The following is a 55,649-nucleotide window of genomic DNA, read 5'->3' as shown; positions in this document are numbered from 1 at the left end:
AGTTCTGCTGTCGTCTGTCCGTCGGATGAGCATCCGACCGCGAACAGAAAACTCGCCACACCCACTGCGACGACACTTTTCTTCAAGAGACCATCCTCGTCACCAGCACTCCGGGGGCACTTCGAATTTCTCGACTCATTGAAACACCAGAAGCTGTGGGTTGGAGGAGCATCGAACCGACCGGCGCGGCGAAACTTCCGCATCGAGATGAACGTAGCCGCGCTCTGGTCGATCGGCCGATACCGTGTGTACGGCAGGCGCGTCGCGTGCGTCGTCGATCGCGAGTCGGTAGCGCCCGACCGGTGGCGCGCCGAGTCCTTGAACTGCGGAGTTGCTCGCGGAGGCAGCCACCTCTGTCACGCAGTCCAGTCCAACGACGACCGAGAACGCCAAGGGTTGCGTTTGCGAACGCGCAGTATGGAACATTATGACTACTTATGGACAGAACACCATAAATGACTATAGTTCTCCATATGGACCCCGCCTTGAATCCCTTCAAACCAGGATCAGGGCTGCGGCCACCAGCGCTGGAGGGGCGAACCCGCCAACGCGAAGAATTCGACCTTCTCGTGGCTCGGAGCAAGAACCGCAACTACGACCGCGGCATGATCCTGTCGGGCCTGCGCGGTGTCGGCAAGACCACCCTGCTCAACAACTTGTCCGAGCACGCCGAACGTCAAGGTTGGTTGACGATTGGGTTGGAGGCGCGGCCGAACGAGTCCGGCGTCAGCGCCGTGCGCGCCAAGCTCGGGTCCGAACTCGCCGCCGGCCTGCGCCGGTTCAGCCGCAAACATCAGATGCAGAAAGCTCTCGATGACCTGATCTCCCTCGCCCGCGGGTTCACCCTCGGTGTCGGCCTGGGACCGGCGAAAGTCGAAGTGTCGCTCGATCACGGTGCCGCCAGCGGGGACATCGACCTCGACCTGGAAGAGCTCGTCGAGGCGATCAGTGCCGCGATGAAGAAGAAGGGCACCGCGTTCGGGCTGTTCATCGACGAGATGCAAGACCTCGACTCCGACCTACTCGGCGCGTTGCTATCGGTGCAGCATCGAGCCAGCCAACGCGAGTGGCCGTTCTTCGTCATCGGCGCGGGCCTGCCCAATCTCCCGTCGGTGCTCGCCGACAACCGGTCCTACGCGGAGCGGCAGTTTGCGTACAGCACCATCGGTCCCCTCGCGCCGCCCGACGCCGCCGAAGCCCTGGAGATTCCGGTCAACCAGCACGGCGGGTCCTTCACCCCCGATGCTCTGGCCCTTCTGGTCGAGGCCAGCGGCGGGTACCCGTATTTTCTGCAGGAGTACGGCAAGGCCGTTTGGAACGTCGCCGCCACAGCAGTATTCGACGAAGACGACGCCCACCTCGCGGTCGAGGAAGGCCGGCGAGCGCTGGACGAGGGGTTCTTCCCCTCGCGGTGGAATCGCCCCTCCGACAGGGAGCGCCGCTACATGCGTGCGATAGCGCTCGCCGCAGACGAGGCACCGCGTTCGGGAGTCGTCGCCGCTGCAATGGGAGTGAGCACGACGGGCGTCAGCGATGTCCGGGACTCCTTGATCCGCAAGGGCCTGATCTGGTCCCCCGAACACGGCCGGATCGCGTTCACCGTGCCCGGCATGTCGGACTTCATCCGGCGTCAGCCCACCGACTGAAAAGCCCTGCGATTGCCCAGCGCAACGCTGTGCACGATCCTGTAGCGATGGCACCCAACAGCAAACGCGTCGTGCTCTCCAACGGACGCGACTGGATCAGCATCTTTCTCGACGGACGCGTCAAAGTTGCCTCCAGAAACCATCTCTGGGAGATCGCAGGCACCGGCAGGCACACCGCGCTGGGTCAGTACGTCACATTGGGTGTCGGCCGAGAGCTCGACGTGGACCCGCCCCGCGGTGCACGCAAGGTTCCCGACTTCGCCGTCGACCTCGATCCACAGAGTGGGCAGGCCACGGCGGCCACCGTGGCCGCAGACAACGGCACCTTCGTCGAGCTCCATCACGATGGCAGCATCACCGTGGGAAACGACGGCCGCGACATCGCCGAAACGTTCAACACCGGACGCGAATCGCTCGACGGTGGGCCATCCGGTCGCGGCGGCGCAGTCATGATCACGTTCGCCGGCACCTACAGGCCATCACGGTTGCGCGAGAACAACTTTCTGGTGACAATACCCGCTCGCGAGCGTCCCGCTGCCAACCGCCTCTACCCCGGCGAGTACATCATCGACGACGGCAAGCTCGGGCCACCGGCGAATGCTCCCGAAACGTGGTTCAGATGATCGCGGGCCCGCGCATCGAATTTTTTGCCCCCGTTAGCAAACCCGCCCGTTCAGCTCGGGTGCTCGACGGGACCTAGTTCTCCGGGTTGTCGAACGCAGCAATGACATGCGCGGTGGGGTTGCTCCCGGAACGAAACTCCTGAGCAGTGACTCCGCGGGTGCCGCCACGGAGAACGGATCCTTGGCGGCCGACCTTGACCCGACCGTCGGCGAAGCGAACGAGTTTGAGGCCATCCGGCCATTCGGTGACGTCGTTGCCGCTGCGGTTCTTGTATGTCTTCGGCATTCCGAAGTCGAGCCCATCCATGATGGGAAGTCTATGACTGTCGGACTTTGCGCCGGGCACACCCGGGGCACTGACCTACTCCGCTGTGCCGGCCAACCGAGCTCGCGATGAAGTAAGTAAGGCGTTCCCGGTTTCCCTCACCGTCACCAGAAGTCCATTTCGTCGGGCTTCTCACGCGGGAGTCCTCGCTCGAACAGCACCGACCGCGGGAAAGATCGACTCGATGATTCGGGATGAAGAAGGTCGAGTGCAGCTCGAAAGATCCTCCGATAATGTTCCTGCACTACAGTTTCAGCGGAATCGAACTTACGTCGGTGTACTGCAAGAATACGGGCCTCCATCGGCCCGGGCGCTCCTTCGAGATACCAGCCGAACGGGCTAAACGGCGTACTCGCCCGCGTCAGGCAGTTGTGGGCGGTACTGGCAACTGCTCGACGATCGCGTTCGTCGTCGTCCGATGCGCCGGAGTTCGTGTCGTGGGGTGGCAGCGGGCACTCGAACAGCGTCACGAGAATGTCGCGTTGCAGGTTGTAGTAGCCGCTCATCCCTTCATTCCACTGCCGGTATTTTTCGGCATCGAAGTAGGCGTCCACCACATCTTTGATCGTCAAGTCGCTCACCTCGGCGAGGATATCGGTGTGGTTCGAGCGCATCAGGGGAATGGGCCGGATGCGCTCAGCTGCAGGCCTCGGCCTTGGTGCGCTGGCATCCTTGAGCGGTGGAATCTCTTCTGTGGGCGCTGGCCCAAGCGCGAACCCCGATTGCACCGCCGGTCGTGGAGTGGATGCTCAAGACCTGCACACCAAAATTCCGCACGTGGACGCTGCTGCTCGGACGCACCGACATCACCGACGTCCAGGCGTGGACCTTGCTGTGGCGAGACGGAAAATTGGAGCAGTCGGCTCAGGTCCAACCACGCGGGTCCGAGCATTACTGGACCAGCAACCAGTCGTCGGAACGGTTGGCCGAGGACGTGGCGAGCTATCTCGCACGCCCGGACGTTCCACCGGGAGCAGTCTCCAGAATACGCAGCACGCTCGATTCGACGGCATTGACTCGACTGGACCTACTCCGAGCCGTGACACGTGCGGGCGGAAGCGATTTGGTGTGCCACGAGATCGCAGAGGAGCCCCCGAACGGGTCCACACGAGGCCCCCATTTGGGTAGTCGAGAACTCGCCCTTGTCGAGCGATACCGCGCCACCGTCAGCGAGGCCGCGGACCAGAGGTCCCGGGAGATCGACAGTCACCTGACGGCGATCCTGCACGAACACGACCTCATCGGACGGGCGAACTGCGCACGGACCCTGTCAGCATTCGGCATCGAAGCACTCACAGCGTGCATGTTCGGGCACGGATCGGTAGCGCCCGCACCCGAATGCGCCGATGACGCCAGTGCGGCTTGGCTCGAAGAGGCCACCACTTACGTCATTCAAGCGGGCGATACCTACCGTCTCGGACCGATTGTCTCGGCACTACGGCCGATCCTGCGGATGCACCGAGACCCCGCAGAGTTGTCGGCACGCAGATGGTGGCCACGCCGACTCCGAGACTTCGGAGAGGCCGGCACAGTCCCCCACACGTTCGCCCTGCCCTCGGAAGAAGGCGAGTTCGTCGTCCGCGAACTCGGCGACGACGCGACCCGCTACCAATCCTTGGCCGTGCTGCTCGAGTCACGTCCCGATGAGTCCCTACGCGCACTGTGTCGCGCCGCGTGACACCTACGACGACGCGTCGTGCCGACCATAGGAACTTCTGGGACGCTCACCTACTTCAGGTACCGCTCCTCTGTACGCCAGGGTGCTGGTAACGGCTGCTCAACCGCCTCGCTGTGTCCCGCAAGAGAAACTGTGCGAAACCGAGTGGCCAGTGTCGTCGATTCCTTCAGCGCATCTCTATTGTCATTTGGTGACAATCGAGCCGCGGCCTGAACGACGACAGACCAAAAAGAAGTCCGTAACGTTTCGAATAGCCGAGTGGGCATGCGTCGCAGTGGCAGCCGTTTTGATCGTCTTGGCAGCGCAGTCAGTGATCGAAGAGGAACCGCCAGCTCGCAACGACAGGGTACCGGCCCTGAGCCGGTGATTCGATTGGCGGCGGCGATCCGGTTCACGATTACCGAGGGGTACGCGGACATCGACACTCGCGGACAACTTCTATCGGCGAGTGGGCCGCCGCGAGACGGAGCTCGAAGCTATTCATTTCGACGTCAACGAGGCCCAGCAAGATCTGGATGGCCCACTCGGGGATGACTTTCGCGGCTCATCTCTTCTCCATTCGAACGACCGAGAAAACGCGAAGACTCTGCACGCGGCGTTCGCCAAGCTTCAGGCCGACGTCATGAAGCTAGACGTCCTCAAACGGCACCTCACCGAGGTTCGCGAAGTCTGCTGACACTCCCCGAGCCACACGGATGCGAAGGCTGCAACAGACCCGCGCCATGCGTTATGGTGAGGATGTTCGACCGTCGATGAGGGTCACGGTCGAGCGTCCATCCAGCAACAGCGCTACACCGCACCTTTTCCGGGTACCGGTGTCTTTGTGCTGCGGGCTGGCCGACGCTCCCAGTGAAGGCCCTCCATGTCTAATTCGCGCTCGCTCTCCACGAGCTCATTTCCAGTCCAGTTCCATGCCGGCGGCGGTGACCGTCGATGACCAACGGCACTGTCTCGACCGCGGAGCTGCAGCGTCGCTCACAGATCGCTGCCGCCGCCTACGAACGCGGTCGCCGCGCCGCTCTGGCTGCCGCACGCCGCCGCAGCCTGCCCGATCGGGCGCACGTCCACCGCGAGGAGATTCGCGCGCACTCGTACGAGCCGCGTAGTGACAGTCACGCATTCGGTCTGCTCGATTCCGATCTCTCGCTGGCGCGGGCTGCGGCGTTTCTCGCCGCGACCGGTGTCGCACACGAGCTGATCGCAGCGCAGACGTTCACCGACCCCGTCCAACAGGACTGGGCCGATGCCACGGCGGATCGCACGGCTGTGCACGAGGATGCGTGGCGGCAGCGGCTTGTCGACAACGGCATCGACGACGCGGTACTGCGCCCGGGTCTGTCGCTGGACGTCCTGGAGCTACCGGCCGAGCTCGACGGCCTCGACTTCGACGACATCGCCGAACGCACCCTCGATGTGTCCTCCACCGCTGCGGACGTGGAACCGATCCGTCTGGCCGATCTGATGCTCGAGACACCACGCCAGAACCGCCCGTCGGACTCGGTCGTCGACATCACCGACCGAGTCGCGAACGTCATCGAGATCGACCGCGGTGTCGACGCAGCCGTCGAGGCTGGTGTGGACGCATGGTGACCAAGAAGCCGACCTCCAAAGGAGCCGGGACATCGTCGTCGGCGTTCCCACTGATCGCAGTCTCGGTGGTGATCGTGTTGATCGCGCTCGGCTCCGGCTCACTGTGGCTCGGGCACGTCTTCGTCGACACCGGTGAAGACATCCCCGCCAACCCGTTCGGGGCACTGTTCTCGGTCGCCGGCGGAAAGCTGACGTGGCCGAGCGTGTCGACATGGATCTTCGTGATCGCGGTGATCATCGTCTCCGGTCTCACCGGCGTCGCCGCCGCAGCCCGCGCAACAGGCAGCGGCAAGAAGAACGATGTCGACGCCAAGGCCCGCCTGATGGGACCGACATCGAAGCTGACCGGGGTGACCGGCAAGCAGGCACGCGAACGAGCGAAGTCGCTGCGATCCGATCTTGCCGAGTTGGACACCCTCGACGACTCCGACATCGGAGTCGTCGTCGGACGCACCGTCCAGGGCAATCAGAAGGTATTCATGTCGTGGGAGGACATGCTGTTCGCCCTCGCCGGTCCTCGCATGGGCAAGACTGCGGCGTTGGCGATCGACGCACTGTGCACCGCGCCCGGCGCGGCGCTGTTCACCTCCAACAAGCGGGACGGCCACGACTTCACTCGCGGTGTCCGCGAGCAGCTCGGCACGGTGTGGCGATATGACCTGCAGGGAATCGCCGAAGGGCCGCTCACCACGGGCGACGGGTTCTGGTGGAATCCGCTGCGCGAAATCGACACCATCGTCGCCGCCCGCAAGCTCGCCTCGTACTTCGCTGCCGCCTCGCGCGATGACTCGGCCAAAGTCGATGCCTACTTCGACGGCGGCGCACAGGAACTGCTCGCGCAGATGATGTTCGCGTCCGCGTGCGGCGGCGGAGATCTGCTGCACGTCTACGGCTGGCTCTCCGACGAGGCGAACGAACTGCCCCAGAAGCTGCTGTTGGAACACGGTCACGCCATCGTCGCGATGCGCCTGAAATCGACCAGTGATCTCAACCCGCGCCAGCGAGATGGCCTGTACGACATGGCTCGCCGGTTCATCGGCCTGCTGGAAGAGAAGTCCTACGCGATGTCGATCCTGCCGCCGAACAGAGCCGACCTCGGGGTCGAGGACACTCCGGACACCACGATCGGTGCCGGAGTGAGATATCCGCACGCGATGACAGAGTTCGTCGTGGAGAAGTTCGTCACCAGCCGTGACACCCTCTACGCGCTGTCGAAGGAAGGCCCTGATTCCTCCTCGGCGCTGACCACCGCGCTGATCGGGTCGATCATCGACGCCGCCCAGCGCGTCGCACGGCGTAGCCCGCGCGGCCGGCTACCGGTGCCGATGCTGTGCATCCTCGACGAGGCCGCGAACGTGTGCCGCCTCCCCGAACTCCCGGCCTGGTACTCCCACCTCGGCTCGCAAGGGATCTGCGTGATGACGATCGTGCAGAACCTCTCCCAGGCCCAAAAGGTGTGGGGCCAAGACGGAGTCAAGCAGCTCCTCGATGCCGCGAACTTCCTCTGGTACGGCGGCGGACTCAAGGACAAGACCACCCTGTCCGAGCTGTCCGCGCTCGTCGGTGACCACGACGTCGAACGCTGGTCCAACTCCCGCAGTGGCGGCATGTTCGACAGCGGCTCGTCCTCGAAGTCGCAGTCCTGGTCGAAAGAGCCGATCCTGACCGTCGACGACCTCGGAGCGATCCCGAAAACCCGTGCACTGGTTCTTATTTCCGGTAACCGGCCGGTGTTGGTGGTGAAGGTGTACTGGTCCGACGGACCGAACGCCGACGGCATCAACTCCTCGTTCGCCCGCTACGGCATCCCCGAAAAGGACCTGATCCAGATCGAGCGAACAGCAGCCCCGACCGCCGAGACAGTCACGGCCATCAGCGACGAGGAGCCGTACCGATGACCGAATACGACGAGACCAGTTTCGACGAGACCGAATTCGACGAGCCGACATTCGACGAGACCGGACACGACGAGACTCCCTCGACCGACGAGGGATCGCCCCGACGATTTCCTACGTTCGACGCTTGGTTCGATGCGTGGTTCTCGGCGATCGTCTCCCGCAAACTGTCGTCCTCGCCCGGCAAGAACCAGGTGTTCTGCCCGAGTTGGTGGGAGCACCCCGAAGTCGTGGTGCGGTTGCACTCGTTGTGGGGCGCATGGGAGTCCGCGACGGCCGCCGATGACGACGGGGCGGCGATGTCGGGGTGGTGGGTCCATCACGCCGACCCACAGTTGCGCACGATGCTCGACGCCGAACACGGCCCGATGTACCGGTGCAGCCGCGATTCCCATCAGAACACCCCGGCGCTGCGCAACGAGTTCGTCGCCGCACCGCCCGGATGGTTCGACGACTTGGGCGTCTGATCGCGAAAACCTGACACAACCCCTGACCGAAGTAGCCGAAAGGCCCTGGTGGGTGGCTAGACCCACCAGGGCCGATGTGGCCGGAGAGTGCGTCTCCGACCGACGACGACGGTAGCGACCGCCTCCCACCACAGCAGGTGCGGGTCGCATACGCCCGTCTCGCCCGACTCCAGGAGCGCACCCACCATGGCCAAAGATTCCGACGATTTCCAGCTCGATTTGTTCGCCGAGACAGAGGACAGTGACACCCATGATCGACCCGATAACGCAAGAAATAATGAAGCTGTATCTCGAGCACCAGGGGCTGCCGCCGGAGTTGAACCCGGACGATCAGCAGGAGTTCCTCGAGCGCGAGAGCGAGCGGATAGCGGAGCGGATCGACAACATGAAGGTCCACATGCAGAGCCAGGTCCTGGAGAGGTATCTGCGGGAGAACGGGGAGCCGGCCCCGTTCATGGAGCAGGTGGGCTTGATCAACCAGGCGTGGGCGCAGGCGACGGACTTCGTGATCAACGAGGAGATCTACAACCAGCTCCCGGTGGAGATGGAGGCCTATCCGCCGGATCAGGAGAGCCCGGAAGCGGAAGCAGAACGGGACCGGGCACGGATCCAGGTGCACCGGAGCGATCCGGAACGGTGGCGCGATCCGCTGAACTGCGCGGATCCGATCCAGTCGACGTTGTGGCTGACGGACGCACTGTGGAAAGACAAGCCGGTGCAGTTCCGGTACTACGCGATGCATCTGCTGCAGGCGAGGATCGAGGACGACCTGCCCTACCCGACGTCGCAGAGCCACCCGCTGTTTCCCACGTTCACGAGCCTGCTCGACGAGCGGGTGGCCGAGCACGCGGCAAGCGGAAAGTAACCCGCCGCAGTGAATCCGACGCCCAGCTGAATCTGTTCGCGTTCGACGCCGACGGTGCAGCGCCGATCGACCCGACTGCCGTCGATGTCGGCGGCACACCGCTGCCCACACCAGTCGATCCCGACGTTCTGATCGCAGAGGCCGACGCTTCCCAACCGGTGCCGAAGTTGCAGCCCACACCAGAGGTTGTCGCGAACACCGCCGTCGACGGACCGGCACTGCCGCCGTCGGCGACGGAGCTGGTACGCGACGCCTACGGACGGCTGGCGCGCGAGGACGAAGCCTATGTGCGGCTCGCGCGGATCCGCGCCGACCTCGACGGGACACTGACCGCCGAGCAGGTCACCGACGCACTGATGGAGCTGCGCCGCGCAGGCGATGTGTCGTTGATCCCCGAAGAGAACCAGAAGACTCTCGGGCCCGACGATCACGCCGCGGCGGTGAGCTACGGCAACCAGAGTCGGCACCTGATCGCCGTCGACGGCCGCCGCGTCGACCAACTCCTCCCCACGCAGAACCCTCCCGCGCCCAGCGTCGAGACCGACTCCCCCACAATCGAACCGACTCCCCAGCCACCGGCGTCTACACCGACCGAAGCTGCGACCGTCACGCCGAACACCGCGGTACCGGACACCACCGAAGGGATGGTGGTCGACACGCAGACGGTCGCCGAGCGTCTGTGGAATGTCGAGCCCGTGGACTTCCGGCCCGGCACCGAGATACTGGTGCCGTCCGGCACGAAAGCCCGTGTAGCAGCGAACATCGAAGCCCTGCGGGTGCTGGCGGCTGTGACCGCGCAGGACCGCTACGCCACCGCCGACGAGCAAGCGGTGCTGGCGCGGTGGTCGAGTTGGGGTGCGACCCCGCAGGTGTTCGACCCGCGCCGCGACGACTGGAGCGCCGAACGCGAGCAGGTCCGCGCCCTACTCGACGACACCGCGTGGGCGCAGGCGCAGCGGACCATCCTCAATGCTCACTACACCGACCCGGCGATCGCCGCGGCGATGTGGAAGGCCACTATCCGGGCCGGTTTCACCGGCGGCCGTGTTCTCGAACCGGGTTGCGGGTCAGGGACGTTCATCGCCCACGCCCCGGCGTCGGCGCAGATGGTCGGGGTGGAGCTCGACGCCACCACCGCCGCGATCGCTGCGGCATTGAACCCGTCCGCGCAGATCCGCGGCGAAGGATTCGAGAAGACCACCGCGCTGTCAAGCTCGTTCACCGCTGCGATCGGCAACGTGCCGTTCGGTGACTACCGGCTCTACGACCCGGTCCACAACCAGGCCAAGCACTCGATCCACAACCACTTCATCGTCAAATCGTTGGCGATGACCGCACCCGGCGGCTACGTCACCGTCCTGACCTCCCGCTACACCCTCGACGCCCAGAACCAGCGGGCCCGCCGCGACATCGCCGCCCTCGGCGACCTCGTCGGCGCAGTGAGGTTGCCGTCCAACGCTTTCCGACGTGTCGCCGGTACGGAGGTCGTCACCGACATCCTCGTGTTGCGTCGCCGCCCCAACGGGGCAAAACCCGCGCCGCTGACAGACCGGTTCTTGCAGCTCGAGAACGCGACCGCGCTCGATGACGCCGGCGAGGACAAAGGCGTGCCGATCAACGCCGTCTACACCGATCACCCCGAATGGGTACTCGGTCAGTTGCGGGTCGGGCACGGCATGTACGGCAACGAGACTCTGTCCGTCGGCGCGACCGACAGCGACGTCGACCTCGCTTCCCTGGTCGAGGATCGGCTCACCGCGATCGTCGATGTCGCGAAGGCCGGCGGGCTCGGGCTCACCGCGTCGTGGCGCGACACTCTCGGCCCGACCCGCGAGGACTTCGAGCGAGGTTTGCTCGCAGCAGGACGCGGCCCCGCAGAGAACGATCTGGCCGTGGGAACACTGCGCCACGACGACCAGGCGAACACAATCGAATGCTGGAACTCCCGGGAGTGGGAGCCGGTGAGCACCCGCGGAGCCAAGCAGGTCGCCGAATGGGGCGAGTTGCTGGCCCTGCGCGACACCACCCGCGCGTTGATCGAGTCGCAGAAGAACGCTGCTACCAGTCCCGGGCAGCGGCAAGCCTTGCGGGAGATCCTGGGTGAGCAGTACGACGCCTACGTCGCCCGCTACGGCTATATCAACCGGTTCGCGATGACCGTACCCAAAGACCTCACCGACGCCCAGCACGATGCCGCTCTGACGAAATTGATCGACACCTGGCGTAAGGACGAAGGGGTCGCCGGAGACCCGTATGCCGGGGAGATCCCTGAAGACGTCTACGACCGACTGTCCGACGATGCGTGGATCAATCCGCGCCAGCCCACCAAGCTGCAGAGCCACCTCGGTAAAGCCCTGCGCACCGATCCGACGTTCGCGCCGGTTTTCGCGCTCGAACACTTCGACGAGGAGACGATGACCGCCCGCAAGGCGGCGATCTTCCACACCGACGTCCTGCATTCACGTGAGTTGCGGGACTATGCCGAGACGGTCGACGAGGCGATGGCCATCAGTCTCGACGAGCAGGCGCGCCTCGACGTCGGGCGGATCGCCGAATTGCTCGGAACGACCGTCGAGCAGGCCGAAATGCAGATGGAAGGGAGGGCCTTCCGCACTCTGACCGATCCGACACGGTGGGTCTCATCGTCGACGTATCTGTCGGGCAATGTCCGCACCAAGCTCGCCGACGCCGAAGAAATCGCCGCGCTCGATCCCCGCTACCAAGCCAACGTCGACGCATTGACCGCGGTCATCCCGCCGCGCAAGACCGACGTCGATGTCTCCCTCGGTGCCCCGTGGGTGCCGATCGAGACCTACACCCAGTTCGTCCGCGAGACATTCGAGGTGCCGAGCGATATCTCGGTGACCATCGAACGGGCGTCGGGGCGCTGGGAGGTCGCTGTCGGCCACTACCCGGGCAGCAACGAGCAGGACCTCAAGTGGGCACTGATGCCCAAACGTCACGCATGGTCGACGAAGTTCAACTTCGAGCACCGGCCCGCCGAAGACCGCGGGATCGCCAACGCCGGGATGCGCGCTGGGGACTACACATGGAAAGAGCTTCTTCAAGATCTGCTCAACAGCGACACCGTCGAGATCACCAGCTCGAAGGAGTTCCGTGATCGAGCGGGCGCGGGCGCAATCCACGATGCTGCGACCCGCGCTGCGCAGTCGAAGGCCCGGCGGCTCTCACAAGAGTTCGGGCAGTGGGCGCTGCACGCCGACGAGGTGCGCCGCGAGCAGCTCCTCGACATCTACAACGACAAGTTCAACTCCCTTGTCGCCCCGGTGCATTCGGGTGCACATATGTCCTTCCCCGGTCTCGGGGACAAGTACTCGCCGTACCCGTACCAGCGCGACGCCGCCGCCCGGATCGTCTCCGAGCCGACGGTGCTGCTCGATCACGTCGTCGGGGCCGGCAAGACCGGCACCATCTTGATGGGCGCGATGGAACTCAAGCGCCTCGGGTTGGCGAACAAGCCGTGGGTGGTGGTGCCCAACCACATCATCGACCAGGTCGTGCGCGAAGCGGGCCAGTGGTATCCCGGGGCGCGGATCCTCTCCGGATCGGCAGCTACCGATGCCGAGGGGCGCCGGTTGCTCGTCGCGCAGTCGGCCTCGCAGGACTGGGACATGGTCATCGTGCCGCGGTCGGTGTTCTCCTCGATCGGTGTCGACCCCGGTACCAAAGCGGAATACATTCGTGGGCAGGTCGCCGAGCTGGACGACGAACTCGGCAACGTCGACGAAGGTCTGACCAAGAAGCGGCTCGAAGCGATGAAGGCCAAGCTCGAGGAAAGGCTCGAAACCGCCCTCGAACAGGCCGGGAAGGATCGGGGGCTCACGTTCGAGGCGTCGGGTGCGGACTACCTGTTCATCGACGAAGCCCACGAGTTCAAGAACCTGGCGCGCGCCTCCGGTGTGACCGAGCTCGCCAATTCCGGCTCGCACCGGGCGACCGACATGGACCTCAAGCTGAACTATCTGCGGTCGATGCGCCGAGAGGAAGCGATCACCAAAGGCATCCCGCCGGAGGAGTACATCGAGCGGGTCGCCACGTTCGCCACCGGCACCCCCGTCGCGAACTCCCTCGCGGAGCTGTGGGTGATGCAGCACTACCTGCGGCCGGATCTCCTCGAGGACGCCGGGGTCTCCACGATCAACGACTGGGGAGCGACATTCACCGACACCGTCGAGCGGGTCGAGCTCAACTCGTCCGGATCACGGTTGCGGGCAGTGACTCGGGTCGGGGAATTCACCAACGTCGGTGATCTCATCGGCATGACCAGCGTCTACACCGACGCGGTCACCCGCGATCAGGTGCCGGCGAACCTGCCCGTCAAGGACGGTGGCCGCAACACCGACGTCACCTTCACTCCTGCCCTCGAGGTGCAGGACTTCATCGCCGACCTCGGGTATCGCGCCGACCATGCCGACGCCAAACGCCCGGACATCGACAATGCCCTCAAGGTCGCCAACGACGGTCGCAACGCCACCCTCGACCCCAGGGTCGCGCACCTCGATCCGGCACCGCCGGAGCATTCCCGCACCCACATCGTCGCGCAACGAATCCTCGACGTGCACAACAACTCCAGCGAGAACACGTATCTCGACTCGGCCGGTGACCCGCACCCGACACCGGGTGCGTTGCAGATCGTGTTCTGCGACCGCTCCACCCCGAAAGCCGATGGGTCGTGGTCGATCTACGACGGGATCCGCGACGAGCTGCTCGCCGGCGGGATGGAGCCCGCCCGGATCGCGTACGTCCACGACTACCCGAAGCCGTCGGAGAAGGCCCGCTTGTTCGAGATGTGCCGCACAGGACGTGTGTCGGTGGTGTTCGGGTCCACCGAGAAGATGGGCACCGGCACCAACATTCAGGACCGGGCGATCGCGCTGCATCACGTCGACGTGCCGTGGCGACCGGCCGACCTCGAACAACGTGAGGGCCGAATCATCCGGCAGGGCAACCAGAACGCGCACGTCAAGGTGTTCAATTACGTCGCCGAGAAGACCTTCGACACCGTCATGTGGCAGACCGTGCACCGCAAAGCGCACTTCATCGAACAGCTCAAGAAAGCGGACCGCTCGATGCGCCGCGTGGTCGACCTCGACAGCGACTCGCTCGCCGAGAACTCGGCCATGACCAAAGCCCTCGCCACCGGCGACGATCGGTACATCCAGCAGATCGAACTCGACTCCCAGCTCCAGGAGCTCCAGTCCGAAGCGGATTCGCATTTCGCCGAGCAACGCTCCATCGAACGCGACCGCGACCGGCTGCGCCGCGAAGTGCCCCGCGCACGCCAGCGGGTCGCCGGATTGAAAGAAGCAGCACCGGTGCTCAAAGGCCGGCGCGAGGTCGAGCAGTGGCCCGGCATGACCATCCGCGGGAAGTTCTACGACACCCGCAGCGACGCCGCGAACGCGATGGCCAACGCTTTGCAGGGCACCTACCAGGCCCTCAAGGGCGAAGGCCTGACCAAGACGATGGTGATCGCCGAGATGAGCGGATTCCCGATCGAGGCCTCCCGTTCCATGCAGGACAGTGCGCTGTATCTCTCGTTCTCCGGACTCGGTTCGTCGACGAAGGTGATCGAAGCACACGATCTGTATCCGAGGATCGGGGACGGGGAGCGCAGCCAACATTCACTCGGACTGCTCACGCGGGTGGAGAACATGGCCTACACCGTCGACACAGACCTCGCGAAGGCCGAGCGCTCACTCGATCGAGACGAGCAACGCCTCGACGATCTCGAACTGGTCGAGCTGTCCGACTTCCCGAAAGCAGTGCAGCTCAAGGACCTCTCGGACGAAGTCTCCCGCTTGCGGCGAGAAATCAAGGAGGCCGAAACCAGCCCCGAAGCCCTCGCACGGGACGCCTCCCGCGCGGAACGTGCTGCAGAGAAGGGCCGCGAGCCGAAGTGGTCGCTGATGCTCAACCCCACCAAAGCCCTCGTCGAAGATCTCGGAATGGGAAGCGCCGACGATGTGCGGGCCATGATGCACGCCAAAGCTGTTGCTGCTCAACATGCGAGCGCGCAGACCGCAGGAGGAAACGAACATCTGCAACCGGGCGACACATCGACTCGGCCCGGACACTTCCTCCGCGCAGTGGAAGATGGCCCGGGGCCCGCCAACTCGTGGAAGGGCCCCGAGCGTGAGGGGCCGGAGCCGGGTCACGAACCTGACAACGGGTACGGCCTCGACAGCTAGTCGACGAACTGCGCCGCTCGCGATTACGGTCCGCCAACAATTGTTGGCGGACCGTAATCGCGGTATGGATTCGTGGGGGACGCTGAGCCGAAACCTTGGGCTCAGCACCTAGCAGCGTCCAATGGCGGCTAGTACCTCCAGCACCAGAATCCGCCGCCCCTACCGATTGTCATACCGGCATTCTTTCGTGGGCTCGCGGTGTAAGCCCTGGCAGCGCACACTGACACTGCTGTTTGGCAGACACCGGCGATAGTAACCCACCCCGGCAAACCGATCTGGGCGCAGATGACGGTAGCGCCCCAGAAGCTCTTTGCTGCCTTTTCGGTTTCGTACTTATCCAAAAGGATGTCCACCTGAAACGACTGCGCACCTGGTCGCACTGTGGCAGCCCCTGCGGGAGATGCCATTCCTACCAGCAGAGAAGCGGAAACAACCACTGCCAACATGGCGGTGACAACCGCTGTCCTGAATCGACTCCGCATTTTCATGGATTCTCCTTCGAGGTGCCGTGGACGCTCCAAATTAGACGCCGGGACGTTGATCCGGTATCGGCTAATCGGAGTAACGATTCGCGCGCACAATCTGGCGATGGCCTACGGATCGATGCCGATTTCACTGGTCCAAGTGTTGCCCGCTGCAGAGAGCTAAGAGTCATTTCGTCCAACATCGATCAGCCGCATGGCACTCTGTGGCCATGGGCGCTCTACCTTCGGACCGATCGCACTCGGCCAGGAAAAACACGCGGGGTTGGATAGCTGCGGCGATTGTCGCTGTAGTCCTCGTTGTAGCCGTCGCGACCATTGCACTCGTAGTGCGATCCGATCGCGGCAATTCACTTGACCTGTCCAGCTTCCCGCGAACGCTGGACTGCGTGTCCGTGCCGCAGGAATACCCTGCTCCCGGAATAGCCGATGTGCAGGCACCGGACCCAGTGCTGGCGCAATCGGTTCGAATGGAACACCTCGACGCACAACGCATCGAGGTCGTCATCAGCTTCGCTGATACTCCGCCGCCCGCCCCCCGTCGTGTACCGATGCCTGGATATCCCGCAACACAGCTCTTCGACGAGGCCGGCAGCATGGACTTCACTGCTCTCATCTTCCCCGGTGGATTGGACGAGAGTAGAGACCCGGACAGGGACGACAACTACAACCTGTCGATTTCCCGGGGAGAGGATGCAGAGCCGAACTTCGTCGACGGTCAATGGACGGTCACCGGACGATCGGAATTCGCGGACGACACCCCGGCGGAGAGCATCACCATCCCAGTAGAGTCCGCAGATGCGCTGGGCAACACCATTTCCTTCACCATCGACCTCGCTGCGTACCCGCCACTCTCCGCGGGTTGGACACCGAACCCCGAGGTCATCGTCTACCCGCGTTCGTACAGCTACCCGACGGCCACCAACGGTGGCGGCCTCACGCAGTACCAGCGGCAGAATTGCACCGCAGGTGGGTCCGAGCCAGATAGCGCCGCCGGCTCCGACGCCAGGCCGACAGCGCAGGCTTCCCAGACGCCTACGCCGGACGCTCCGGCGCAGACCGACGATCTGTTCACCGGCAGTCCCGTCTCGCCGGGTGCGTGTGCCAGCACCGGCATCTGCCAATTGTCCAGTCCCAGCGGCGATTACTACTGCACGATTTCGCGGACTGGTGCATTCTGCTCACCACCACTGGGCGAACCACTGTCGACCGACACCGATGCTCGACTCATCAAAGTGGGGTCGGACGGCGAAACCGGCCTACTGCTCGATTCCGGCGGCAACTCGCACATGCAGGACCGAAAAACCATGCGAGATACGACGTTTGACTATGGCCAGACCATGACGGCGTACGGAATGACGTGCGCCTTCGACCCTGACACCGGTGGCGCTCGCTGTAGACACGACGTTTCTGGGCATGGATTCGACGTCAACACGAAAACCTACGGGTTCTTCTGACAGCCCATGGAGCAGTCTGCCAAGCCCTCGACTCGAAGCGCTTAGAGGTCGTGCGGATAGGTTCTCGTGACGAAAGGGCGGCATCGAGCCTTCGAGGCGTCGCTTCTCCTTACTCGGAACGAGACACAACCGCAGTGCTTATAAGCCCTGTTCGAGGTCATTGCTTCGATGTGGTTCTATCCCTGCGTCGAGCGGTCCGTGCCCAACACCGCGGTCAGAATTCGCACCTGGCTTGACGGGCTTCGTCGGAGATACCAGTGCGCGTGGACGTTGGTCGAGGTCCACCGATGGTGTCCCAGCATTGCTCTTGCGGTCCGTGATTCCGGAGATGGCCGGAGCATCAAGGCGTTGTGGAGCATCCGCCGCCGCCCGAGCACGGCGTTCAGCGTCTGCTTGCCGCCCACCGACCCACATTGTTCTGCTGCGACGATTGCGCTCCGAGACAGCGGAGTCGAACACGGTCGCGGCGGCCAGGTCAGCGGAGCGCCGATCCGGATCGGTCGCGCGTTGAACGATCGCAGGCCATTCGCTGGTGTCGGCCTGGACTCGTCCGGCGGCGTCGTGGGCGGCGCGTTGAGTGTCTTGGACTTGGCGGGCGAGGCGCTCTTCTCGTAGACGTGCGTCGGCGGCTGCGGGTTCGAGGGTTTTGCGTTCGCGTCGCTTCGCGGCCGACAGCTGCTCGGTGAGCATCGTGTGTTCGCTGCGTGCAGCCTCGTATTGCGCGGTGACTCGGCGGAGTTCGGCTGCAAGTTCGCGGGCGGCGGCAATCGCTGCGGCTTGCTCGTCGAGTCGGGCGTACAGCTTCTCGGTGTCCGCGACGACAGTCGGTTCGGTGCGGCCTCGTCCGGCGCGGTCGACGAACACGGCCAGCTCGGCATCCGGTACGAGCCGGATCGGGTCCTGTTCCATCTTCGCCAGCAGCGCGGCGTCGGCAGGCGAAAGCACCGGTCGCGGGACGGCGGCGGTCTCGGGGGCGTCCTCTACTGCCAGCTCGGTCGGGACCGTCTGCTTGAGCTGCTCGACTGTCTCGACTTCAGGTGCGTCGACGACCTCGACGGAAGGCTGCACCCGCGTCGGCGGGATCACAGTGTCGGTCACCGCTGCACGCATCGCGGCTTGTTCGGCCCGCCACAGCATCGCCTCGGTGCGGTCGACGTCGGCCTTGAGCTCGGCGAGAGTAGCGAGGTCGATGCTCTCGGCCGCCAGGCGTGCGGTGGTGACGTCGACGGCGGTGACCTCTCCCCCGTCGGCGGCAGTGACGCGCTCGTACTCCGCGGCGGCGTCGTGTGCGCGCGTGCGGGCGGCGGTGGCGGTGTCGTCGACGAATCCGGCGCGCCAGATCTCCCAGTCGAGACCACGCTGCGCGAGGGCGCGTGCATCGTCGTCGTCCCCGGCAGCCGCGACGTCGGCGGCAACGGCGGGCCGGATGACGGTGTCGATGTGATGCCAGAGCGCTTCGGCCTCGAACTCGCGGTCGGTCCATTCCTGACGGGTGTCGAGCATGGCGATGCGGGCGGGTCGTTGCCGGTCGGCTCGCTCCTGCAGCTCGGACAGCATCGTGCGGGCATGGAACTGTGCCGGGCTGGTCCCGTCGGAAATCCGACCGCGCAGCTCTCGGTACGTGGTTTTTGCGTCGTCGAGATCTTGGGTGAGCAGGCGGACTCGTTCGTCGGTGGTGACCGTCGGGTACGGCAGCTCGATCGTCTCGACGTACGAGCGCAGCGACTCCCACACGTCTATTTCGGCGTCGGTGTTGTCGGTGCCGGCCGCGGCGGCCTCGGTGTCGAGTGGTGGTGCGTCGGCCTCGTGGTCGATTCCGGTGAACTCGTCGTCGTAGCCGCCGTCGTACTCCGGCGGGGGCGGCTGGTCGTAGTCGACAGGCGCGTCGAGTGCGTCGAGGGAGGCGAGGTAGTCGGCATCCGCATCGACCGGAACCGATGCGGTCGAGCCGTCGACGACGGTGTCGGACGCAGCAGCCTGGGTCGGTAGTGCTGCCGGGATGACGAATTCGTCCGGCAGCTCACCGCCGACGGTGTCGGAGACCGCCTCGTCGACGACGGGGGCGGCTTCTTCGTCCTCGATCGAGAGTGGTTCGGCGGTGGGTGGGGTGTAGGTGCGGGCGAGGTGATTCTCGCGCACCAGCATCTCGGCCCGCCACGTCAGCGCGGTGGCGAGTTCGTGGGCGGGCAGGGTGACACCGTGATCGACCGGGTCGATACCGCCGTGCAGGAACTCGTACGCGGTCCCGAGCAACTCCCCCGGCGTCCACAAGGTGGGGTCGGCGGCGTCGACGGTCGCCACGAGCGAGGGCCATGCCGGATCCGACATCACCCGGGTGGCGGCGCGCTCGCCGAGCAGTTCGGTCAGGACCGGTGCCCACGAGGGTGCGAGCGCTGCAGTGTCCGCGGCATCGGTATCGAGGGCAGCGGCGGACAGTTCACCGGACAGTCGCCACCACAGCGCGGCAGCCGGGAGCTCGTCCGGCAACGGCGACGCAGCGAGCGAATCGCGGACGAGGGTGTGCACCTCGATTCCGGCGCGCGCGGCGGCGGAGAGGCGGTCCGCGAGGATCGGGAAGTACGGATCGCGGGCGATGTGGGTGTCGAGTTCATCGACGAACGGACGCCACCGCTTCACGGCGTCGTTGGTGGTGCCGATGATCTTCTCGGCGCGGGTGTCGAGGCGACGCTGCACGATCGCCGACGCGGCCGCGTACTGCTCGGGTCCGGTCGGTCGACGGTCGGCCGGGTCGACGTCGTGGGCGGCGCGGAACACCGCGAGATCGGTGAGCAGATCGAGGTCGGGTTCGTCGGTGAGCAGCGCCCGTGCCCAGACCGGTGCAGTTGTCGGTGTCCATCCGGCGGCGTCGGCGGCGATGCGGTCTCGATGACCGGTGATGGCGTCGGCGCGGGCGTCGAGGTAGCTCGCCCACTCCGGTTCCTTGCGCAGTGCGTCGGGGATGGCAGGCAGCCACGGCAACGGTCCCCGCGCCGATGCTCCACGTGCTGCGGAGTGACGTCCGGTGGCATCTAGTCGCCAGTCCAGGACTGCGGCCCGATCTCCCGCGGTGCCGAGTTCGCGTTCGGTGATTGCGGTGTTCAGGGCGGCGACCGGGTCGTCGCCTCCGGCGGCGAGGATCGCGAGGTGTCCACGCAGGACCGGCCATGCGGCGTCGTCGGTGAGGCCGGCGATCGCGGTGTCGGCGGCGGTGTCGATCGCGGCCATCACTGTGGGTCCGGCGAGGACTTCACAGGCGGTGGCGACGGAGTAGTCGTAGGCGTTCGCGGCCGGTGCCAGATGCGTGTGTGGGTCGTCGGCGGCAGTGAGGGTCGAGTGCGCGGAGACCTGTGCGCCGTCGCGGCGCAGGATCGCCCGGAAGTCGTCGACGGCGGTCGGGGGCAGCATTCCGCGTTCGGTCATCGCGGTGTGCAGGTCGCCGTCCGATGCGGTCGCGAGATACATGTGGTTGTTCAGTCGCCCGCGTGTGAGTGCGACGTAGGCGAGCTGACGGGTTTCGTCACCGGTGGCCACGACGTGGCAGGTGTCGGCGGTCGACCCTTGCGCGGAGTGCACGGTTCCGGCGTAGCCGAGTTCGGTGGCGGACTGGACGTAGTCCGGTGACAGGGTGACGGTGCGTCCGAGTTCGAGGTGACGCACCACCAGTGATCCGTCGCGGCCGACGTTCTCGACGGTCCAGCGGTCACCGTTGCGGACCCAGTCGGTCTGCGAGAGCGGGTTGCGGCGATCGTTGGAGCGGGTGCGGACGATGTCCCCGACGCTCGCGCGGAGCCCGTCGGCGAGGACGGCTTCACGTCCGACCTTCGCGTCGGTGGCGGCGAGGCGGTCGGTACGGGCGCGGGTGTTGAGTTCGGCGACGAGTTCACGGGTCGGTGCGAGCAACAGCGCGTCCTTGCCGGCGGCGCGGTCGGCTGCCCATGCGCTGTAGGCGTCGTCGGTGACGGTGGTGATGGAGCCGACGTGCAGCCGGGAGTGGTCGATGTAGAAGCCGATCGCAGCGTCGTCGCCGTCACGCAGTGCGAGCGATGCTGCGCCTTCGGCCGCGCCGGTTGCTTTGTCACGGAAGCGCACCACCTGCGAGAGGGTGAGCGCACCGACGCGGTCGTGGATGTCGCGCAGCACGCCCCCGGATGCGACGGACGCGAGCTGTTGATCGTCACCGATCAACCGCACCGTTGCACCGCGTTCGGCGAGGGCGGTGACTGCGTCGTCGAGGTCGAGGGTGCCGGTCATGCCCGCCTCGTCGACGATGACGAGCGTGTCCTCGCCGATGTTGGTGTACCACTCGGGAACGGACACCGGATCGCCGTTACGCAACCGCTTGGTGATGTCGACGAACTTCGCCAACGTATCCGTCGTCGTCAAGATATCTTGACGCAGAACTGCGGCGGCGGCAGCGGTCGGTGCGAACCCGACAACGTGTCCGCCTGCGTTCTGCCACGACCGTGTCAGTGCGGTCATGGCGGTGGTCTTGCCAGTTCCGGCGGGTGCGAGTGCGAGCTGAAGTTTCGCACCGGAGGTGGCCATCGCGCGCACGAGCGACCGTTGCCCGGCGTTGAGTTCGCGTCCGTTCGCAGCGGACTCGAGCAGTGCCATTTCCACGTGCTCGTCGGCGACTGCCACCCCGTCGTTGCGCTGTGCAAGAGCGACGATGCGCGTCTCGGCATCGAGAACGGCGTTGGTGGTGAACAAGGTTGCTTCGTGGCGGGTGTGCACGTCGCGGCCGTCGCGTCGACGCATTACCTCCGGGGCGAGATCGGCAGCGACGTCGTCACTGAGTTCGTCGCCCAGGGTGACCGCGAGGTCGGTACTGCACGCGCGGTCGGTGATCGCTTCGACGAGGTCGGTGATGCGATCGGCCGGCGGGTTCGCGGTGCGGACCTGACGGATCGCTTCGGCGCGAATGTTGTGCCGTTGGTAGCGCGAACGTGCGCGGGAGACGACCTCGACGACGTCGGCTGCGGCGATGTCGATCCAGCGCGGGTCGTCGATGTCCACGCTCGCCCGGGTCCGCGTCTTGCCGGTCACCTCGGCGACCATTTTCGACAGTGCCTTCGGTGAACCGAGTACGTCGATCGCCTCGGCGCGCCACCCTCCGCGTTGCTCGGCGTGCGAGCGCGGTTCGTGTTTCGCTTGCCGGGTCTCCAGTGTCGCGCGCTGCGCAAGCCGTATCGCTTCGATGGTGGTCGGTTCGCGGTGATGCTCGGCCTGGAACTCGCGTGCGAGTTCAGCAGTGCGCACGACGATCGTGGCATTGCGGGAGGACCAGCGTTCGGCCAACCGTGTGTCCAGGCCAACGATTTCACGCACGGGACGCTTCGACCGGTCCCCGCTCGCGCGTTCGGCGAAGTCCACTCCGATGCGTTCACGCAGTTGCGCTTCGAGGGCGGTGTTATAGACCTCGGAGGCGGGAACGTTGTTGCGGTACAACGCGGCACCGTCGAGCGCGAGCCACTTCGTCGTCCCGTCCGGCAGGGTTGTGGAGACCTTGTTCGAGATCGCGACGTGGGTGTGCAGGTTCGGATCCCCGGCGCGCGAATCACGGTGCGTGAACGCGGCGGCGATCAATCCGTTCGCGTCGACTTGCGCGACACCGCCGTTGCCGAGACGGGTGAAGCAGGCGTGCTCTTCGAGGTACTCCAAGGCTGCTGCGATCGCGGCGTCGTGCGCTGCTTCGATCTCCTGCGAGATCTCCCGCGGCGCAACAGCCCACAGCGCCGACACACTTTTCACGGGCGTGAACGTGAGGTCGAAACCGGCGACGGCTTTGGTGTTCTGCCGCTCCGATTTGGCGACCCACCCGGACAGTTCACGCTCGTCGGCCGGGCCGCGTCCGTACTCCCGCTCGAACATCTCCCTCGCGACCCGGGTGCGGATCGTCGCGCGCGACTCGGCCTCGATCGGTGCGTTCCACTTCTCGCCGGCCGCGAGATTGTGCTCGACGAACGCCTTCGCGCACGCGACCCGATAGTCCGATGCGCCGTTGTCGATCTTGAACGCGCGACCGAGCTTGATCGCCGCCGACGCTGCCCGCTCGGCGTTCTTCGTCGACGCACCGGCAGCGAGCTCGGACGCGAACTTCTCCGCGTACATCGTGTCGGCCTCGGGATGCAGGCCGTCACCGAACAGCGCCTTCATGTGCGCCTCGGACACGTGCTCGCCCGCGCCGATCGTCTCCAGCTCGGCGAGACCTGACCCGGTCCAACGCCCCGGTGACTCCCCTTTTTCGGAGTAGTACTCGGCCAACGAGGCAGCCCCTCGTTCGGTGGAATCTGCCACTGCAACCTGCCTGGTCAGGTACGTATACCCGTCCCCAGCGGTGAGCTTGTGCAGACCCATCATGGACCGGACCCTACCAGCAAAACCCACAAAGTGGCCTTAATGCATGAGGTCTGTGGGGTTGGACTTCGTTTTTGGTAGTAGATCGGTAGCGGTTCGGATTGGTGGCGTGGGACGGCGTTTCGGTGGTGGTGGATCGGTGATCTGGTGGGAGGTTGTGTCAGGATCTGTGAATTCGAGGGTGTTCGGGGTTAGGGTGGGCGGCATGGCGTCGACTCAGGCTCGGATGACTGCGCGTGCTCGGGCGCGGGCGGCGCAGCAAAAAGTCGTCGCCGACCGCAAAGCGCGCGACGAGAAGAACATGGGCTCGTTGACGGACTACTTCGCGGCCGCTGAGCAGATCGACGCGGCCCGGCTGGCGATGGCCCGCGCGCTCGACGACATCCGGGGCCGTGAAGGAACACTCAGCGCCGCTGCGACACTCGCGGGGATCACGACTGGCGAAGCTCGCAAACTTCTGGCACTGCTCGCCGACACCGCAGCGCCGCCGGCGAGCGCGGGCACCGACGACGACACCTCGGACTCCGGCTCGGATGCAAACGCAGAATTGCGTGATGGATCGGCCTTGAACGAGCCGGGTGACTCGGCGTCGACAGGCGATGCAACGACGAGCGAAACCGCGACCGGCGACAGCGACCCGGACGCCGAGTCCGCGACGAGTCAGGGCTAGCCGATGACCGCCGCGATGATGCAACTGGCGTTGTTCGGCGACGACACCAACGCTGCAACACCGCAGCCGGTTCGCCGGGTGTGGCGACCGTTGCAGCAGCCGTTGACTGCGAAGACCGTGGCGAGGTTCTGGGCGAAGGTGGTCAAAACTCCGAGCTGCCATTTTTTCAGGGGGTCGGTGAGCTTTCCGGACGGCTACGGCAGATTTACCTTCACCGACGGCGACGCACCACGCACGTTGTCGGCGCACCGGTTCGCGTTGTTGCTCGAATACGGCGACCTCGGTGACGGGATCGTCGGTGAGCACGACTGCGACGAGACACTGTGCGTGCGGGTGGCCGACGGTCACCTCAAACGCGGCACCCAATCGGCGAACCTCGCGCACGCTGTTGCCGTCGGCCGGCACATCGGACCGACACCGGCAGGCGGGGATCCACGCGGACGCTACGGGCGCGCGATCGCGATCCGCGACGCACTCGAAGACGGCTACGACGAACCGCGACTGCGGGCCGCTCTCGCGGGCCACAGCTTCGACGCCCAAGCACCACCAACACTGTTCTGAAACGAACGCCACGACACATGTCGGTGGCGACCGGTAGAGATAGATCCATCAGGCTTCGGGCCGCTGCACCGCCCCGGTGAGAGCAGTCCTCAACGATAAGGACTCACGAGATGACGCTCTCCTCGCTCTTCACCGACGACGTCGGACCGCTCCCCCTGCTCGCTGTCGCCGGTGCCGGATTTCTGATCTGGTACGTCCGGTACCTCGGCGAGAACGACCCCGGATGGAAGGGTTTCGTGGCGAACATTCTCACCGTCATCGGTGTCGGCGCGTACCTCGTCGTTCTCGCTGTCGTGTTCGGCGCATTCATCGCGGTGATCGGCGCGTTCATCGCGGTGATGCTGTTCATGGTTCCCCTGTTCGCACTCGGCGGTGCCAGCGGAGTCGATGACCGCAGAGCCCGTCGCGGGTACTACCGCGACCGGTACGACAACGATTACTACTGACCCTCCGACACGCACGAACAGTCTCTGTGCACATAGTGCACTCGGGCGATGCGCAGCCGGTGCAACAGCGGTTGTGCAGTCGCTGCAACGGTCACGTGCAGATCGTGTGCACCGCGTCCCGACACCGCATGCAACGGGCACAAGGTTCGCGAGAGAGCGTCGCCTGTGTACCCGGCCCGGTACAGCGTGAGTCGATGAATGCGGATAGTCCTGACGCACGACCGCAGCTGTCGGTCGAGGAGATCTTCGAGCGGCATGGCGAGTGCAGACGACGACTCAGTTCGTCGTGCCGTGCATCCAGACAATGACGTCGAGGACTCGTAGCGCACTGATCTCGTCGGGCAGTCCGGCCTTCGCCCGAATCGAACGCAACCGCGCGTCGAGTGCTCCGCCGTCGGCACGCAGCGCTTCCCGAATGGGGTTCAGATGCAGTGCCTTCGTGTTCAGCACACGTCCGACGACCACGTCGTAGATCGGCACGAGACGGGGACGTTTGCGGGCCATCAGCTTCGTAGCGATGGTGCGGCCGATGTCCCCCACGCTCCGCAATTCGTCCTCCAGACGCCACAACGGTGCCTCCGACGTGAACGGTTCGGTCTCATCGACGAGGTCGCGGTCGGGGCCAACCGACTCCAGGAGTTCGGTGAATCGGTCGACTCGGGTGACGAGCAGATCGCGTGCCGCGTTTGCCGTGACCGCAACCGACAAGAAGGTGACCGCAACGAGGTCGTCGGCGGTGAATCGGTTGCTGTCGGCGGCGCGGTTCTGCGGTGCCCAGCTGTCGAAGTACGCGCCGGTGTAGCACCCGGCATCGAGGTAGGTGCCGCCGTAGTACCGACGCAGCAGAGCGACCGCATCGTCGTCGGAGTCGGCGATCAAGGGCGGTGGAAGAGTGACACTCATAGCGGTCGATCGTGTCAGACAACGGTGGTGTCGACGTCGGGTTCCGGGTGGGGTTCGATGCGCTCCATGCTGTTGATGATCAGCGCGGTGCGCTCCGGCGGGCCAGACACACATGCGGTCGCAGCGATCGGGCCGGCCGTATCGACGCACGATCGGCCGGTGCGTGCGAACGCGCGCGGGAACATCCAGAAGTCGATCGAATCGTCCAAGTCGACGAGTCGCCCCATCGCCCACTGACCTGTCTGCTGATTCGTCTTCACCGTGACTTCCGCGAGGGTGCCGTGCACGACGACGTGCGTCCCGTTGGGGACATCGCCGTCACGCACCTCCCGCACTCGCACGAGAGGCTGCGGTGTGGCGGCGTGGTCGTTCGGCATGGCCCCAGGCTTCCACCAGGCTCCGACACGAATGTGGCGTTGTGAGGCCGACGGATCCGATGTGGCCTGTCAGCGGCGGGCGCGCCTTGGGGGGTCGAGCTACGACTCGGTGCGATCGGGTGCGGTGGTGGCGTCGCAGATCATGTCGTCTTCACCTGCATACCGGAAGGTGCGTTGCCCTGTCGAGAGGGTGACCTCCGGGGCGTTCGCCGTCGTCGGCAGGTGGGTCGAAAGTCCGCTCGTCTGCCATACCGCCAGGATCTCGTCTGCCACCGACCGATCTCGGGCGGCGTCGACGCGGTGATGTGACCGGGGAAAGGTTCAGAGGTAGAGCAGGTTCATCTCGCCGGTTCCGTCGAATCGTTCGAGGCTGTCGAGGACGCCGTTGAAGTTCGCGGTCCGGCACCGTCCGAGGCCGACGATGAGCGCGAAGTTTCCGTCGAGGGTGACCAGATACGACGGGGCGCAGCCGTTGTCGGGTGAGACGTGTTCGCGGGCGTCGAGCAGTGCGTAGCGGACGGCGTCGGCGGCTGCTCTCTTGGCGGTGGCGAGGTCCGGCTCGGCTCCGGATGCGGTGATGATCTCGGGGTTGTTCTCGGGGCGGGTAGTGACGGTCCAGGTGATCATCGTCGGTGTTCCTTTCCTCGCGCTGTCGTGGGCGGGCCGTGTAGGACTGGAGCCTCGCACGGCGAGCGCAGCGAGTCGGGCGAGGCGACCGCCATTGTCGGTCGGGTGTGGATGGCCGGCGAAGCTGTGGATAACGACGTTCGGCCCCGCGGTGCGGGGCCGAACGTGTGGTACAGGTCAGGCGTTGTCGAAAGCGTCGAGAATTTTGGTGGGGTCTCGGCGGAAGCGCCCGCCGTCGACGAATACCCCGACCGCGGTGCGGTGAACGCGGCGCAGCTCTTCCATGAGGGTGTCGTAGCCGACGCGGTCGGTGATGCGCCAGAGGATCGGGCCCATGTGCAGGTCTGCCCAGTGGACGGTGCGGCGTTGTTCGGGGACGTAGCGGCTGTGCGCGACGACGGAGTGTTCGGGGCCGCCGAGCCAGACGACAGATATCGCGGCGGCACCGAATTGTGTGCCGGGTTGCGCCGGGTGGGGGGCGTGACCGTCCACGCCGACGAGTGAGCCTCGGACGGAGGCGAATCCGGCGATGAGGTCGCAGACTGCTTCGGCGCTGCGGAAGGTCATCATCACGTGCCCGAACGCGACGATCATCTGCGCTTCGTCGGTCGCGGCCGCAGTGACGGTGATAGTGGCGGTCTGTGGGCCGGTGACGATCGCGGTGGTGTGGGTGACGATGGCGGTGGTCCGCGCGTTCTGCGCTGCGCTGGCTCGGCGGCTGGGTCGGGTGGTGTTGCTCGACATGGTGACCTCTCCTGGAAAACGGTGGCCGGACCTTCGCCCTGCCAATTTCTTTTGCCGTGGTGGCTTGAGGAGAGGGCTCAGCGCACGGGCCGGCGGGTCAGCCGGTGGGCCGGAAAGTTTTCAGCCGAAGGCGTTCTGAAAAGTTTTCGGAGCCCTTGGGCCGGCGCAGCCGCCATCGGTTGATGCGCCGGCACGGGTGATGAACACTCGGAGAAGCCACAACGTCACAAGAAATTGATTTCTTCGATGCGGACGAAGCGCAGCGGAGTTCGATTCGGCGGCGGCCCGCAGGGTCGCGTGTGGCCCGCCAGGGCCTGCCCGAGGACTGCACCGGCCACCACCGGCGAGACGCCTGACGCCGCCGGGGTTCGGCGCTCCTGCAGCGCGGTGTGGGGTACGGCTCGCACGGTGACTGTGCGGGAGCGACGGAACGCCAGCCACGCTCGGTGTCGCGGTAGCTCCGATCTTTTCGGTGTGTCCGACGGTGGTCGGGTGTGCAGTTCTGGTCTGGGCGGATCCGGTGTGGATCGTTTAGACTTTCGATCAAGTTCGAGCGTCGATGAGGGTCACGTTCGAGCGCGCCCCACCCGTACCGATCCGCCCCGCACTACGCCTGCACGGCGCTGCGAGCTGAACCGATCGGTGCCTGTCCGGTGGGGATTTCCGCGCACCGAACTGGAAGGCCCTCACCATGTCTGTCTCTCCCGCTGTCGACAAAGACACCGCCATCGCGCGCGCCCGCGCCGCGATAGAAAACCGCACCAAATACATCGAGTCCCTTTTCGACGCCGCCCAGGCATCCGCTGATGCGCGCGAGAAGGTCGCCGAGGCGACTCGCGCCGCTGAACACGCGAACGCCGAACACGCTGCCGCGTACAAAGAAGCGATCGATGCCGGGTGGACGGTTGCCGAACTCACCGGCAGTGGTCTGACTGCACCGACACCGGTCGGCAAGAAGCCATCCAAGCCCTCTGCCAGGCGCAGCTCCGGTCGCGCTACTGCGCGCCGCCGAGTAGGTGCCGAGAACACCGCCGGCCCCGACCGGCAACACGACGATGCGACCTCGCCGACTGCACCCGCAACGCCGAGCAAACCTGAGTCCTCGCCCGCGCACTGACCCTGCTGCCCTCGCACCACCCGCGCACCGGCACCGGTCGCGGATCCCCCGTGCCCTCGCACGCTCGACACATCTCGCGTGCGGGCGCACCCCATCACGTCTAAGGACCACACACATGACCCAGCCCGGATTCAACGTCGAAGTAGCCTCCCTCGACCGCAACGGCGACCCAGGCTTCGTGCACGCACGCGGCTCGTTCTACACCCCCCGCTCCGCCGCACAGTTCGCACTCACCCAAGCAGCAGCACTGGCAGACACCTACGAGTTCGACACCGTCTCCGTCGTCATCGACGCAGTCGGCGAGGGCACCTCACGCCGTGATGTCGAGTTCATCGGCACCCCCGGCGAACTCGCCGCCGACCTCACCGCACTCCCGGACTACAAGAACGGTGTCCTGCGCACCGTCATCCCCGCACCACGCAACGTCACCGCGGCAGTAGCCGCCATCATCGAAGCAACACCTCCGCTACCTGACTCGGCGGTCGACGGCCCCGACGCCGTCTCGGTTCTCGACGTGGAGGTGTACTCGGTCCGGCCCGGCCCGATCCCGAACTCGCGCACCGACGTCGGCGCGTACACACCGCAGGATGCGCACCGCATCGCCGAGCATCTCGCGGCAGATCTCGGCGGCACCATCGAGCCGATGCGCAACGAGACGGTGCTGCGCGTGACCCACACCGCGGACGTCTCCGACACCGACCGCATCGCCGCCGAGCGGTCCGTGCAGGTGCGGAACCTGCGGGCGAACCTCTCCGTCCTCGACCCGGTCGCCGACGCCGAACACATCGCCGCACTCGCCGCCGACCTCGACGAGCTACGAGCGCGATCGAGGCCGGCCGCACGCCCGGACAACACCGCAGCTGTGTCCGCGTCGGTATCGACGCCGCCGATGGCGCACGCAGCGCACGTCGAACGCTCCTCGACACGTCCGCGCGGGTTGGTCACTCCCCCGACCGGACGCTCGTCCAGAGCTGCACAGGCCACCTCGTCCACGCTGCACACCGCCCCTGCCCCGACACACACAGCGGCGATATCGCGGTCGGCCGATCACGGTCTCGGATGACCACCGGCCACCAGTTCCCACCGCAGAGGAGGGAAGGGCGGCACCGACTACCTCGGCCCTCGCAGCGCTCCGACTCGCTCGGCGACGGTAAGCCTGCGTTCCGACTCGACGGCGGCGACCTCGGCGCGGTCCTGGCGTTCGAGGCGGTGCTGTGGAACGAACCGATGACCGGCGTACTCCGCGAAATCCACATCACGCCCGGCCGCGTACGCGTGGTCGTTCTTCAGACCGAACAGCAGAAGGGCCTCTACCCGCGTTACACATCCAGTGGTGACCCCGATGCGCCGTATCTGGCCGATTACGACATCGACTTCGGCGACGAGGTCCGGATCGGCGATCGCCACTGATACCGCTCGTCCGGCTCAGCTCGGCCGTACACGCGAGAAAGGCACCTACACAGCCGGTGTGGGTGCCTTTGTCGTTCGGTACGGGTCGGGCGCGCGGTCAGCGCTGCGGGTGCGGCGCGGTGCCGGGTGCACCGAAGATGCCGGCCGCCAGTGCCCATGCGGTCAGGGTGCGGCGTTCGGCGTCGGTCGTCTCGTCGGCGTGGAGGTAGTCCCACTCCTGCAGCGCATCGAGGTCGTGGGCGTCGGCTCCGACGTGTCCGCACCACCACAGGTACGCCCCGATCGGGGACTCCACCTCGGGCCCGTGGGAGTCGACACTGCAGGTGTCTCGTTCGTTACGGGGTCCGGTGCGGGTGCGGGGACTGTCGAGGGTCACTGCCCTGCCCGAAACGTGTTGAGCCGCTGCCACAGTGCGCGTTGAGCGCGTCCGTGCTCCACGAGGTGATCGAACAGGTACTCCTCCGGTAGCTCTTCGGCGGCGTGGACGATGGCCGTTGCCACGGTCCGGTAACTGCGTCGGTAGGACTGGGAGAGCACGATGTCGGCGTAGTGGACGGCGGTGAAGCCGTCTGCCCCGGCGGTGATGACCTCGTTCAAGCGGCGACGCAGGGGCGCGTCTTTGGCTCCTCCGGATCCGGATCGCATGAAGGCTGCGGTGACGCTCGCTGGGTCGTAGGGTTCGCCGGCCGCGACGAGACCGGCGATCACGACGAACATTCGCCGGTACGCGACGTCGTCGAAGTCGTCGGCGGTCACGATCGCGGTGATGCGCAGATCCTCGGCGGACACTCCCCCGGTGTGGGCACTCCACATCAGGGCGCACAGCAGCAGTGCCTCGGGGTCGGTGGACGGCTCGTGAGCTGTTTCGTTGTCGACGGCAGTGTCGTCGACAACAGTGGCGAGGCTGCGAACGACACGCTCGGGCTCATCGGGCGGTGGAACTGCGCTCAGTGGCGTCATCGTCGGGCTCGTTCTCGCAGGTCGATCTCGAACAGGGTCAACGGAGTGGTCGGTCAGGCGGCGGCGAGCTTGTCGAGGGCGTCGATCCGAAAGCCGGACCAGTGGGTGCTCTCGTCGACGACCACGACGGGCATCTGCCGGTAGCCGAGTCCGTCGGTGACGAACTCGCGGGCCGCTGCATCTTCGGTGACATCGACTGTCGTGTATTCGATCCCGTGCTTGTTCAGGCGTCGTTTTGTTTGATCGCAGTTGTTGCATTCGGGTTTCGTGTACACGGTGATCGACATAGCTCACTCCTCGAGGGAATTGTTCCGATAGTTTCAATTCTATGCCAAAACATTCCAATAGGCCATAGATAGAGCGAGACAATATAACTCAAATGTGCTGGCGCACAATACATTTCTAGCTTCCGAGCAGTTCGAAATCACGTCGGTTTCGTTCCCGATCGGCAGTACGGAGAAAAACACGGAAGCGACGGGGAACAGTTCATTTCACATTCGGGTCATGGTGCCCGTCGCCCGACGGCTGGTTCATCGCCGTGATCGAGATCGAGACATGCGAAACGCCGCCGGAGCTGTTGCTCTACGGCGGCGTCAGCCGGGTACGGATGTTGGCCGGTCAGTGATCGGACGCGCTCGCTCGGCGTTGGTCGCCGATGAACTTGGCCCTGTTCGTAGTGGCGACGACCTCTTTCGTCCCTTTCGAGCCCAGCTCGTTGCCGATACGGACAAGAGCGAACACCAATGCCACTGCAAGAGCGGGAAATATGGTTTCGATGATGCTGACGCCGTTGCCGTCGAAGCTCATTTTGACGTTGTATGCGGCAACGGCTACCCCGAGGATGCCCACCACGACAGCGGCAAATCGGTTGAGCCCGATCCGAAGCCGGTCCACTGCATCCGCAGACTCGAAGTAGCGTTCCGCGTTCTCTTCGCTGTCATCGAACAGGAATTCGTGGCGGATCCGGGCGTGGTCACGGAATGTGGCGAAGGGGTTCATCGGTGGTTCCTGTCATCGTCAAGGTGTCACAGTCGTGATCGACAGCTGTGGGCGTCGCTGTGTCGTTGGTGGGTCATGTTGCCAGGTGGTACCGACACACTGCTGGGTGTCGGCACCACACGGGGTGTGGTTGGTCAGCTGGTGAGTTGTTTGCGTGTGGTGGTTTCTATGGCGATCTTGGCGCTGTCGTAGATGCGGTCGGGGATGGTGACGACGCCGGCCGCCAGTTCCGCGACGGTGCGGAGCGCCGTTTCGCGTTCCTGTCCGGTGGCCGAGGGGTCGAGGGCGATACCGAGTGCGCTGCGGATACGCCGAACGGTGCGGTGGTCTTCGGTACTGGTCACGCCCATGCCGATGGCGCGGGCGTAGCCGTCGGCTTTCCGCCAGGCAGTGTGCGCCTTCTGAGCGGCGACGGCGAAGGCCTGCACACGCTCGACGGTGTCGGGGCACTGCTCGGGCCGGATCTGGTTCATCTCGGCGAAGGCGTCGATGAACGCTGCGGTGCGGGGCTCGTCGAGGTTGTCGAGCAGGGGCCTGACGAAGATGGCGTAGGGATCGGCCAGGTACGCAGCGTAGGCGTCCGCGACCTCGCTGTAGACGGCGTGGGCTGCGGCGTAGTCGTCTTCGAGTGCCTTCTTGGCGGTGCGGCGGTCGGTGACGTGGCTGCGGGTCCTGATGATCAGGTAGGCAGCCAGTGCGACCGAGACCACGACTGCGGCGATGCCGCCGAACCAGATGACCGGTGTCCAATCCATCGGAACGTCGGGTGCGGCATCGACCACCGGTGGTGGCGGCGGCGGGGTGTCCAGTGTTGCGGGCGGGTCGGCGGGAGGAAGGTTCGTCGCTTCCTCGGCAGAGACCGGCGAAAGAATCGAACGGACGGCCGTCGCGGCGACGGCGACGACGAGCCCTCCCCCGCACATCTGTAGCGCGGTCCTATCGTCGTCGCCGTACATGCGTGACCAGAAGAACTTGGCTCCGCCGCCGATCATGGCGAGGACACTGAGCGCGGTGCACCCCCACATCAGGAAGGACAGGAGCACCTCGATTTCCGCTGAAGCGGGTGGCATCGTCTGGGGCACTGGATTGTTCATCAGTTGGGGCCTTTCAGGCTCGGGTGGGCTGCACGATCAGGGGCGTTGGGTGAGGTGGGCTTCGGCGGTGGCGGCAGCGACGTCGTAGCCGCCCCAGGGTGAGCGGTTCGGGACCGAGCGCAGGCCGATGGTGACGCCGCGTCGGGTGATGACGGGCCATCCGGTGGGGCGTTCCCCGACGAGCTCGATGACCTTCGCTGTCCACACCTGGTCCTTCTGCAACGGTCTGCGTTCGGGGGTCACGATCGGGAGGTCGTCGATCCAGTCGGGGTGGGCGTGATCGAGGGCGTCGCAGACTGCCTCGGCCTCGTCGGCGCGGTTTTCCCCTTCCCAGGGGCAACCGGTGCACGCGCCGCGGTAGACGTCGCCGCCGACGCACTGGCAGCCGGTGTCCCTGCTCGTGTCCGGGCAGCAGCAGTCGAGGTCCGCTGCAATGCAGGTTGGTTGGCAGGTGTCGGTGGGTGTGGACGGGTCGCAGATTCCTGGGCGGAACGCGTGGGAGTCGGCGCTCGGGCCGTGCCGTCCCCAGGTGTTCGCCCAGGTCTCGAATTCGGCGATGCGAGCTTCCACTCCTCGGGTGGGACTGGCGAACAGGATCGGGATGCCGTGCCGCTCGATGCGGCTGTTCTGCTCGTCGGCTTCAGCGGCGGCGAGCACCTCGAAGATGTCGATCTGGCCTGCGGTCTCGGCCATCACCGCAGGCCCAGCTCGGGGCGGGTGAGGGACTGCACGGCGAGGGAGAGTCGTATGTCGCCGGCGTCGACGACGACGGGGTGGGTACGGCTGTACCAGGCACCGGGTGCGTCGAGGAGGGCGGTGACCTCGACGCGGCCTGCGGGAGCGGTGCGGTAGCCGAGAATGTCGATGATCGTTCCGTCGAACTGGGTGTCGAGCGAGATCAGTTTCATTCCAACTCCTGTGAGGCGGCGGCGTGCGGGCGTGGTGGGCGCGGTCAGGGTGGCGGTCATGAGTACTCCCAAGGTCGGGCGGAGAAAGACTTCAGCGATGACGGTCGCGGGCCGTGCGCAGGCGCTCAGGACGGCAAGGTCTGGCAGTCGGCGCATTCCCAGCGTCCGGCGGTCGCGGTGCAGGTCCGTCGCTCTTCACAGAGCCAGCAGATCTGGTTGCGCTTGCGGGTCGACACCTGCTGCGCCGCAGCCACGGTGGCGGCCTGTGCGCGGTACTGCTCACGGGTGCTCGCATCACGGGCAGCGAGGTCGGCGCGGACCTGCTCCGGATCTACGGCCAATCCGTCGGTTCGTACGTTCAGCATGCCCCCGAACGCTGCGCGGCAGGACTGACACACATCGCCTGGTGTAGCGACCGGAACAGTACACCCGGGCAATGCGCAAGACGTGAACAACGTTGCGTGCCAATCGCATTCGATCTCGCCGGTGCGTGTCGATGTCATACCCAAACCATACAGCGTCACGCTGTATGGTTGCAAGGGGTTCGGCGAAGTATTTACAGCGTGGGGCTGTAAGGTGCGGGTATGTCGACAATCATGCTCGTGCGGAGATCGGAGGAACCGTGACCGATGCCGAATTGACCCTCTCCGAGGTTCTGACACTGATCGAGGCCTCGACCGGGAAAGCGATCGCGTCCTCGACGTGGCGGTCCTACGTCGCTCGTGGCCAGGCCCCGAAACCTGCCCGCCACCTCTCGCGCACTCCGCTATATTCGCGGGAGGACATCGAGGCGTGGATCGCAGGCCGACCCGGCAGTGGTGCGCGAACCGACCTGTACCCACGCTGATCGTCGTTCGACGTTCCGATTCACCTTTACGCGTCAACATATCTTGACGAACAGGAAAGGCCCCGGCCATCGGTGTGATGGTCGGGGCCTTCCTGTCGTGCTGGTTGCGACGCTCCAGCGGATGGTCAGGCGTCGTCGTCGACGGCGGCGTACGCGGCGTCGACGGTGATGTTGCCGATCGCGGCCTGCTCCACCGGGGTCAGGGTGTGCCCGCTGTCGGCGAGGAAGGTCAGGTAGCTGTCGATGCCGACCATGCCTCGGTAGTGCTTGGCGGAGAACCGCCAGTAGTCCTTGGCGTCCTGCGGTCCCGTCAGGCGGGCCTCGAACGCGGTGAGCACACGGGCAAGCAGCAATACCTCGGCGCGAGCGGGCGTGGCACCGGTGGCCTTACGGTCGACCTCGCCCAGCGGTGAACCCATGATCTCGCCGTACCGCTCCGAGCACTTGGATTCGGTGAACACGTCGTCATGAGCCGCCAGCGCGGTCACCATCCATTTGGTGGCGTTCTTCGGGGCGGTCTTGCCTGCGAGCAGACCGGTGAGGAATGCACGTCGGGCTTCGGTGGCGGTGGCTCCGGCACGGTTGAGGGCCTTGACCTTGCGGCGTTCTGCGCGTTCGGTCTCGATGCGTTCGGCTTCGGCGCGCGCGGCTGTGCGCTGCGCCGGGGTCAATCCGTCCTCGGTGCCAACGCCCTCTGCGGCTGCGGCGGCGATCTTCTCGGGTGCGACTTCGAGGCCGGCCGCAGACACATGGTCGTGGCGCAGGAAGTATTCGTGGCCCCAGGCGGTCACTTTCTCGACGGTGTTGGCGTGCCGTAGCTCCTCGTACGCCTCGGCTTCGTCGTCGTCCTCGGTGTCGAAGTCGATGTCGTCTTCGGCGACTTCCTCGCGGGTGGTCTTGTCGACCCAGACGGTGCCGGTTTCGTGGACGTGGACGTGCCACAAGTGCGGTGCCTGTTCGGGTGCGTCGGCCGGGATTGCCGCGCCGTCGGCGGTGCGCAGGTCCGCGAGTGAGTACCACTCCCCCTCGCTGGTGGACGGTTCGTCGTGGAGCAACGTGAAGCCGAGTGCGATGTAGTCGGCTGCGGCGGCAGTGGTTTCGGCGCGTTCGTCGATGCGGCGCGCGAGGGTGGCCAGGCGGTACTCGAAACCGAATCTGTTGTCGAAGATCTGCTCGATTGCCTCGGTGATCCACGGCTCCGTCTGTGCGGCGGCTTCGAGATCAGCAAGTAACGCAGCTCCTTCGAGGGTGAGTTGCCGGTCGTCGAGCTGGCGGCGAGCGCGCTCGGATCGTCCTGCTCGACCGGCCTTTTCGACGTACGTCTTGGGGACGTGCAGTGCTGTCGCGACCTTCTGCACGTTCAGGCCCAGGTCGAGCAGGCCCGTGACGGCGGCGGCGCGTTGCCCGGTGGTGAGGTCTTCGCGCTGGTCGTTGGATACCACCTGCTCGGTGATGCGTTCGATCCCTGCGGCCTTCTCGTCGTCGGACTGCTCGCGCACCATCACCGGTATCGAGGTGAGACCGGCTTCGCGGGCCCCGAGAGTTCTGCGCTGTCCGTCGTGGACGACCAGGGTTCCGTCGACGCGGCGGACCGCCGAGACCGCCTGGAGGACACCGTGGGCGGCGATGGAGGCGACGAACTCGGGGTCGGCGGTGATGTCGACGCCGTCGCGGACGTTGGCGGTGATGTCGAGGGCGTGCGGGTCGGCGTCGACGAGGGTGTAGCCGGTCGAGGTCGGTGCCGATTGTGTAGCCATGGTGGTGGTCATGATGGCGGTCTCCCTGGTTAGAGTGCGGCGGTGAGGCACCGGGCAGATATCAGCTGCCCGGTGCCCGTTCGCAGGTGGAGGGTCGAGCGAGGGTCAGCGATCGGCGGTCTTCACGACGGGTAGTTCCCAGATCGGATCTACTGCACAGGGGGCGCTGATGTCGACCCAGCGCCCGGTGACCGCGTATCCGCGACGGGCGAGCAGAACCTGCGCCATGTCCGGGGTCCAGTCCATCGGTGCGCGCTCCTCGATGCCGGTCGCGTCGATGTACTCGACCTCGATGCCGCCCCGTCGGATGGACACTCCCAGGCCGCGTTCGGGGCGTTCGTCGCCGTATTCGGAGGTGACTGCCGTGAGGTTCCGCTCGGTTTCTCCCATGCCCCTAACCTTACAGCGTCAAGCTGTATTGTCAAGCCCTGCAACGGGTTTCGATTCCTGTGCGAATCCGAGCCGTTACGTTGCGGGCGTCGAACGGCGGCACCATGCCCACTCGAATCGCTTACAGCGCAGGATGATCGAGCCTGCGACTACGCCAGGTCGGTGCGGCGGGTGGGGTTCTCGATACGGGGCCGCAGGTTGTAGGTGTCGTACCACTGCTGTGCGGCTTGCTTGCTCATGCCGAGGATCTCGCCGATCTTCGACCATGGGACAGGCCGCTCCTGGGTCCGGAGGCGTCCGATGATGGCGTAGCGGTCGGCGATCATCGTCGAGGCGAGGAAGGCGTTGATCTCGAGTGCGTCGACATCGGAGACCGCGTCGTCCATGCGGCGTTGGGCGTTCGCGGTCCACGTCCCAGCGTCCTTGCGCCCCTGCTCGTGCACCATCTCGGCTAGGTCGACGTCGACGAGAGCGTCCTTGTACTGGACGTAGAGTTCGGTCAGCTCGGTCGGGGTGAGGACCTTCTCCGATTCCATAACGTCAAGATATCTTGACGATTTCTCTCCGTCAACATATCTTGACGATTGAGCGTGTTTCAGCTGACGGGGGTTGCGGCTTCGGCGGGGCACCACTGCTGCTGGAGGCGAAGGAAACCCTTGCCGTTCCCGATCGGTATGTCGAAACTCAGACAGCAAATCCACTGTCCGCGAGCGGTTTTCGCCCACGCATGAAGAAGACCTGGCGATTTGGTATCCATCGCGAGCCCCTCCGAGCGGACTTTGAGAGGTGTTCCGTCGCGGAAGAATCCTCCGGACGAGCCTGCCACGGTGAGCGCTATGTTGACCAAGACTCTCCGAGGTGGATCGACGATGCGGCGGGTCGGTGGGTCGAAGCTCACGGGCCAGTTCTCGTACAGGTCGGGGGTCATTGTGCGACCGCCAGCCGGTGCGGCCGGTGACCGGCGACGGTGTCGTTGGCCACCGGGGTCCAGCGCAGGCCATGCTCGCCGAACGTGGGTGCGGTGAGGGTGTAGCGGCCTGTGCGCTGGGTGATTCCGCGTCCGTGGACGGTGGTCTCGAGGGTGATCGAGCGGATGCGTCCCCTGCCTTGCTCGATGCCGCCGTAGCCGACCGGCCGAGAGGAGATCGTCAGATCGAGACCAGGCATCCGGCCGTCGGTGATTGCGAATACGCCTGCGTGCGTGCGCGTCCGGGCAAGGATCGCTCGCGCACGAGTCGGCGGTACGTCGCGACCGTGGACAGTACTGACGACCAGATCGATCCCATCGATACAAACACTGGCAACGTCCAATGGGTCGCCGTTCCCTGGATCTATCAGATGCACTTTCGACAAATCCCCACCATGTTCATGGACGGCGAGAAGCCCGAACTTGGGTTGTCCGATCAGGGCGACGTGATGGCCGGCCGCGGTGGCGGTGGCGACAAGTCCGACGAGAATCGATCCGGCACCGGTGATCGACAGGGCCGTTCCTCGGGCCAGTGCGCCTCGTGGAAGCAGTTCCGACAGCGGTGTGGGTGTCGGGATGATCCGCAGGCTTCGCGAGCGCACGGGGCCGCTGAGGGCTCGTTCCTCGACACCGGTGGTGGCTGCGCCAGCGCTCGCGGTCGGCGGTGCCACACTCAGGGCGACGTCGACAGCGGATTCATCGGGGCCGGTGGGTGCGTGGTCGCGGCGACCGGGAATCGCTGCCATGCTGCGCCGCAGCGCCGCGAGCTGCGCGGCTTTGTCCAGGCCACTGAGGTCGGGCATCGTCTCGGCTGTACCGGCCATGAGTGCGACCTTTCGCCGAACGGATCTCCTCACGTCAATCTATGCGAACATACGTTCGATGTCGAACTACCTGCGCACGTCCGGTGCCCACCGTGAATCGTGGGCTTTCGAGGCGTCCACGACGTGGTCGATCGACAATTCGGGATCGGCCGTCAGGTGGCGATGCGCGGCCAGGAGACGTGAGACGTGGTCCATGGCGGCGTGCACATCGGGGTCGTCGGGGTCGTAACCCTCGTCGACGATGGCAGCTCGTTCGATGGAGTCCATGTCTAGTTCGACGCGCCGGACTCCGGTGCGGTTCCGGCGTCGTAGATCAGATCGTCGGAGCCCTCGTACCGGTACGCACGCTGCCCACTCGGCAGGGTCACCCAGCCCGCCTGTCCGTGGTCGGAGTCCGGGGCGAAGCTGTGGTCACTGGTCATCCGGTCATACGTCTTTCTAGATTGCAGGGGTTCGGGTATCGAGTTGCGAGACCCGTTGGGGGCTCACATCGAGCACGATGGCGGTTTCTCGCACCGTCAGACCGAGATTACGCAGGCGTCCAACGGCGTCGCGAGACGTGCGGGCCGCTGATTCCTGAGCGCGTGCAGCGTCTTTGACCGCTACGCGGGCGCTGCGCACGTACTCGCTGACGTCGGGGACACCGAGGTCGATATCGAGGTCGACTTCGACGGTGTCAGCCGGTACGTCTTCGAGCAGGCTCACCGCGTCGGCCACCATCTTCGGGATCTGATCGAGTCGCCGCGCTTGGGTGTAGGCCCCGTCGACTTCGGGCACCTCGACGGCCCACCACTGGCCCGAGCGGGTCGCTTTCGCGGTCACTTTCATTTCGTGCCCTTCTGTCGCGGATCGGTCATCCCGAGCTGCTTACGGATCGCCTTGACGGTCATGTCGTTGATCTCGCTGTGTCGAGCGAGAACGGTGCGCTTCGTGCCGACCACCACCTTGGTGTGGTTACCACCTTCGGTGAGCACGATCTCCGCACCGATCGCTTTGGCGTGGGCGCGGATCTCCTTGAGCAGATCGGCTCGCTTCATACTATTAGTCTAGTCCCACTAGATCAATAAGTAAAGGGGGGATAGAAGGATTGGCCCGCTCGGTTGAGTCTCTCGACACCTGGTGCCGGCTTACGTAGATGCGGCCAGGTGGTTCACCGCGTGGCGAGCAGTACGGCCGAAGCTGGCCTTGCCCAGGCGCTGTAGCCGCGGAGGATATCGCCGGTTCGCCGGCCTCGTGCGGTCTGTCCATCGCAACCTGGGCCGTCCTCGGTCAAAATTGCGGCATGCCAACCCCAAGGACCACCCGTGCGCGCCGCGTACCCGGGCACATCGCCGGCCGAACCCACAGGCGCACAGCACCCGCCGCCCAAGCCCCGCCGTCCCCCGCCAACACCGAAACACCGGCCGATTCCGCACCGCGCCCCGACATCACTGGCAAATCCCACACATCCTTCTGGATTCGCGACGTCGCCGTCCCGCTTCTGATCGCCGTCATCACCGGCGGCATCGTCGCCTGGGGAACCATTGACGCACAAAAGGACATCGACGACGCCCGAGCAGACCGGCTTCTTCGCGCCGCCAACCTCACCTTCGTCCGCGATAAGTCCTCGCCCGACCCCGACCTCCCCCGCCCATTCAATGGCATCGACCTCGCAGGCCAGAATCTCCGTGGCCTCGAACTTGCAAACGCTGACCTGAGCCGCGCCAACCTCAATGACGCAGACCTAGCAGGCGCAGACCTCAGCGGCGCGAGCCTCAACGGCGCAGACCTGGAAGGCGCGAACCTGGAAAGCACGAACCTGGCAGGTGCCGACCTCGCAGGCGCGTACCCGACCAAAATCTGCTGGTCATCGGCGACGTTATGGGGGTCGTGGGGCATGTTCCAGCCCCCACCAAGCGACAAACAAACCTGTGACCGATTCCCCCTCAAATATCTCCCTGTGGTGGCTGGCAACGGACGCTGAGAATTATCTCGAACACCGCTTGGACGGCGACGGTGGATGGTTGCACGTCGAGCGGATCGATGTTTTCTCGGGCAACGGTGAGGTGGCCGAGGCTGAGGATGCGGCCATTTTTTACTTTTTCATCTGATGATTCTGTGTGCAGGTTCGGCCTGGTTAGGGTGGTCTTCGACAACAGTGTTTCAACCCGAGAAAGGCCGCATCGAACCGTGGCGAAAAAAGTTTTCACCCAATTGGTCGACGATATCGACGGCACCGTCATCGACGACAAGTCAGGCGAGTCCATAGAGTTCTCCGTCAACGGCGTCGACTACCTCGTGGACCTGAAAGCCAAGAACGCGAACGAGTTTCACCGCGCCATCGGCTACTACATCGAACACGCCACCCGCGTCGGCGGACGCAAACGTAGAGCCTCGCTCACTCCGACACTATCGCCGACTCCCTCCACCGTCACCGCCGTCACACGTGATCCGGCACAGACCAGAGCGGTGCGGCAATGGGCCGCAGACAACGGCTACGAAATAAACGATCGCGGCCGCATTCCTGCTGCGATCGAAGAAGCATTCAACGCTGCGCACTGACCGTGCACCACTCTGGCGTGATCATGGGCTCTACCAGTGTGTGCGGCGTCTAAGTTCCCGCCAAAACGCCAGTGGTTTGACCTGTTGAAACCACGTCCTAAGGTTCTCAAGCAACACCCATCCAAGGAGCACCGCAGTTGTCCAAGAAGTCACGTCGCTCGTACGGCCTCGTCAATTTTCTTTTCGATGTAATTCTCACCGTAATCACTGCTGGCTTCTGGCTGATCTGGATTTTCGTCCGTGAGATGCGTCGTTGAAATTCACACACCTCGACTAGGTGGTGTCCAGCCGGTCGCGTAGTGACGCAATTCCGAGTTGCGCGAGAGTGTCCGCCTCGTGCGCGCGGACACCGTTGTCGGTCAGGCGTCGGACGGCGTCGGGGTCGTCGTCGACGAAGCCGCGCAGCCACGCCGGGTGCCGGTTGATCACTGCCCTGGCGTGGCCGAGCTTGATCTGCCAGGCCTGCCGTGTGTGCTGGGAGTACTCGGAGGCCGGCCGGCCGAGCACCGCTCTGCCCCCGGGGAAGTCCTGCTCGGGGAGCCATGCTCTGGTCGCGGGCAGGGCGTACGCGGGTCGCGTTGTCGAATAGACGATCGTGAAGCCGAGACCGTGGAGCGCCCACGCCAGATCGTGCCCGCCGGCGAGCACTGCGGCATCGGGAACGTGGGCGAAGAACTCACGCCACCGCTGAGCTGGGTCTATCGCTTCGTCTGCGAGCACGCTGTCATGCGCGGACATGTCGGCCAGGACGCCGTCGATGTCGATCATGACCACCCGGTCCTCGTTCGGACGGTGCACCCGAGGTCTGGGCCGGCGCCGGATCGGTGCAGGCCGGGTCTGCTCGGTGACGCTGTCCACCCCTCGTTCATACCCGAGTGGCATCGGCATTCTCTGCGGCGCGCCGCAGAGGTGAGGCGGTGTTCTTCTCCTCCGACGCGGACTCCATGGCGTCGGTGTTGCGCGCGGCGGCGAGGACTGTATCGAGCGACTCGCGGTAGCCGGTCGAAATCGACGCCCTGAACCCTGTCGGGACGATGTGGGCCAATAGGCGATACCCGGCCAGTGAAGCCGCCAGAACACGCACGAACCGCTCCGCGGTGAAACCTTGGCGCAGACTGCCGGATTCGGCAGCGCGGCCCGCGAGGTCGAGCACTGCCGCCTCCCACGCTGCGGACGCACGGTGAGCATGGAAGTCCGGTTCCACGCTCAACCGGGCTTCGGCGCGCAACGCCACGTCGTCATCGAAGGCCTGCGCGGCGTCGTCGACCATGCCAGCGATCGCATCGAGCGGGGGAACACCGTCAGCAGTACTCCAACGTGTCGCTATGGCGATGTAAGCGGCGGCGGCGGTGTCGAGTACCGCGGCTGCTATCTCCTGCTTGGAGGAGAAGTGGAAGTACATCGCACCTTTGGTGCTCGACGTGTTGTCGAGAATTCGGGTCACCGACGATCCCGCGTACCCGTACCGCGCGAATTCTGTTGCCGCTCCGTCCAAGATGTTCGCGCGTGTTCGGACGGCTCGCTCCTGGGTCATCGCGTCGCGCCCGCGTAGTCGCGATCGGTGTTCATCGAGTCGTAGTCGTCGGCGTCGTCGGCGTATCCCGAACGTGCGTCGGCGGCGCTGAGGTCGTGATCGTCATCGGTGGTGGTGTGCGTCTCGTCGGCCGCGATGGGGTTTGCGGTGCTGCGCTCGGCGGCGATGTTCTGCTGTACCTGAGTCCAGGTCTTGATATGTCGCGAGACGGTCGAGGTGTGGAGCTCGAGGTGGCGGGCGATGTCACTCAGCGACCAGTCGGGGTTTGCGAGGTATAGATGGACACTGGTCCACACGGCGGGCTTGAGCAGGCCGTTGTCCAAGTCTTCATCCACTCCCACAGCCTCGAATGGCCGCGATGCAGGGTGCTCGACGGCGGGGTCCTGTGCGGCGGCGGTGAAGGCCGGCGCGGTCGAAGCATCATCGCCTGCAACCGGTGCCGCAGTGATGATGCGTCGACGGGGAGCACTGATGGCGACGGACATCATTTCGCCCATGGTCATCACCATCAGCGGAGCGAGGGCACCCATCATGGCGGCGACGGCCGCATTTAGGTCGGTGACGGTGAGTACGGCGTGGTAGGCATTTCCTGCCATGCTGGCCACTCCTGCGAGGGCGAAGACGGCGATGATGAATCGGCGGCCGCGAACGGTGGCGCGGTCTGTGTGTTGGGACAGCGCGATACGGAAGATGCTGGCCGCCAGGATCGGTCCGTCGAGCACTACCGGTATGACCCACGCGGAATCGCGCAGCCCGGCCATGGACCCCAGGTCGAGAAGGGTGGTGAAGCTCAACTTGAAACTGGACGCGGTAACTGCAAAGGCGACGATCAATCCGATGACGAGCGCCCAGGTGATGACAGCAGGGTGGATCTCGCGGGTGTCCTCGGTGGTGTTCTGATCGGGCTGGGCATTAGCGTTGTTCATTGATCGCAGGTCCGTTCTGTGATCGACCGGCCCCGGCGGTGTTCGCAGCACTGCCGGGGCCTTCCGGTCGGATGTGTGGAGGTTATTGGATGGTGGCAAACTCGAAGTCGAGGCGTTCGCGGTCGAATTGCTTGCACGTGGCGATGGCATCGGCTGCGCCAGTGTCCGATCCCCAAACGAATCGGTAGAACGCGTCACTGTCGGGCAAGTTCGTACCTTTGCCTGCGAGGTAGGGCCGCCAGGGATTGCGTGCGTGCGTGTTCACCGTCTTCTTGCTCATCCCAAGGGCTTTCGCTACTTCGGTTTGACTCAGGCCTGCCAGGATCGCAGATTTGACCAGAGCCTGATCGACGTAGTTGTCGGCGAGGAAGTCCAGGTGGCGTCGGTACTGGCGGGATCGTTGTCGCGATTCGGCCAGCGATTGGATATCGGGTGTCTGCGGCATGGTTACAGTACGACGGTACTTAGCGTGTACCGCAATACCGGAACCGGATTTACTTGCCGATTCCGGCTTCCATCAAGCGGCCATCAGTTGCGCCCGTGTGGTTTTCACACCTGTTCACTGATGACCACGTGCCGGGGCATCGAATACACCAGACCGGATCATTCTGCCTCTCGAGCGTGGCGCGCTGCCCACCGAGATCCCCTCCCCCACTGCTGCGGACTACTTACGGGACCGAGCAGGACCAGCAGCATCAGCAGCAGCGGCGGTCCAGCCGTTCACGCCCACTGGGCGGCACTCGTCGTGATGCACCGGATGAGAAGACGCCAGATTCGCCGGGGTCTCGGAGAGCCACTGGTCGCACCAGGCACACCGAACGACCACCCGTTCGGCGGTCATGAAGTCGCCTCGGCGGCAAGGCCGAACTGAGCGCCACCGGTCGTGTCGGTGGTGTGGCGATTGGCGTGGGTGCTCATTGCGTGTCAGCTCCTGGTGGTTGTGGCGCGGGGTGTGTGTGCGCCGTCGCGTTGCTCGCGGGCCCGAATGAGGGCGGCGTAGACGGCTGATCGGCTCAGGCCGTACAGCTCCATGAGTTTCACGGCACCGAACTCGCCGGATTCGTAGTCCTTGAGGATGCGTTCGTGTTGCAGTGCAGTGAGTTTGGGCTTGCGTCCGGTCATCCGGCCCTGCTCTTTGGCGATCGCGACGCCCTCACGGGTGCGTGCGCGAGTCAGGTCGGCCTCGAACTCGGCCATCGCGCCGAGAACAGTGAAGAACATCTTGCTCGACGGATCACCTGGACTGTAGACCTGGCCACCGTAGATCAACCGTGCACCTTTGGCATCGAGCTCGGTGACGATCGCATTGAGGTCGGTCACCGACCGACCGAGTCTGTCGAGCTTGGTGACCACCAAAGTGTCCCCCTCCCCCACTGCCGCGAGAGCTTCGGTGAGACCGGGCCGCTCGCGATTGCGCCCGGTGTATCCGCGGTCGGTGTAGATGTTGCCGGTGTCGACGCCCATCTTGCGAAGGGCTGTGCGCTGCGCTCGTAGATCCTGTCCTCGTGTGGAGCACCGGGCGTACCCGATCAGGTTTTCGTCCACCTGGAGCCCTTCGTCTCGGAATCTGCGATCAAACTGGGATTACTTGCAACACTATCTATCAAGACACCGACAAGCTGGTCCGAGCGTCGACCGATTGTCAGTTTCAGGAGTCGCGTTCACTGTGTCAGAAGTCGAATGCACTGAGCGCCAGCAATTGATGTGGGTTCGGCTCCTACTCCGGCTCGTCGGCGTTAGTGTTGCCTATGGGCATGTCGAAAGTGGTACCTGCGCTGCCGGTACGAGACATCGACACCGCTGTAGAGATATACGTCCGCGCGTTCGGCTTCACGACCCGGTACACCGACCCGACTTTCGCGAGACTTACCCGCGACGACGTCGAGATCCACTTGTGGGCCGCCGACGACGACAGCTGGAATACCCGTTCAGACCCTGCGGCATGGCCGGTATGCAGCGGAGCCGAGACGTTCCTTGCCGGCACAGCCAGCTGCCGCATCGCCGTGGACGAGATCAACGACCTTTACGCCGAGATGTCCCGCGCGGGAGTGCTCCATCCCGCAGACGCGGGTCGTCCCGTCTCGACGGACTGGGGAACGACGGAGTTCGCAGCTGTCGACACCGACGGCAATCTGATCACTTTCCATACCGATGAAAAAAGCCAACACGAGCCCACCACGGCAGGCAACGGCGCACCCTGACCGCACCCTCGAGCAGAAACTCGATGACCCGGACGTCCGTCGACGCGCTACGCGTGGTCATCGTCCTGAAATAAGCGCATGCTGGACTTGTCCACCCGCGCGCAGTCAGGCGACGGTCAGATAGATCAACGCGACATTGAGTGCGACGACGATTCCCGCGATGAGCCATGCCGCGTATGCCGTGATCCGGTGATTGACATCGCCGCCCATCAGGATGCGGTCCGAGGTGAACCGCACCAAGGGAATGAGCGCGAACGGAATACCGAAGGACAGGACGACTTGTGAGACGACCAGTGCCCGACTGGGGTCGACCCCCGCGGCCAGAATTGCCAGTGCGGGAACAAGTGTCACCAGTCGTCGCACCAGAATCGGAATGCGCTGACGTAGTAGGCCGTCCATGATCATCGCGCCGGCGTATGCCCCGACCGATGTCGATGCCAGGCCCGAGGCCAGCAGGCCCACCGCGAACAGCAGCGCTACCACCGGCCCCAGAGTGTCTCCTACTGCTGTGTGAGCTCCTTCGATGGAATCGACGCCCTCTCGGCCTCCCAGCGTCGAGGCCGCCAACAGCAGCATCGACATGTTCACTGCACCGGCCAGCAGCATCGCCAACCCGACATCGATCCGGGTGATCCGCAACAACCGCTGCCGGACAGGCCCTGCCTCGGGGTGTCCGTGCCGGTCACGTGCAAGGCCGGAGTGCAGATAGACCGCGTGCGGCATGATCGTCGCACCGAGCATAGCGGCGGCTATCAATACGCTTTCCGCGCCGTCGAACCGCGGAATCAACCCGGCGGCAGCGGCGGTGAACGATGGCGGTTCCACGACGACGCTGGCAAGAAATCCGACGGCGATGACACCGAGTAGACCGAGAATCACGAACTCGAACGGGCGCTGGCCCCGGCGATCCTGGACCAGCAACAAGATCATCGATACGGCTCCGGTGATGAGGCCGCCGATCAGGAGCGGCAGGTCGAAGAGCAAGTAAAGAGCGATCGCACCGCCGACGATCTCTGCGAGGTCGGTCGCCATGGCGACCACTTCTGCTTGCCCCCAATATGCCAGTCGCACACTCTTGCTCGACTTCTCGCGGACCACTTCGGGCAGTGTCATTCCGGTGACGATGCCGAGTTTGGCGGAGAGGAACTGCACGAGGCCGGCCATCACGTTCGCGGCGACGATCACCCAGACCAGCAGGTACCCGAACTGCGCGCCGGCGCTGACGTTGGAGGCGACATTGCCGGGGTCGACGTAGGCGATCGCGGCGACGAAAGCAGGACCGAGCAGAACGAGGCCAGACCGAAACCTCGAGGGCGGCCGAGACGATCGGCGCTGCAGCACAGACATGACCACACCCTCCGGCACCAACAATATGTCAGAACCCTGAAAATATAGTTCGGCCTCCCGAACAATGCAATGCGGCGTGGCGGTTCGGCGACATCACGATCAGATGGGCAGGATCACTGCACTGACGAATTCGTTGCGGATCCAGGCGATGAACAACCCCCACACCCCGGTCAGCAGTGCGATGCCGACGGCGATCATGATGACACCGCCCGCCACCTTGATCCTCTGAGAGTTCCTCCGAAGCCACCCCACACCGCGCATCGCCGAACTCGAACCGAACGCAAGAACGACGAACGGTAGGCCGAGTCCCAGGCAGTACGCGACGATGAGAGTGACCCCGCGGGCTGCGGTTGCACCTTCGGTGCCTGCCGCCACGGACAGCACGCCGGCAAGGGTCGGACCCAGGCACGGCGTCCAGCCGAGCGCGAACACCCCACCGAGCAGCGGCGCTCCTGCAAGGGACGAGATCTGCCGGGGTGCGAATCGGGTGTCGCGTTGCAGTGCGGGTATCAACCCGATGAACGCCGCACCCATGATGATCGTGATGACCCCGCCCACGCGTTGGAGTACTTGCTCGTTGATGCGCAAGGTGCCGATGACTCCGAAGACCGAGGCTGTGGCGAGGACGAAGACGATGGTGAACCCGGCGACGAACAACGACGCTGCACCGGCCACACGCCAGCGATTCACGAGACCCGTCGACGACGTACCGGCGGTCGCGGTGCTGGGTGTCCGGGCATCGGCTGACTGAGCCTCGCAGGCCGATTGGGTGCCGCGGGCTGATTGGGCGTCGCGGGCTGATTGGGCGTCGGCGCCGGCGATGCCTGCCAGGTAGGACAGGTATCCCGGCACCAGCGGCACCACGCACGGTGAGGCGAACGAGACCAACCCGGCGAGCATGCATGCCGCGATCGCCAGCAGTAGGGGCCCACTCGATGCCGCGTTCTGGAACGTCGACCCGATGTCTTGGGCGAGAAGAGTCGTCATTCCGCGGCTATCCGTTCGACGACGGGAAGCAGGTCTTCGGTGAGCAGGGCTCGCATGAAGACCGCGGCCACCCGGTGCTGGCGATCGAGTACCAGCGTCGAGGGAATGACGCTGGTCGGATAGTTCCCGCCGAGGGCGATCAGCGTCCGCATCGAGGGGTCGTAGATCGAAGGGTAAGTGACGTTGTTGTCGACCACGAAGTCCTGCGCTTTGTCCTTCTGCGGATCTCGGACATTGATACCGAGGAACTGCACACCGCGCTCACGGGTGGCCTCGTAGACCTCTTCGAGGTCGTCGGCTTCGCCGCGGCAGGGGCCACACCATTGACCCCAGAGATTGATCACGACGACCTTTCCGTCGTAGTCCGCCAGAGCGGTCGTCTTGCCCTCCTCCATCAGATCGGGGCCGGCGAGCTCGCCTATGGTTCCGCGTGTTTCGGGAGGGTCGTAGACGATGTCGGTTCGGCCACCGGGCGCGACGAAGTCGAAGCTCCCGCCGGACGGTGCAGCGTCGGCACCAGCGGAGCATCCGGAGATCAGTAGTACGACGGCAAGAATCGATCCGATTGCCGCGGTGGGCGTGCCGCCTTGTCGTCGAGTACCGACCCACACGGGTAGGAAACGTGTCATGAGGTGAAGTCCTTTATTGCAGTGCGGATCTGGTCTGTCGTCTCGAACACTGTCGGGTCGGTGATGCGCTCGATCGTTCCGTCCGGGCGGACGAGAAAACTCAGGGGAAGGACCGGCGGTGCCGAGAGCGCGTCCTGGACGCTGCCGCCGTCGATGTAGTTCGGATAGCGGATGCCCAGTTGCGTGAGCAGCGCGGCCGCGTCCGCGGGTCGGTCCTCGACGTTGATTCCGATGACTGGGATCGCGTCGGGTTCTGCGGCGTAGGCATCGACTACGGGCATCTCGGTGCGGCACGGGCCGCACCAGGATGCCCACAGGTTGATCAGCGTCACCTCGCTGCCGAGAACGTCGACGAGATCGACATCGTCGGCACTGCCGATGCAGCGCGCCATCACTCCCGCCAGCGGCCCACCTTCGTGTGGCACCGGCTGCGGACACAGCGGTAGCGCTGTTGCTCGTGCCGCGTCATCCGGCGGGCGGGACAGTGTGGGTTCGGGTCCGACCGGCGCGACATTGTTGGCGATGACGTCGGATGGGCCGCCCTCGACGCCACCGGAGCGGGGCCACAGTGCGACGATCGATGCAACGACAACGACGAGCATGACGATCGACCAGCCGCGCGTCATCGCCGTGACCTTCTTTCTCGAGAGATCGGCAGAGGGGCGAACGGTACGTCGCGGATCATAGGAGCGTGGACCAGTACGACCAGAAACGCTGCGCGATCAGGGCGATGAGGACGAGAAACCACACGGTCAGCGCAATCGAGTGATTGCGCATCAACACTCCCGCCCACTGCCGCCGGCCCGCACTCGGAGCCCCGCGGTCGAGGTTGCGCAGCGTGACGTACCAGAAGATCGGTACGGTGACCGCCCACACCGCCATGCAGTACGGGCACAGCGCGCCGATGTCGTAGAGGCTCTGCACGATCAGCCAGTGCACGAAGACCGCAGCAGCAGTGACACCGACCTGCAGTGCACTCCAGAACCACTGCGCGAACACGGCTCCGGCGAGCAGGGCGGCACCCACTGCCGCCACGACGGCGAAGCCCGCGATCCCGAGAAGGGAATTGGGAAATCCGAACGCAGACGCCTGCGGGGTGTCCATCACCGATCCGCAGTTGAGTACCGGATTGATACTGCAGGTCGGGGCGTAGGCGGGATCGAGCGCAAGGGCGAACTTCTCTACCGTGAGTACGAACGCGGCGGCCAGTCCGATCACGCCTCCTACCAGCAGCAGCCAGGGCAGGCTTCGGGCGAACGGTCCGCTGCGTCGGGTGAGAGCGGCTGCGCGGTCAGCCGAGTGCAGCGTCGAGGGCATCGGTGAGGTCTCCGTAGGTGGTGGGTTCGATCTTGGTGCCGTTGAGGAAGAACGTCGGGGTGCCCTGGACGCCGAGCGCGATCCCGTCGGCGACGTCGGCCTCGATGCGTTCGAGCGTCGCAGGGTCGGTGTAAGCGGCATCGAAGGCGCTCATGTCGAGTCCTTGCTCGACGGCGAAGCTCCGAAACAACTCGTCCTGCGGAACCTGCTGTTCGCCCCACTGCGCCTGCGTCTCGTACATGCGCTGATACATGTCCTCGAAGCCGCCCTGCTGTGCTGCGGCTTCGACAGCGCGTGCGGCGCGTTCGGCATTGAAGTGCGAGGCGATGGGAAAGTAGCGGGCCACGAAGCTCACCCGGTCGCCGTACTCCTCACGCAATTGTTCGATCGCTGGGTAGACAGACCGGCAGGCCTCGCACTCGAAGTCGAGGAACTCCACGAACGTGACCCGGCCGTCGGGCACCGAGTTCAACCGATGACTGTTCTCGCGCACCGCGATCGAGGCAGGGTCGGCGGCGGCCTGCTCGGCGGCGGCAGCATCCGGCGTGCCCGATCGGTCCACCACCAGAAATACAGCCAACGCGGCGGCGAACACGACCACCAGGGACAGGGAAATCTTCAACGCTCGGCTCATACAACTACCTTCTCGACTCGTTCGGACTGATCAACGGGCCCGATATGGGCGTTTCGACCCGTTGTGAGACTAACAATCGTACGAACGTCGACCGAAAGGTCTTCCCTGACGATCGCATGATTGTTAGATTGTGCCCATGGCCTTGGAACCTTTGGACTCGTGCGATCTGTTGTGTATGGACCTCCCTCACGCCGAGAGGGTGCGCGCAGCCTTGCCTGCTCTCGGCGATATCGAACCGGTCGCCGACGCTGCCCGAGCTTTCGGTGACCCCACCCGACTGACCATCGCGCTCGCGTTGAACGCCGGCGGGCAGATGTGCGGCTGCGATGTTGCGTGGATCGTGGGACAGAGCCAGAAGCTGGTCTCCCACCATCTCCGCAAACTCAAAGCCGCGGACGCCGTCACATCGAACAGAGAGGGAAAGTTGGTCATGTATTCGCTCACCGATCGCGGCGCCCGACTGCTCTCGATACTGACCGAGCCACTGGCCACCGCCTCGGCCACCGCTGATCTCACCGGGGTCGATCATGGCTGACGCGTGCTGCGGACCGACCCCCGCTGCGCCGACCACCGAACCGGCCGCCGACGGTACGGGCACGGCAGGTCCGGCTCCGACCGACGTACCCCAGAGGTTGTGGCAGGTCCGCGAGCTGCAACTCGCATCGGTAGCCGCGATCATCCTCGCCGCATCGTGGTTGCTCGGTCGAACGGGTGCCGATGCGGTCGCGACCGTCGGCGGTCTGATCGCTGCCGCGATCGCGGCCGTCACCTTCGTTCCCGCGACGGTGAGAAATCTGCGACACGGCCGCATCGGTGTCGGCACGCTGATGACGATCGCGCTCCTCGGTGCCATCGCATTGGGCCAGATCCCCGAGGCCGCGATGCTCGGCATCCTGTTTTCCGTCGCCGAGGGACTCGAGGAGTACGCGGTCACCAAGACCCGCCGCGGACTACGCGCACTTCTGTCCTTGGTGCCGCCGACAGTGTCGGTCCTGCGCGGTGGAACCGAGCAGGCCCTGCCCCCCGACGATGTCGTGATCGGGGACACCATGGTGCTGCGACCGGGCGAGCGAGCTGCCACGGACGGCACCATCGCACGCGGTTCGACGAATCTGGACGTGTCCGCGATCACCGGCGAGTCCGTGCCCATCGAAGCCGGTGTCGGCGACGAGGTGCATGCCGGTGCCATCAACGGCGGCGGAGCCATCGAGATCACCGTCACCGCGCCGGCATCGGAGAGTTCGCTTGCGCGCATCGTCCGCATCGTCGAACAGGCCCAGGACCGCAAAGGGGCCGGCCAGCGGCTCGCGGACCGGATCGCACGTCCCCTCGTGCCTTCGATCATGATTCTCGCCGCCCTCGTCGCCGGCGTCGGTGCGGTGCTCGGTGACCCCATGTTGTGGCTCGAACGCGCACTGGTGGTCCTGGTCGCGGCATCACCGTGCGCGTTGGCCATCTCGGTGCCGCTGTCGGTGGTGGCGGCGATCGGGGCTGCGAGCCGCAACGGGGCATTGATCAAAGGCGGTGCAGCAGTAGAAGAGCTGGGCCGCATCCGCGTCGTCGCCGTGGACAAGACCGGCACCCTCACCGCAGGACGACCGGAGGTCGTCGACGTCGTCACCGCTGCGGGAATCGGCCGCGACGCCGCGCTGGCCGTTGCTGCTGCGCTCGAAGCGCGCAGCGAGCATCCACTCGCCCGCGCCATCCTCGCTTCCGTATCGACCGTCGCGGCAGCCGATGATGTCACTGCCATCGCCGGACACGGCCTGACCGGCACCCTCGACGGAGCCGCGATCAGGCTCGGGAAACCGAGCTGGTTCGACACCCACCCCAGCTCCGAGGAGTTCCGCGCCGACGTCGCTCGTCTCCAAAGCAGCGGTGCCACAGTCGTTCTCGTCGAACGCGCCGGAGTCCTGATCGCTGCGATCGCCGTCCGCGACGAACTGCGGCCCGAGGCCGCCGAGGCTGTCCGCCAACTCACCGCGCTCGGTATCGACACTGCGATGCTCACCGGCGACAACGCACTCACTGCGCAGGCCCTGGCGACCCAGGCGGGTATCACCGCCGTCCACGCCGAACTACTGCCCGAGGACAAAGCGGCCCTGCTCGCCGACATCGCGGCCGGACGCAAGATTGCCATGGTCGGCGACGGCATCAACGACGCTCCCGCCTTGGCGACCGCAGATGTCGGTATCGCCATGGGCGCAATGGGAACCGACGTTGCCATCGAGACCGCCGATGTTGCCCTCATGGGGGAAGACCTCCGGCATCTACCGCAGGTGCTGGCCCACGCTCGGCATGCCCGCGGCATCATGGTCCAGAACATCGCCCTGTCGATCGCGATCATCGGCGTGCTCGTCCCACTGGCTGCCACCGGCGTCCTCGGTTTGGCGACTGTGGTGCTCGTCCACGAACTCGCCGAAGTCCTGGTGATCGCCAATGCGATTCGTGCCGCCCGCACCACACCGTTGGACGGGTTCGTCCCACCGCCTACGGCATCCGGTGCCCTCAATGTCACGATCGCACCCGCAGCGGCCTTCGAGGATGCCTGCTGCGCTCCGGCCCCGACGCCGAGGAACGCTGCGCCTCTCGCATCTGGGAACCTACTGGCCGCCACCACCGCACCGTCACCCTCGGCGATCGGAGCAGACGACGGCAGCAGCTCCGGGTGCTCGGATGGATGTACCTGCTGCACATCGACTCCCGCGCGAAGCGAACTCGGTCAGGGAAGGTAGAGACCTGCGGGCGGTGATCGGACTGCATGCAGGCTCTACGGGATCGACATGACCCCAGCAGCAGCGGCATCGACAACAGAGGTGCGCTGGCACCACCTCGAACGAACACACATCCTCTCGCAGCACTATCCGTGATTGCATGCTCTCAACCACGCCGCGATGGTGAAAGCTGCGGCGGTAGAACATGATCGGCGCGAATCCTGGGGTCAGGTGATCCGGATCGTGATCGCTGCTCCAGGATCGTGGTCGGGGCGATACCCGGCCGGTAACACCGGCCGGGTCGAGGCGGGACCGATGTCGCCGATGCCCATTCCGCAGGACCGTACGGACGCGCTGAGAGGCAGATAGCGGTCATCAGTTCAGGCCTGCGTAGGAGTGCAGGCCGGAGACGACCATGTTGATGATGAACAGATTGAACAGCATCGCCACGAATCCGGCGATGTTGATCCATGCTGCGCGGGTGTTGCGCCACCCGCTGGTGGCGCGGGCGTGCAGGTAGGAGGCGTAGACGATCCAGGTGATGAAGGAGACCGTTTCTTTCGGATCCCAGCCCCAGAACCGGCCCCACGCGGCTTCGGCCCAGATAGCGCCGAGGATGACGCCGACGCCGAAGAGCGGGAAGGCGAAGATCGTGGTCTTGTAGGCCACGATGTCCAGTGTCTGCGCGGAGGGCAGGCGGGCTGCGATCCGGCTCACGCGGCTGCCCGAGTCCTCGGGATGCTTCATGCGGATCAGGAACAGTATGCTCGCAACCCCGGAGATCAGGAACACCCCGCTGCCGAGCGAGACGATGGAGACGTGCACCGGCAGCCAGTACGACTGCAGTGCCGGTACCACCGGTGCTGCGTCGGCGTACAGCACGGTGCCGGCGACGAACAGCAGGATCAACGTCGGCACCAGAACGAACAACCACAGGGTGCGTAGCTGCGTCGAGCGCAGCACCACCAGTGCAGCGACTACACCTGCTGCGCAGGTGACCGAGACGAATTCGTACATGTTGCCCCACGGCGGCCTGCCGGTGGCGATCCCGCGAAGGATGATCGACCCGATATGCAGGGTCAGTGCCACCATCACCAGCCCGAGTCCGCTACGCCCGAAACGTTCGGATGGAACTCGCCGGGGTGCGTCGGGAATGCGTCCGGGCGTCGTCGACGTGGCAGCAATGATCCGAGCACGAAGTCGCTCCGTATTGTGCAGTTCCGCGCTACGGGTCGTTGCGAGCTGTGCGAGGAATGCGATCGCGGCGAGGAGATAGACCACGAAGGCGGTCTCGAAGCTGATGTCGCTCCACCGGGCGAGGGTGTCGTCGATCGGCATGGTGCTACACCGTTTCTCTGTCGTGGTTCTCGGACGGGCTCTGCGTGTGCGGCCAGATCTTCAACCGAAGGGTCTGGAATTCCGGTCCCCAGCCGGCGTGATCGGTGCGAGCCAGGCCACCCATGTCCACTGGCGAGAGACCGCGCTCGCCGGGGTGGACCCGGAACCAGACACGGCGACGTGTGATGACCAGGGACACCAGTAGTCCGGTCATCATCGTGACCGCGAACACGAGCACCCACCGCTGCGCGGGGTCGTATCCGACCTGGAGGTTCGCGAATTC

General features: G+C 65.2%; 59 protein-coding genes and 1 pseudogene. 23 read left to right on the top strand and 37 right to left on the bottom strand.

What is annotated here, in order from left to right; translation table 11 throughout:
• Positions 1-473: 473 nt before the first annotated feature.
• Positions 474-1,646 carry an ATP-binding protein gene (locus tag AB0P23_RS17350; protein WP_363798501.1) on the top strand — a complete coding sequence of 391 codons (1,173 nt, stop codon included), beginning with the start codon at positions 474-476 and terminating at the stop codon, positions 1,644-1,646.
• A gap of 47 nt (positions 1,647-1,693) precedes the next feature.
• A complete protein-coding gene (locus AB0P23_RS17345; RefSeq protein ID WP_363798499.1) occupies positions 1,694-2,269 on the top strand; it encodes a hypothetical protein in 576 nt (191 codons plus the stop codon).
• A 73-nt stretch (positions 2,270-2,342) separates the two neighbouring features.
• Here the strand turns inward: AB0P23_RS17345 and AB0P23_RS17340 are convergent, their stop codons facing one another.
• Together AB0P23_RS17340 and AB0P23_RS17335 are read right to left on the bottom strand one after the other, a co-directional pair.
• Entirely contained in the window at positions 2,343-2,576 is a 234-nt protein-coding gene (locus AB0P23_RS17340) for a hypothetical protein (RefSeq protein ID WP_243610829.1), read from the bottom strand.
• Between the two features lie 122 nt (positions 2,577-2,698).
• Positions 2,699-3,151, bottom strand: coding sequence for a hypothetical protein (locus AB0P23_RS17335; RefSeq protein WP_363798497.1), 453 nt, complete (start codon positions 3,149-3,151; stop codon positions 2,699-2,701).
• A 122-nt stretch (positions 3,152-3,273) separates the two neighbouring features.
• Between AB0P23_RS17335 and AB0P23_RS17330 the strand changes: the two genes are divergently transcribed.
• The 8 genes from AB0P23_RS17330 to AB0P23_RS17295 all read left to right on the top strand — a co-directional run bounded on the left by AB0P23_RS17330 (position 3,274) and on the right by AB0P23_RS17295 (position 17,240).
• Complete coding sequence (locus AB0P23_RS17330; RefSeq protein WP_363798495.1) at positions 3,274-4,272, top strand: hypothetical protein; 999 nt, start codon at positions 3,274-3,276, stop codon at positions 4,270-4,272.
• A gap of 448 nt (positions 4,273-4,720) precedes the next feature.
• The gene (locus AB0P23_RS17325) at positions 4,721-4,948 is read left to right on the top strand and encodes a hypothetical protein (protein WP_363798493.1); all 228 of its coding nucleotides are present in this window, start codon (positions 4,721-4,723) and stop codon (positions 4,946-4,948) included.
• Between the two features lie 257 nt (positions 4,949-5,205).
• Entirely contained in the window at positions 5,206-5,862 is a 657-nt protein-coding gene (locus AB0P23_RS17320) for a TraI DNA relaxase (protein ID WP_363798491.1), read from the top strand.
• Positions 5,856-7,760, top strand: a complete 1,905-nt coding sequence (locus AB0P23_RS17315) for a TraM recognition domain-containing protein (protein ID WP_363798489.1) — start codon at positions 5,856-5,858, stop codon at positions 7,758-7,760. Before AB0P23_RS17320 ends, AB0P23_RS17315 begins: the two co-directional genes overlap by 7 nt.
• Positions 7,757-8,224, top strand: coding sequence for a DUF4913 domain-containing protein (locus tag AB0P23_RS17310; RefSeq protein ID WP_363798486.1), 468 nt, complete (start codon positions 7,757-7,759; stop codon positions 8,222-8,224). The genes AB0P23_RS17315 and AB0P23_RS17310 overlap by 4 nt, the downstream gene beginning before the upstream one ends.
• Before the next feature lie 250 nt (positions 8,225-8,474).
• A complete protein-coding gene (locus tag AB0P23_RS17305; protein ID WP_363798484.1) occupies positions 8,475-9,089 on the top strand; it encodes a hypothetical protein in 615 nt (204 codons plus the stop codon).
• A 158-nt stretch (positions 9,090-9,247) separates the two neighbouring features.
• Positions 9,248-15,301, top strand: coding sequence for a helicase-related protein (locus tag AB0P23_RS17300; protein WP_363798583.1), 6,054 nt, complete (start codon positions 9,248-9,250; stop codon positions 15,299-15,301).
• An 871-nt stretch (positions 15,302-16,172) separates the two neighbouring features.
• Complete coding sequence (locus AB0P23_RS17295; RefSeq protein ID WP_363798482.1) at positions 16,173-17,240, top strand: hypothetical protein; 1,068 nt, start codon at positions 16,173-16,175, stop codon at positions 17,238-17,240.
• A gap of 138 nt (positions 17,241-17,378) precedes the next feature.
• On the opposite strand, the gene mobF is transcribed toward AB0P23_RS17295, so the two are convergent.
• Positions 17,379-23,600: a MobF family relaxase gene (gene mobF, locus AB0P23_RS17290; protein ID WP_363798480.1), complete on the bottom strand. Its 6,222-nt coding sequence runs from the start codon at positions 23,598-23,600 to the stop codon at positions 17,379-17,381.
• 202 nt (positions 23,601-23,802) lie between these two features.
• On the opposite strand from mobF, the gene AB0P23_RS17285 reads away from it, so the two are divergent.
• From AB0P23_RS17285 to AB0P23_RS17275, 3 genes are all read left to right on the top strand, one after another.
• Entirely contained in the window at positions 23,803-24,267 is a 465-nt protein-coding gene (locus tag AB0P23_RS17285) for a hypothetical protein (protein WP_363798477.1), read from the top strand.
• A 3-nt stretch (positions 24,268-24,270) separates the two neighbouring features.
• Positions 24,271-24,828: a hypothetical protein gene (locus AB0P23_RS17280; protein ID WP_363798475.1), complete on the top strand. Its 558-nt coding sequence runs from the start codon at positions 24,271-24,273 to the stop codon at positions 24,826-24,828.
• Positions 24,829-24,938: 110 nt separating this feature from the next.
• Positions 24,939-25,274 (top strand): hypothetical protein, encoded by a 336-nt coding sequence (locus AB0P23_RS17275; protein ID WP_363798473.1) that lies wholly within the window; start codon positions 24,939-24,941, stop codon positions 25,272-25,274.
• Positions 25,275-25,550: 276 nt separating this feature from the next.
• Here AB0P23_RS17275 and AB0P23_RS17270 read toward each other — a convergent pair whose 3' ends face one another.
• From AB0P23_RS17270 to AB0P23_RS17250, 5 genes are all read right to left on the bottom strand, one after another.
• Complete coding sequence (locus tag AB0P23_RS17270; RefSeq protein WP_363798471.1) at positions 25,551-26,177, bottom strand: DUF6308 family protein; 627 nt, start codon at positions 26,175-26,177, stop codon at positions 25,551-25,553.
• Between the two features lie 14 nt (positions 26,178-26,191).
• Positions 26,192-26,554, bottom strand: a complete 363-nt coding sequence (locus AB0P23_RS17265) for a hypothetical protein (RefSeq protein ID WP_363798468.1) — start codon at positions 26,552-26,554, stop codon at positions 26,192-26,194.
• A 99-nt stretch (positions 26,555-26,653) separates the two neighbouring features.
• Entirely contained in the window at positions 26,654-26,827 is a 174-nt protein-coding gene (locus AB0P23_RS17260; protein ID WP_363798466.1) for a hypothetical protein, read from the bottom strand.
• Positions 26,828-26,875: 48 nt separating this feature from the next.
• Positions 26,876-27,181 (bottom strand): hypothetical protein, encoded by a 306-nt coding sequence (locus AB0P23_RS17255; protein ID WP_032386844.1) that lies wholly within the window; start codon positions 27,179-27,181, stop codon positions 26,876-26,878.
• Between the two features lie 177 nt (positions 27,182-27,358).
• On the bottom strand, positions 27,359-27,925 hold the full coding sequence (locus AB0P23_RS17250; RefSeq protein WP_363798464.1) for a hypothetical protein: 567 nt from the start codon (positions 27,923-27,925) through the stop codon (positions 27,359-27,361).
• Positions 27,926-28,616: 691 nt separating this feature from the next.
• On the opposite strand from AB0P23_RS17250, the gene AB0P23_RS17245 reads away from it, so the two are divergent.
• From AB0P23_RS17245 to AB0P23_RS17235, 3 genes are all read left to right on the top strand, one after another.
• The gene (locus AB0P23_RS17245) at positions 28,617-29,042 is read left to right on the top strand and encodes a hypothetical protein (RefSeq protein WP_363798462.1); all 426 of its coding nucleotides are present in this window, start codon (positions 28,617-28,619) and stop codon (positions 29,040-29,042) included.
• Positions 29,043-29,157: 115 nt separating this feature from the next.
• The gene (locus AB0P23_RS17240; protein ID WP_363798460.1) at positions 29,158-30,105 is read left to right on the top strand and encodes a hypothetical protein; all 948 of its coding nucleotides are present in this window, start codon (positions 29,158-29,160) and stop codon (positions 30,103-30,105) included.
• A complete protein-coding gene (locus tag AB0P23_RS17235; protein ID WP_363798458.1) occupies positions 30,102-30,452 on the top strand; it encodes a hypothetical protein in 351 nt (116 codons plus the stop codon). Before AB0P23_RS17240 ends, AB0P23_RS17235 begins: the two co-directional genes overlap by 4 nt.
• 97 nt (positions 30,453-30,549) lie before the next feature.
• Here the strand turns inward: AB0P23_RS17235 and AB0P23_RS17230 are convergent, their stop codons facing one another.
• The 8 genes from AB0P23_RS17230 to AB0P23_RS17195 all read right to left on the bottom strand — a co-directional run bounded on the left by AB0P23_RS17230 (position 30,550) and on the right by AB0P23_RS17195 (position 34,778).
• Positions 30,550-30,828: a hypothetical protein gene (locus AB0P23_RS17230; RefSeq protein ID WP_363798455.1), complete on the bottom strand. Its 279-nt coding sequence runs from the start codon at positions 30,826-30,828 to the stop codon at positions 30,550-30,552.
• The gene (locus AB0P23_RS17225; protein ID WP_363798453.1) at positions 30,825-31,412 is read right to left on the bottom strand and encodes a DnaB-like helicase N-terminal domain-containing protein; all 588 of its coding nucleotides are present in this window, start codon (positions 31,410-31,412) and stop codon (positions 30,825-30,827) included. Before AB0P23_RS17225 ends, AB0P23_RS17230 begins: the two co-directional genes overlap by 4 nt.
• 53 nt (positions 31,413-31,465) lie before the next feature.
• Complete coding sequence (locus AB0P23_RS17220) at positions 31,466-31,699, bottom strand: glutaredoxin family protein (RefSeq protein ID WP_363798451.1); 234 nt, start codon at positions 31,697-31,699, stop codon at positions 31,466-31,468.
• A 331-nt stretch (positions 31,700-32,030) separates the two neighbouring features.
• Positions 32,031-32,411: a hypothetical protein gene (locus tag AB0P23_RS17215; RefSeq protein ID WP_363798448.1), complete on the bottom strand. Its 381-nt coding sequence runs from the start codon at positions 32,409-32,411 to the stop codon at positions 32,031-32,033.
• Positions 32,412-32,545: 134 nt separating this feature from the next.
• Complete coding sequence (locus tag AB0P23_RS17210; RefSeq protein WP_363798446.1) at positions 32,546-33,505, bottom strand: hypothetical protein; 960 nt, start codon at positions 33,503-33,505, stop codon at positions 32,546-32,548.
• 36 nt (positions 33,506-33,541) lie between these two features.
• Positions 33,542-34,198: a DUF6349 family protein gene (locus AB0P23_RS17205; protein WP_363798443.1), complete on the bottom strand. Its 657-nt coding sequence runs from the start codon at positions 34,196-34,198 to the stop codon at positions 33,542-33,544.
• Complete coding sequence (locus AB0P23_RS17200) at positions 34,198-34,473, bottom strand: hypothetical protein (RefSeq protein WP_363798440.1); 276 nt, start codon at positions 34,471-34,473, stop codon at positions 34,198-34,200. Before AB0P23_RS17200 ends, AB0P23_RS17205 begins: the two co-directional genes overlap by 1 nt.
• 65 nt (positions 34,474-34,538) lie before the next feature.
• Positions 34,539-34,778: a hypothetical protein gene (locus AB0P23_RS17195; protein ID WP_363798437.1), complete on the bottom strand. Its 240-nt coding sequence runs from the start codon at positions 34,776-34,778 to the stop codon at positions 34,539-34,541.
• A 257-nt stretch (positions 34,779-35,035) separates the two neighbouring features.
• Here AB0P23_RS17195 and AB0P23_RS17190 point away from each other — a divergent pair, with 257 nt between their 5' ends.
• Entirely contained in the window at positions 35,036-35,260 is a 225-nt protein-coding gene (locus tag AB0P23_RS17190) for a hypothetical protein (protein WP_032370864.1), read from the top strand.
• Positions 35,261-35,385: 125 nt separating this feature from the next.
• Here AB0P23_RS17190 and AB0P23_RS17185 read toward each other — a convergent pair whose 3' ends face one another.
• The 8 genes from AB0P23_RS17185 to AB0P23_RS17150 form a co-directional block, all read right to left on the bottom strand.
• On the bottom strand, positions 35,386-37,029 hold the full coding sequence (locus tag AB0P23_RS17185; protein WP_363798434.1) for a ParB N-terminal domain-containing protein: 1,644 nt from the start codon (positions 37,027-37,029) through the stop codon (positions 35,386-35,388).
• A 93-nt stretch (positions 37,030-37,122) separates the two neighbouring features.
• Positions 37,123-37,407: a hypothetical protein gene (locus tag AB0P23_RS17180; RefSeq protein ID WP_363798432.1), complete on the bottom strand. Its 285-nt coding sequence runs from the start codon at positions 37,405-37,407 to the stop codon at positions 37,123-37,125.
• 149 nt (positions 37,408-37,556) lie between these two features.
• Positions 37,557-37,943, bottom strand: a complete 387-nt coding sequence (locus AB0P23_RS17175; protein WP_363798429.1) for a hypothetical protein — start codon at positions 37,941-37,943, stop codon at positions 37,557-37,559.
• A gap of 388 nt (positions 37,944-38,331) precedes the next feature.
• Positions 38,332-39,198 (bottom strand): hypothetical protein, encoded by an 867-nt coding sequence (locus AB0P23_RS17170; RefSeq protein ID WP_363798426.1) that lies wholly within the window; start codon positions 39,196-39,198, stop codon positions 38,332-38,334.
• A gap of 66 nt (positions 39,199-39,264) precedes the next feature.
• Complete coding sequence (locus AB0P23_RS17165; RefSeq protein WP_363798423.1) at positions 39,265-39,465, bottom strand: hypothetical protein; 201 nt, start codon at positions 39,463-39,465, stop codon at positions 39,265-39,267.
• A gap of 2 nt (positions 39,466-39,467) precedes the next feature.
• Positions 39,468-39,620: a hypothetical protein gene (locus AB0P23_RS17160; protein WP_363798421.1), complete on the bottom strand. Its 153-nt coding sequence runs from the start codon at positions 39,618-39,620 to the stop codon at positions 39,468-39,470.
• Between the two features lie 16 nt (positions 39,621-39,636).
• Positions 39,637-40,026, bottom strand: a complete 390-nt coding sequence (locus AB0P23_RS17155) for a hypothetical protein (protein ID WP_363798418.1) — start codon at positions 40,024-40,026, stop codon at positions 39,637-39,639.
• A complete protein-coding gene (locus AB0P23_RS17150) occupies positions 40,023-40,235 on the bottom strand; it encodes a hypothetical protein (protein WP_363798415.1) in 213 nt (70 codons plus the stop codon). The genes AB0P23_RS17155 and AB0P23_RS17150 overlap by 4 nt, the downstream gene beginning before the upstream one ends.
• A gap of 245 nt (positions 40,236-40,480) precedes the next feature.
• Between AB0P23_RS17150 and AB0P23_RS17145 the strand changes: the two genes are divergently transcribed.
• On the top strand, positions 40,481-41,161 hold the full coding sequence (locus tag AB0P23_RS17145) for a pentapeptide repeat-containing protein (protein WP_363798412.1): 681 nt from the start codon (positions 40,481-40,483) through the stop codon (positions 41,159-41,161).
• Positions 41,162-41,367: 206 nt separating this feature from the next.
• Positions 41,368-41,739, top strand: coding sequence for an Lsr2 family protein (locus AB0P23_RS17140; protein WP_363798410.1), 372 nt, complete (start codon positions 41,368-41,370; stop codon positions 41,737-41,739).
• 273 nt (positions 41,740-42,012) lie between these two features.
• Here the strand turns inward: AB0P23_RS17140 and AB0P23_RS17135 are convergent, their stop codons facing one another.
• From AB0P23_RS17135 to AB0P23_RS17115, 5 genes are all read right to left on the bottom strand, one after another.
• Complete coding sequence (locus tag AB0P23_RS17135; protein WP_363798407.1) at positions 42,013-42,507, bottom strand: hypothetical protein; 495 nt, start codon at positions 42,505-42,507, stop codon at positions 42,013-42,015.
• Between the two features lie 97 nt (positions 42,508-42,604).
• Complete coding sequence (locus AB0P23_RS17130; protein ID WP_363798404.1) at positions 42,605-43,273, bottom strand: TetR family transcriptional regulator; 669 nt, start codon at positions 43,271-43,273, stop codon at positions 42,605-42,607.
• Positions 43,270-44,199, bottom strand: coding sequence for a DUF2637 domain-containing protein (locus tag AB0P23_RS17125; RefSeq protein WP_363798401.1), 930 nt, complete (start codon positions 44,197-44,199; stop codon positions 43,270-43,272). The genes AB0P23_RS17130 and AB0P23_RS17125 overlap by 4 nt, the downstream gene beginning before the upstream one ends.
• Before the next feature lie 82 nt (positions 44,200-44,281).
• Positions 44,282-44,644 (bottom strand): hypothetical protein, encoded by a 363-nt coding sequence (locus AB0P23_RS17120; RefSeq protein WP_363798398.1) that lies wholly within the window; start codon positions 44,642-44,644, stop codon positions 44,282-44,284.
• Positions 44,645-45,123: 479 nt separating this feature from the next.
• A complete protein-coding gene (locus AB0P23_RS17115) occupies positions 45,124-45,744 on the bottom strand; it encodes a recombinase family protein (RefSeq protein WP_363798395.1) in 621 nt (206 codons plus the stop codon).
• A 209-nt stretch (positions 45,745-45,953) separates the two neighbouring features.
• Here AB0P23_RS17115 and AB0P23_RS17110 point away from each other — a divergent pair, with 209 nt between their 5' ends.
• On the top strand, positions 45,954-46,400 hold the full coding sequence (locus AB0P23_RS17110) for a VOC family protein (RefSeq protein WP_197077431.1): 447 nt from the start codon (positions 45,954-45,956) through the stop codon (positions 46,398-46,400).
• A 105-nt stretch (positions 46,401-46,505) separates the two neighbouring features.
• Here AB0P23_RS17110 and AB0P23_RS17105 read toward each other — a convergent pair whose 3' ends face one another.
• The 6 genes from AB0P23_RS17105 to AB0P23_RS17080 all read right to left on the bottom strand — a co-directional run bounded on the left by AB0P23_RS17105 (position 46,506) and on the right by AB0P23_RS17080 (position 51,314).
• A complete protein-coding gene (locus AB0P23_RS17105) occupies positions 46,506-47,747 on the bottom strand; it encodes an Nramp family divalent metal transporter (protein WP_008720147.1) in 1,242 nt (413 codons plus the stop codon).
• Between the two features lie 99 nt (positions 47,748-47,846).
• The gene (locus tag AB0P23_RS17100) at positions 47,847-48,734 is read right to left on the bottom strand and encodes a cytochrome c biogenesis CcdA family protein (protein WP_032373339.1); all 888 of its coding nucleotides are present in this window, start codon (positions 48,732-48,734) and stop codon (positions 47,847-47,849) included.
• On the bottom strand, positions 48,731-49,363 hold the full coding sequence (locus tag AB0P23_RS17095) for a TlpA disulfide reductase family protein (RefSeq protein ID WP_080733221.1): 633 nt from the start codon (positions 49,361-49,363) through the stop codon (positions 48,731-48,733). Before AB0P23_RS17095 ends, AB0P23_RS17100 begins: the two co-directional genes overlap by 4 nt.
• Complete coding sequence (locus AB0P23_RS17090) at positions 49,360-49,989, bottom strand: TlpA disulfide reductase family protein (RefSeq protein WP_008720130.1); 630 nt, start codon at positions 49,987-49,989, stop codon at positions 49,360-49,362. The genes AB0P23_RS17095 and AB0P23_RS17090 overlap by 4 nt, the downstream gene beginning before the upstream one ends.
• A gap of 55 nt (positions 49,990-50,044) precedes the next feature.
• Entirely contained in the window at positions 50,045-50,680 is a 636-nt protein-coding gene (locus tag AB0P23_RS17085; RefSeq protein WP_008720128.1) for a vitamin K epoxide reductase family protein, read from the bottom strand.
• A complete protein-coding gene (locus AB0P23_RS17080; RefSeq protein WP_008720127.1) occupies positions 50,655-51,314 on the bottom strand; it encodes a thioredoxin in 660 nt (219 codons plus the stop codon). The genes AB0P23_RS17085 and AB0P23_RS17080 overlap by 26 nt, the downstream gene beginning before the upstream one ends.
• A gap of 136 nt (positions 51,315-51,450) precedes the next feature.
• Here AB0P23_RS17080 and AB0P23_RS17075 point away from each other — a divergent pair, with 136 nt between their 5' ends.
• The 3 genes and pseudogenes from AB0P23_RS17075 to AB0P23_RS17065 all read left to right on the top strand — a co-directional run bounded on the left by AB0P23_RS17075 (position 51,451) and on the right by AB0P23_RS17065 (position 54,397).
• The gene (locus AB0P23_RS17075) at positions 51,451-51,849 is read left to right on the top strand and encodes a metalloregulator ArsR/SmtB family transcription factor (protein WP_032373340.1); all 399 of its coding nucleotides are present in this window, start codon (positions 51,451-51,453) and stop codon (positions 51,847-51,849) included.
• Entirely contained in the window at positions 51,842-54,049 is a 2,208-nt protein-coding gene (locus AB0P23_RS17070) for a cation-translocating P-type ATPase (RefSeq protein ID WP_032373341.1), read from the top strand. The genes AB0P23_RS17075 and AB0P23_RS17070 overlap by 8 nt, the downstream gene beginning before the upstream one ends.
• A gap of 48 nt (positions 54,050-54,097) precedes the next feature.
• Positions 54,098-54,397, top strand: a pseudogene (locus tag AB0P23_RS17065) (DUF3703 domain-containing protein).
• A 6-nt stretch (positions 54,398-54,403) separates the two neighbouring features.
• On the opposite strand, the gene ccsB reads toward AB0P23_RS17065, so the two are convergent.
• Together ccsB and AB0P23_RS17055 are read right to left on the bottom strand one after the other, a co-directional pair.
• Positions 54,404-55,366, bottom strand: a complete 963-nt coding sequence (gene ccsB / locus AB0P23_RS17060; protein WP_032373342.1) for a c-type cytochrome biogenesis protein CcsB — start codon at positions 55,364-55,366, stop codon at positions 54,404-54,406.
• A 4-nt stretch (positions 55,367-55,370) separates the two neighbouring features.
• Positions 55,371-55,649 (bottom strand): cytochrome c biogenesis protein ResB (locus AB0P23_RS17055; protein WP_363798387.1); only part of this gene is annotated, 279 nt, incomplete at its 5' end.

The organism is Rhodococcus sp. NPDC077669, assembly GCF_040686915.1.
GTDB lineage: Bacteria > Actinomycetota > Actinomycetes > Mycobacteriales > Mycobacteriaceae > Rhodococcoides > Rhodococcoides fascians.
This window is presented reverse-complemented; position numbering and strand designations above follow the sequence as displayed.

Bases quoted from the DNA above. Each gene is read 5' to 3' on its own strand.
- AB0P23_RS17270 (WP_363798471.1), bottom strand. From the start codon at position 26,177: ATGAGTGTCACTCTTCCACCGCCCTTGATCGCCGACTCCGACGACGAT.
- AB0P23_RS17200 (WP_363798440.1), bottom strand. From the start codon at position 34,473: ATGACCGCCACCCTGACCGCGCCCACCACGCCCGCACGCCGCCGCCTC.
- AB0P23_RS17080 (WP_008720127.1), bottom strand. From the start codon at position 51,314: ATGAGCCGAGCGTTGAAGATTTCCCTGTCCCTGGTGGTCGTGTTCGCC.
- AB0P23_RS17160 (WP_363798421.1), bottom strand. From the start codon at position 39,620: ATGACCAGTGACCACAGCTTCGCCCCGGACTCCGACCACGGACAGGCG.
- AB0P23_RS17315 (WP_363798489.1), top strand. From the start codon at position 5,856: ATGGTGACCAAGAAGCCGACCTCCAAAGGAGCCGGGACATCGTCGTCG.
- AB0P23_RS17280 (WP_363798475.1), top strand. From the start codon at position 24,271: ATGACCGCCGCGATGATGCAACTGGCGTTGTTCGGCGACGACACCAAC.
- AB0P23_RS17210 (WP_363798446.1), bottom strand. From the start codon at position 33,505: ATGAACAATCCAGTGCCCCAGACGATGCCACCCGCTTCAGCGGAAATC.
- AB0P23_RS17285 (WP_363798477.1), top strand. From the start codon at position 23,803: ATGGCGTCGACTCAGGCTCGGATGACTGCGCGTGCTCGGGCGCGGGCG.
- AB0P23_RS17275 (WP_363798473.1), top strand. From the start codon at position 24,939: ATGACGCTCTCCTCGCTCTTCACCGACGACGTCGGACCGCTCCCCCTG.
- mobF (WP_363798480.1), bottom strand. From the start codon at position 23,600: ATGATGGGTCTGCACAAGCTCACCGCTGGGGACGGGTATACGTACCTG.
- AB0P23_RS17165 (WP_363798423.1), bottom strand. From the start codon at position 39,465: ATGGACTCCATCGAACGAGCTGCCATCGTCGACGAGGGTTACGACCCC.
- AB0P23_RS17125 (WP_363798401.1), bottom strand. From the start codon at position 44,199: ATGAACAACGCTAATGCCCAGCCCGATCAGAACACCACCGAGGACACC.
- AB0P23_RS17135 (WP_363798407.1), bottom strand. From the start codon at position 42,507: ATGATCGACATCGACGGCGTCCTGGCCGACATGTCCGCGCATGACAGC.
- AB0P23_RS17100 (WP_032373339.1), bottom strand. From the start codon at position 48,734: ATGACGACTCTTCTCGCCCAAGACATCGGGTCGACGTTCCAGAACGCG.
- AB0P23_RS17150 (WP_363798415.1), bottom strand. From the start codon at position 40,235: ATGAAGCGAGCCGATCTGCTCAAGGAGATCCGCGCCCACGCCAAAGCG.
- AB0P23_RS17090 (WP_008720130.1), bottom strand. From the start codon at position 49,989: ATGACGCGCGGCTGGTCGATCGTCATGCTCGTCGTTGTCGTTGCATCG.
- AB0P23_RS17110 (WP_197077431.1), top strand. From the start codon at position 45,954: ATGTCGAAAGTGGTACCTGCGCTGCCGGTACGAGACATCGACACCGCT.
- AB0P23_RS17240 (WP_363798460.1), top strand. From the start codon at position 29,158: ATGACCCAGCCCGGATTCAACGTCGAAGTAGCCTCCCTCGACCGCAAC.
- AB0P23_RS17070 (WP_032373341.1), top strand. From the start codon at position 51,842: ATGGCTGACGCGTGCTGCGGACCGACCCCCGCTGCGCCGACCACCGAA.
- AB0P23_RS17255 (WP_032386844.1), bottom strand. From the start codon at position 27,181: ATGATCACCTGGACCGTCACTACCCGCCCCGAGAACAACCCCGAGATC.
- AB0P23_RS17340 (WP_243610829.1), bottom strand. From the start codon at position 2,576: ATGGATGGGCTCGACTTCGGAATGCCGAAGACATACAAGAACCGCAGC.
- AB0P23_RS17215 (WP_363798448.1), bottom strand. From the start codon at position 32,411: ATGAACCCCTTCGCCACATTCCGTGACCACGCCCGGATCCGCCACGAA.
- AB0P23_RS17220 (WP_363798451.1), bottom strand. From the start codon at position 31,699: ATGTCGATCACCGTGTACACGAAACCCGAATGCAACAACTGCGATCAA.
- AB0P23_RS17175 (WP_363798429.1), bottom strand. From the start codon at position 37,943: ATGGAATCGGAGAAGGTCCTCACCCCGACCGAGCTGACCGAACTCTAC.
- AB0P23_RS17170 (WP_363798426.1), bottom strand. From the start codon at position 39,198: ATGGCCGGTACAGCCGAGACGATGCCCGACCTCAGTGGCCTGGACAAA.
- AB0P23_RS17310 (WP_363798486.1), top strand. From the start codon at position 7,757: ATGACCGAATACGACGAGACCAGTTTCGACGAGACCGAATTCGACGAG.
- AB0P23_RS17205 (WP_363798443.1), bottom strand. From the start codon at position 34,198: ATGGCCGAGACCGCAGGCCAGATCGACATCTTCGAGGTGCTCGCCGCC.
- AB0P23_RS17195 (WP_363798437.1), bottom strand. From the start codon at position 34,778: ATGCTGAACGTACGAACCGACGGATTGGCCGTAGATCCGGAGCAGGTC.
- ccsB (WP_032373342.1), bottom strand. From the start codon at position 55,366: ATGCCGATCGACGACACCCTCGCCCGGTGGAGCGACATCAGCTTCGAG.
- AB0P23_RS17265 (WP_363798468.1), bottom strand. From the start codon at position 26,554: ATGCCGAACGACCACGCCGCCACACCGCAGCCTCTCGTGCGAGTGCGG.
- AB0P23_RS17320 (WP_363798491.1), top strand. From the start codon at position 5,206: ATGACCAACGGCACTGTCTCGACCGCGGAGCTGCAGCGTCGCTCACAG.
- AB0P23_RS17185 (WP_363798434.1), bottom strand. From the start codon at position 37,029: ATGACCACCACCATGGCTACACAATCGGCACCGACCTCGACCGGCTAC.
- AB0P23_RS17130 (WP_363798404.1), bottom strand. From the start codon at position 43,273: ATGACCCAGGAGCGAGCCGTCCGAACACGCGCGAACATCTTGGACGGA.
- AB0P23_RS17075 (WP_032373340.1), top strand. From the start codon at position 51,451: ATGGCCTTGGAACCTTTGGACTCGTGCGATCTGTTGTGTATGGACCTC.
- AB0P23_RS17120 (WP_363798398.1), bottom strand. From the start codon at position 44,644: ATGCCGCAGACACCCGATATCCAATCGCTGGCCGAATCGCGACAACGA.
- AB0P23_RS17085 (WP_008720128.1), bottom strand. From the start codon at position 50,680: ATGCCCTCGACGCTGCACTCGGCTGACCGCGCAGCCGCTCTCACCCGA.
- AB0P23_RS17235 (WP_363798458.1), top strand. From the start codon at position 30,102: ATGACCACCGGCCACCAGTTCCCACCGCAGAGGAGGGAAGGGCGGCAC.
- AB0P23_RS17305 (WP_363798484.1), top strand. From the start codon at position 8,475: ATGATCGACCCGATAACGCAAGAAATAATGAAGCTGTATCTCGAGCAC.
- AB0P23_RS17095 (WP_080733221.1), bottom strand. From the start codon at position 49,363: ATGACACGTTTCCTACCCGTGTGGGTCGGTACTCGACGACAAGGCGGC.
- AB0P23_RS17145 (WP_363798412.1), top strand. From the start codon at position 40,481: ATGCCAACCCCAAGGACCACCCGTGCGCGCCGCGTACCCGGGCACATC.
- AB0P23_RS17250 (WP_363798464.1), bottom strand. From the start codon at position 27,925: ATGTCGAGCAACACCACCCGACCCAGCCGCCGAGCCAGCGCAGCGCAG.
- AB0P23_RS17245 (WP_363798462.1), top strand. From the start codon at position 28,617: ATGTCTGTCTCTCCCGCTGTCGACAAAGACACCGCCATCGCGCGCGCC.
- AB0P23_RS17345 (WP_363798499.1), top strand. From the start codon at position 1,694: ATGGCACCCAACAGCAAACGCGTCGTGCTCTCCAACGGACGCGACTGG.
- AB0P23_RS17180 (WP_363798432.1), bottom strand. From the start codon at position 37,407: ATGGGAGAAACCGAGCGGAACCTCACGGCAGTCACCTCCGAATACGGC.
- AB0P23_RS17155 (WP_363798418.1), bottom strand. From the start codon at position 40,026: ATGAAAGTGACCGCGAAAGCGACCCGCTCGGGCCAGTGGTGGGCCGTC.
- AB0P23_RS17350 (WP_363798501.1), top strand. From the start codon at position 474: ATGGACCCCGCCTTGAATCCCTTCAAACCAGGATCAGGGCTGCGGCCA.
- AB0P23_RS17225 (WP_363798453.1), bottom strand. From the start codon at position 31,412: ATGACGCCACTGAGCGCAGTTCCACCGCCCGATGAGCCCGAGCGTGTC.
- AB0P23_RS17105 (WP_008720147.1), bottom strand. From the start codon at position 47,747: ATGTCTGTGCTGCAGCGCCGATCGTCTCGGCCGCCCTCGAGGTTTCGG.